This window comes from Pseudoalteromonas sp. CO342X (assembly GCF_004208915.1).
Lineage (GTDB): Bacteria > Pseudomonadota > Gammaproteobacteria > Enterobacterales > Alteromonadaceae > Pseudoalteromonas > Pseudoalteromonas maricaloris.
Window position 1 is genome coordinate 173,015 of record NZ_SGPH01000035.1, and the last position, 57,671, is coordinate 230,685.

42 protein-coding genes and 1 pseudogene (2 of these 43 running past the window's edge) are annotated in these 57,671 nt (G+C 42.4%); 22 read left to right on the plus strand and 21 right to left on the minus strand.

What is annotated here, in order from left to right; all coding sequences use genetic code 11:
* From EXT47_RS16200 to EXT47_RS16215, 4 genes are all read left to right on the plus strand, one after another.
* Positions 1-119 carry the final stretch of an alpha/beta hydrolase gene (locus tag EXT47_RS16200; protein ID WP_130127058.1) on the plus strand. The gene continues 544 nt to the left of window position 1, outside the view, so only the last 119 of its 663 coding nucleotides appear in the window; its start codon lies beyond the left edge, outside the window; it ends in the stop codon at positions 117-119.
* A gap of 184 nt (positions 120-303) precedes the next feature.
* A complete protein-coding gene (locus EXT47_RS16205) occupies positions 304-1,029 on the plus strand; it encodes a TetR/AcrR family transcriptional regulator (protein ID WP_130127059.1) in 726 nt (241 codons plus the stop codon).
* A gap of 15 nt (positions 1,030-1,044) precedes the next feature.
* Entirely contained in the window at positions 1,045-2,145 is a 1,101-nt protein-coding gene (locus tag EXT47_RS16210) for an efflux RND transporter periplasmic adaptor subunit (RefSeq protein WP_130127060.1), read from the plus strand.
* Positions 2,145-5,252: an efflux RND transporter permease subunit gene (locus EXT47_RS16215; protein ID WP_130127061.1), complete on the plus strand. Its 3,108-nt coding sequence runs from the start codon at positions 2,145-2,147 to the stop codon at positions 5,250-5,252. The genes EXT47_RS16210 and EXT47_RS16215 overlap by 1 nt, the downstream gene beginning before the upstream one ends.
* Positions 5,253-5,366: 114 nt before the next feature.
* Here EXT47_RS16215 and EXT47_RS16220 read toward each other — a convergent pair whose 3' ends face one another.
* Positions 5,367-6,554 carry an NAD(P)/FAD-dependent oxidoreductase gene (locus EXT47_RS16220; protein ID WP_130127062.1) on the minus strand — a complete coding sequence of 396 codons (1,188 nt, stop codon included), beginning with the start codon at positions 6,552-6,554 and terminating at the stop codon, positions 5,367-5,369.
* A gap of 544 nt (positions 6,555-7,098) precedes the next feature.
* Between EXT47_RS16220 and EXT47_RS16225 the strand changes: the two genes are divergently transcribed.
* On the plus strand, positions 7,099-9,249 hold the full coding sequence (locus tag EXT47_RS16225) for a S8 family peptidase (RefSeq protein ID WP_130127063.1): 2,151 nt from the start codon (positions 7,099-7,101) through the stop codon (positions 9,247-9,249).
* 452 nt (positions 9,250-9,701) lie between these two features.
* On the opposite strand, the gene EXT47_RS16230 is transcribed toward EXT47_RS16225, so the two are convergent.
* The 4 genes from EXT47_RS16230 to prlC all read right to left on the minus strand — a co-directional run bounded on the left by EXT47_RS16230 (position 9,702) and on the right by prlC (position 15,934).
* On the minus strand, positions 9,702-11,624 hold the full coding sequence (locus EXT47_RS16230) for a methyl-accepting chemotaxis protein (RefSeq protein ID WP_130127064.1): 1,923 nt from the start codon (positions 11,622-11,624) through the stop codon (positions 9,702-9,704).
* Between the two features lie 162 nt (positions 11,625-11,786).
* Positions 11,787-12,485 (minus strand): class I SAM-dependent methyltransferase, encoded by a 699-nt coding sequence (locus tag EXT47_RS16235; protein WP_239652605.1) that lies wholly within the window; start codon positions 12,483-12,485, stop codon positions 11,787-11,789.
* Between the two features lie 131 nt (positions 12,486-12,616).
* Entirely contained in the window at positions 12,617-13,768 is a 1,152-nt protein-coding gene (locus EXT47_RS16240) for a PleD family two-component system response regulator (RefSeq protein WP_039492853.1), read from the minus strand.
* Between the two features lie 126 nt (positions 13,769-13,894).
* Positions 13,895-15,934 carry an oligopeptidase A gene (gene prlC, locus EXT47_RS16245; protein WP_130127065.1) on the minus strand — a complete coding sequence of 680 codons (2,040 nt, stop codon included), beginning with the start codon at positions 15,932-15,934 and terminating at the stop codon, positions 13,895-13,897.
* Between the two features lie 177 nt (positions 15,935-16,111).
* Between prlC and gorA the strand changes: the two genes are divergently transcribed.
* The 8 genes from gorA (at position 16,112) to EXT47_RS16285 (ending at position 28,994) form a co-directional block, all read left to right on the plus strand.
* Positions 16,112-17,467, plus strand: a complete 1,356-nt coding sequence (gorA, locus tag EXT47_RS16250) for a glutathione-disulfide reductase (protein ID WP_130127066.1) — start codon at positions 16,112-16,114, stop codon at positions 17,465-17,467.
* 93 nt (positions 17,468-17,560) lie between these two features.
* On the plus strand, positions 17,561-18,787 hold the full coding sequence (locus EXT47_RS16255; RefSeq protein WP_130127067.1) for a site-specific integrase: 1,227 nt from the start codon (positions 17,561-17,563) through the stop codon (positions 18,785-18,787).
* Entirely contained in the window at positions 18,784-20,376 is a 1,593-nt protein-coding gene (locus EXT47_RS16260; protein WP_130127068.1) for a hypothetical protein, read from the plus strand. The genes EXT47_RS16255 and EXT47_RS16260 overlap by 4 nt, the downstream gene beginning before the upstream one ends.
* A gap of 122 nt (positions 20,377-20,498) precedes the next feature.
* Positions 20,499-22,583, plus strand: coding sequence for an integrase (locus EXT47_RS16265; RefSeq protein ID WP_130127069.1), 2,085 nt, complete (start codon positions 20,499-20,501; stop codon positions 22,581-22,583).
* Positions 22,580-22,996 carry a hypothetical protein gene (locus EXT47_RS16270; protein WP_130127070.1) on the plus strand — a complete coding sequence of 139 codons (417 nt, stop codon included), beginning with the start codon at positions 22,580-22,582 and terminating at the stop codon, positions 22,994-22,996. The genes EXT47_RS16265 and EXT47_RS16270 overlap by 4 nt, the downstream gene beginning before the upstream one ends.
* A 47-nt stretch (positions 22,997-23,043) precedes the next feature.
* Entirely contained in the window at positions 23,044-26,838 is a 3,795-nt protein-coding gene (locus EXT47_RS16275; protein ID WP_130127071.1) for an SIR2 family protein, read from the plus strand.
* A gap of 275 nt (positions 26,839-27,113) precedes the next feature.
* Positions 27,114-28,217: a serine/threonine-protein kinase gene (locus tag EXT47_RS16280; RefSeq protein WP_130127072.1), complete on the plus strand. Its 1,104-nt coding sequence runs from the start codon at positions 27,114-27,116 to the stop codon at positions 28,215-28,217.
* Positions 28,218-28,994, plus strand: a complete 777-nt coding sequence (locus EXT47_RS16285) for a PP2C family serine/threonine-protein phosphatase (RefSeq protein ID WP_130127073.1) — start codon at positions 28,218-28,220, stop codon at positions 28,992-28,994. It abuts the gene before it with no gap.
* 11 nt (positions 28,995-29,005) lie between these two features.
* Here the strand turns inward: EXT47_RS16285 and EXT47_RS16290 are convergent.
* Positions 29,006-29,494 (minus strand): annotated as a pseudogene (locus EXT47_RS16290) (transposase); the annotation flags it as partial.
* A gap of 423 nt (positions 29,495-29,917) precedes the next feature.
* Positions 29,918-31,357 (minus strand): carboxypeptidase-like regulatory domain-containing protein, encoded by a 1,440-nt coding sequence (locus tag EXT47_RS16295; RefSeq protein ID WP_130127074.1) that lies wholly within the window; start codon positions 31,355-31,357, stop codon positions 29,918-29,920.
* Positions 31,358-31,766: 409 nt separating this feature from the next.
* On the opposite strand from EXT47_RS16295, the gene EXT47_RS16300 reads away from it, so the two are divergent.
* A complete protein-coding gene (locus EXT47_RS16300; RefSeq protein ID WP_039492857.1) occupies positions 31,767-32,459 on the plus strand; it encodes a hypothetical protein in 693 nt (230 codons plus the stop codon).
* Positions 32,460-32,540: 81 nt separating this feature from the next.
* On the opposite strand, the gene EXT47_RS16305 is transcribed toward EXT47_RS16300, so the two are convergent.
* Positions 32,541-32,744, minus strand: coding sequence for a helix-turn-helix transcriptional regulator (locus tag EXT47_RS16305; protein WP_039492858.1), 204 nt, complete (start codon positions 32,742-32,744; stop codon positions 32,541-32,543).
* 2 nt (positions 32,745-32,746) lie between these two features.
* The gene (locus EXT47_RS16310; RefSeq protein WP_039492859.1) at positions 32,747-33,262 is read right to left on the minus strand and encodes a hypothetical protein; all 516 of its coding nucleotides are present in this window, start codon (positions 33,260-33,262) and stop codon (positions 32,747-32,749) included.
* Between the two features lie 137 nt (positions 33,263-33,399).
* Between EXT47_RS16310 and EXT47_RS16315 the strand changes: the two genes are divergently transcribed.
* Entirely contained in the window at positions 33,400-35,460 is a 2,061-nt protein-coding gene (locus EXT47_RS16315) for a S9 family peptidase (RefSeq protein ID WP_130127075.1), read from the plus strand.
* A 98-nt stretch (positions 35,461-35,558) separates the two neighbouring features.
* On the opposite strand, the gene EXT47_RS16320 is transcribed toward EXT47_RS16315, so the two are convergent.
* Positions 35,559-37,382: an alpha/beta hydrolase gene (locus EXT47_RS16320; RefSeq protein ID WP_130127076.1), complete on the minus strand. Its 1,824-nt coding sequence runs from the start codon at positions 37,380-37,382 to the stop codon at positions 35,559-35,561.
* Positions 37,383-37,513: 131 nt separating this feature from the next.
* On the opposite strand from EXT47_RS16320, the gene EXT47_RS16325 reads away from it, so the two are divergent.
* Positions 37,514-39,487, plus strand: coding sequence for a winged helix-turn-helix domain-containing protein (locus EXT47_RS16325; protein ID WP_130127077.1), 1,974 nt, complete (start codon positions 37,514-37,516; stop codon positions 39,485-39,487).
* A 56-nt stretch (positions 39,488-39,543) separates the two neighbouring features.
* Here EXT47_RS16325 and rpmG read toward each other — a convergent pair whose 3' ends face one another.
* The 3 genes from rpmG to radC all read right to left on the minus strand — a co-directional run bounded on the left by rpmG (position 39,544) and on the right by radC (position 41,081).
* The gene (gene rpmG, locus EXT47_RS16330) at positions 39,544-39,699 is read right to left on the minus strand and encodes a 50S ribosomal protein L33 (protein ID WP_010364212.1); all 156 of its coding nucleotides are present in this window, start codon (positions 39,697-39,699) and stop codon (positions 39,544-39,546) included.
* 11 nt (positions 39,700-39,710) lie between these two features.
* A complete protein-coding gene (rpmB, locus tag EXT47_RS16335; RefSeq protein ID WP_010376746.1) occupies positions 39,711-39,947 on the minus strand; it encodes a 50S ribosomal protein L28 in 237 nt (78 codons plus the stop codon).
* 459 nt (positions 39,948-40,406) lie between these two features.
* Entirely contained in the window at positions 40,407-41,081 is a 675-nt protein-coding gene (gene radC / locus EXT47_RS16340; protein ID WP_017219072.1) for a DNA repair protein RadC, read from the minus strand.
* Positions 41,082-41,209: 128 nt separating this feature from the next.
* Here radC and coaBC point away from each other — a divergent pair, with 128 nt between their 5' ends.
* The 4 genes from coaBC to EXT47_RS16360 all read left to right on the plus strand — a co-directional run bounded on the left by coaBC (position 41,210) and on the right by EXT47_RS16360 (position 49,208).
* Complete coding sequence (gene coaBC, locus EXT47_RS16345) at positions 41,210-42,406, plus strand: bifunctional phosphopantothenoylcysteine decarboxylase/phosphopantothenate--cysteine ligase CoaBC (protein WP_130127078.1); 1,197 nt, start codon at positions 41,210-41,212, stop codon at positions 42,404-42,406.
* A gap of 157 nt (positions 42,407-42,563) precedes the next feature.
* Positions 42,564-43,151, plus strand: a complete 588-nt coding sequence (gene slmA, locus EXT47_RS16350) for a nucleoid occlusion factor SlmA (RefSeq protein ID WP_010376740.1) — start codon at positions 42,564-42,566, stop codon at positions 43,149-43,151.
* Between the two features lie 106 nt (positions 43,152-43,257).
* A complete protein-coding gene (locus EXT47_RS16355) occupies positions 43,258-46,029 on the plus strand; it encodes a prolyl oligopeptidase family serine peptidase (protein WP_130127079.1) in 2,772 nt (923 codons plus the stop codon).
* Between the two features lie 266 nt (positions 46,030-46,295).
* The gene (locus tag EXT47_RS16360) at positions 46,296-49,208 is read left to right on the plus strand and encodes a TonB-dependent siderophore receptor (RefSeq protein WP_130127080.1); all 2,913 of its coding nucleotides are present in this window, start codon (positions 46,296-46,298) and stop codon (positions 49,206-49,208) included.
* Between the two features lie 737 nt (positions 49,209-49,945).
* Here EXT47_RS16360 and EXT47_RS16365 read toward each other — a convergent pair.
* Both EXT47_RS16365 and EXT47_RS16370 read right to left on the minus strand, forming a co-directional pair.
* Positions 49,946-50,206: a hypothetical protein gene (locus EXT47_RS16365; protein WP_010376734.1), complete on the minus strand. Its 261-nt coding sequence runs from the start codon at positions 50,204-50,206 to the stop codon at positions 49,946-49,948.
* Between the two features lie 123 nt (positions 50,207-50,329).
* Positions 50,330-52,519: an EAL domain-containing protein gene (locus EXT47_RS16370; protein ID WP_130127081.1), complete on the minus strand. Its 2,190-nt coding sequence runs from the start codon at positions 52,517-52,519 to the stop codon at positions 50,330-50,332.
* 220 nt (positions 52,520-52,739) lie between these two features.
* On the opposite strand from EXT47_RS16370, the gene EXT47_RS16375 reads away from it, so the two are divergent.
* Together EXT47_RS16375 and EXT47_RS16380 are read left to right on the plus strand one after the other, a co-directional pair.
* Entirely contained in the window at positions 52,740-53,222 is a 483-nt protein-coding gene (locus EXT47_RS16375) for a hypothetical protein (RefSeq protein ID WP_039492987.1), read from the plus strand.
* 1 nt (position 53,223) lies between these two features.
* Positions 53,224-54,102, plus strand: coding sequence for a TIGR03899 family protein (locus tag EXT47_RS16380; RefSeq protein WP_010376727.1), 879 nt, complete (start codon positions 53,224-53,226; stop codon positions 54,100-54,102).
* A gap of 80 nt (positions 54,103-54,182) precedes the next feature.
* On the opposite strand, the gene EXT47_RS16385 is transcribed toward EXT47_RS16380, so the two are convergent.
* From EXT47_RS16385 to EXT47_RS16410, 6 genes are all read right to left on the minus strand, one after another.
* Positions 54,183-54,944, minus strand: a complete 762-nt coding sequence (locus EXT47_RS16385; RefSeq protein ID WP_010376724.1) for a TIGR04219 family outer membrane beta-barrel protein — start codon at positions 54,942-54,944, stop codon at positions 54,183-54,185.
* A 4-nt stretch (positions 54,945-54,948) separates the two neighbouring features.
* Positions 54,949-55,935, minus strand: coding sequence for a DUF2333 family protein (locus EXT47_RS16390; protein WP_130127082.1), 987 nt, complete (start codon positions 55,933-55,935; stop codon positions 54,949-54,951).
* A gap of 17 nt (positions 55,936-55,952) precedes the next feature.
* Entirely contained in the window at positions 55,953-56,477 is a 525-nt protein-coding gene (locus tag EXT47_RS16395) for a copper chaperone PCu(A)C (protein ID WP_039492881.1), read from the minus strand.
* A gap of 95 nt (positions 56,478-56,572) precedes the next feature.
* Positions 56,573-56,914: a hypothetical protein gene (locus tag EXT47_RS16400; protein WP_039492883.1), complete on the minus strand. Its 342-nt coding sequence runs from the start codon at positions 56,912-56,914 to the stop codon at positions 56,573-56,575.
* Between the two features lie 23 nt (positions 56,915-56,937).
* On the minus strand, positions 56,938-57,147 hold the full coding sequence (locus tag EXT47_RS16405; protein WP_010376716.1) for a PspC domain-containing protein: 210 nt from the start codon (positions 57,145-57,147) through the stop codon (positions 56,938-56,940).
* 48 nt (positions 57,148-57,195) lie between these two features.
* Positions 57,196-57,671: the 3' portion of a PspA/IM30 family protein gene (locus tag EXT47_RS16410; RefSeq protein ID WP_130127083.1), read on the minus strand. 181 nt of this gene lie beyond the right edge of the window; only the last 476 of its 657 coding nucleotides appear in the window; its start codon lies beyond the right edge, outside the window — the gene reads right to left on this strand; the stop codon is at positions 57,196-57,198.

Here is a 57,671-nt window from a genome sequence, read left to right on the forward strand (position 1 = left end):
CTGCAAACCTCAAAAGCTTTACAGAGCTTTCGATTTCAACCGGTAAGGAACACGGCGCTTTTTATCTCCCGAGAGACGAGTGGTTAAAACCCGTTAAAAGCTGGATTTTAAACCACTAAACCATTAGCACGTCGCTATAACAATGACGCGCCGTGCTGAGCCTTCCTTCAAAACCTATCTACACATAAAATTCCTATTTTGAAAACAAAACTCTGTTTACTTATTGCACTTTTAAAAATGCTCTCTATAATTGAACCTTATTCGAACATCATTCGAATAAGATTCAAACCCTAAGGAGAAACGATGGCACCGGCACCTAAATATGATAAAGAAACCCAGCAACGCATGATTTTAAACGCTGCGGAACAATGCATTAATGAGTCTTCAGTCACTGACTTTACAATGGCAAAAGTCTCTTTGCTTGCAGGATTGTCTATGGGCTCAATCTATAAGTTTGTGCAGACCAAAGAAGACCTAGTAATGGCGCTGGCCTATGAGTCTTTTACCCATACATCCAGTGTTTTTAAGCAAGTGTTGTCCTTACCACTTAGCACGCCAGAACGCATGCTCGCAGTGTGTCTTATCTCGCCACAAAAGCTTAAACGCTTCTCTTTTGATTATGAATTACAGTCCTACTCCACCAATGAGGCGGTGATCAAAAGGGCTTCTGAGTTTTGGACCAATAAAATTATCAAATCCTGTGACGGTTGTGAAAACGTGTTTAAACAAGCGCTGATTGATGGCATTGAAGCGGGTGAATTGCAAACTACACCAGACCTACACGACATGGTGGAAGAAATCATCATCACCGGATGGGCGCTTACCGTAGGATATGAACAAGTATTGCGCGTACAACAAACTAAACAAATTGTAGAGGGCACGGCGTCATTGCTCACACCACTAGAGCTTAATGACCCTGTTATTCGCAGCACGGTAAGGCTACTTAACAGTTATCCATGGCAACAGCCTATCACTCAAGATTCGCTGGTACGCATAGAGAAAGAATTGCAAGCGCTCGAGCTTCGTTAACTTAAGGAAATCACAATGAACATCAAACGTTGGCTTATGGCCGTTGTCATCATTCTCATCGTTATTATCAGCCTTGGTTTTGTGAAGTTTACACAAATCCAAGCGGCAATCGCCTTTGGGGAGTCTTTTCCGGAGCCTTCGGCTTCGGTAAAAAGCACATATGTATCAACCACTGAGCATATTAAATCGGTTAAGGTTGTAGGTCAGCTCCATGCCAAGCGCACCGTCACTATTAGTAACGAGTATCCTGGTCTTATCACTTACGTCGGTTTTCAGCCCGGTGAGCAAGTAGCAGCGAACCAAGTATTACTGCGCCTAGATAGCAGCATTGATGAGGCGAATCTATTAGCGGCTAAAGCTCGAGTAAAGCTTGCTAAATCAACCTATCAACGGGTTGCCAAATTACTAGAACAAAAACGGATCAGCCCAGATGAGGTGGACAAAGCCGAAGCCGAGGTGGCAATTAATCAGGCAGACGTAAAACGACTAACCACATTAATCGAGAAAAAAACCATTCGTGCACCTTACCCGGGTCAAACGGGGTTAGAGCAATATCAGGTTGGTCAATTACTTGATGCCAATAGCGAAATCACTTTCTTGGTTGGGTTAGACGACAGCATTTGGGTGGATTTCAAAATTCCACAAACCTTACCACAACCTACCATAGGCGAAGACGTTAGCGTGGCAATTTCTAATGCCAGCAGCCAAAAGCCTGCTCGCGTATCAGCCAAAATGCCAATGGTCGATGTCGCATCGCGTCAACAAAGTTATCGCGCTGAGCTACAAAACAGCGATGGCACACTCAGCCACAATCAAATGGTGTTAGTCAATGTACCAACCGAGATTGTGAGCGCCGCAGTAGTGCCAACCAATGCGATTATGCGCAATCACTTTGGCGAATTTGTTTATGTACTTGAAAAGGACAACAGCCAAAATTGGCGGGCAAAACCGGTAAAAATCACATTAGGCGATAAGGTCAACGATCAGCAACTTGTACTATCTGGCCTGCGTGGTGGTGAATTTATTGCTGCTGAAGGCGCATTTAAGCTACAAGAAAACTTACTGGTTTATACCGATCAGGTTGCCGCTGTTGATGGCAATAACGGAGGCCAGTAATGAGCGCATTACACGAAAATAAGCCGTCTATCATGGATATTTTTGTTAACCGGCCGGTACTAGCGATCGTGGTGTCATTGCTTATTGTACTAGCGGGTTTTAATGCCGCCCGAGATATATCGGTGCAGCAATATCCAAAAATAGAAAGTGCCTCACTGGTGATCAACACTGTCTATACGGGCGCTGCCGCAGACGTCGTAAAAGGCTATGTTACCGAGCCTATCGAGCGAGTGGCCTCTACCGTTCCGGGTGTCGACTATGTAGACTCGATAACTACCTCGGGACTTAGCAAAGTTACCGCTTGGCTTGAACTTAATCACAGTACCACCGACGCCCTGGCTGAGCTGACTACCCGATTAAACCAGATTAAGTTTGAGTTACCCAGCGGAGCGGAAGATCCAGCCATTCAAATCGTACGTGCCGATAGCCCGTATGCGGTATTCTATCTCGATGTGGAATCTCAAGGTCTGCCACGTAATAACGTGAGCGATTATTTGATCCGTAATGTTGTCCCTTCCATGTCTGATATTCCCGGTGTGCAAAAAGTGACACTGGAAGGTGGCCGCGATCCCGCTATGCGAATTTGGCTTGATACCGAAAAACTCGCTATTTATGGCGTAAGTGCTAGCGATGTATTTGCCGCGCTACAAGCAAACAATACCATTGCCACCTTAGGTTACAGTGAAAATAACAGACAACGCATCGACCTGATGGCCAATACCTCGTTAAAAACGGTAACTGATTTTAACAACCTAGTGGTAAAAGAAATCGATGGCACGCAACTCAAGCTTGGTAACATCGCCACGGTAGAACTCGGTGAAGCCGAAGGCATGGTAACCGCACGCCTTGATGACCACGATACAGTATTCTTAGCGGTGTGGGCATTACCAGGTGCCAATGAAATCGATATTGGTGATGCCCTGTATAAAAAGATTGATGAGATTAATACCATCTTACCCGACGGCATGCATCTAAGAATTGGCTACGATGGCACGCTTTATATGCGTGATTCCATAAAAGAAATCTTCACCACGCTTGGGGAAACCGTCCTACTTGTGGGGATTGTTGTACTCGCCATGATGGGCTCGTTTAGAACCGCCATGGTGCCGCTGGTTACCATTCCTATCTCGATTTTAGGCGCAATCGCGGTGATCTCTGCAATGGGCTTTTCACTCAACCTACTGACTATTTTGGCTATCGTGCTTTCTGTTGGTTTAGTGGTGGATGATGCCATCGTGGTAGTTGAAAACGTTGCGCGTCATATGCGCGAAGGCAAACCCAGATTACAAGCGGCGCTTATCAGTTCACGTCAATTACTCGTCCCAATCATTGCCATGACGCTGACCCTTGCCGCGGTCTACGCGCCAATCGGATTTTTAACAGGTTTAACGGGGTTCTTATTCAGAGAGTTCGCGTTCACCTTAGCCATTGCGGTATTAATTTCTGGACTGGTTGCTATTACCTTATCGCCCATCATGAGTGCTTACGTTAATCCCGAAGGCGGTAAAGAAGGTAAATTAACGCAAAAGGTCAATGGCTATTTTGATCGATTACAAGCGTTCTATTTTCGTGCACTCGATACCTTGTTTAAGTGGCGTCCACAGGTCTTTTTTGTCGCTATCGTGTTCTCTTTATTGTCGGTGCCGTTTTACCTGTTATCACAAAAAGAGCTAGCCCCTATCGAAGATCAAAGCAGTATCCAAGTCGTAGTGGAAGCACCACCTGAGTCTTCTCAAGCTTATACGTCAGCGAAAATGAATGACACTGCCGAGGTCATGAACGCCACTGAAGGCGCTGAGTTTACTTGGCAGATTATTACGGCAGCAGCAGGTTTTGGTGGTGTAGAGCTTGCACCATTTGATGAGCGAGAAAACTCAGTACACGACTTGCTATACGATCTATACGGCCGGTTAGGCAGCGTGACTGGGCTAAGTTTATTTCCTATTTTACCAGCATCGCTTCCTACCGCAGGACAGTTTGATGTTGAAGTAGTATTCCGTGCCAGTGACGACCCAACTGCGATGAAGCAGTACGCCGATGAGATTATTCAACGCGCCACCGCCAGTGGCAGCTTTATGTTCGTCAATACCGACCTAAAAATCGACCTGCCGCAAGCCGAGCTTGAAATCGACCGAGAGCTGGTTGCAGACTTAGGTCTCAGTTTGTCGTCGGTAAACGAGCAACTTAGTATTTATATGTCGAATAATTTTGCCAACTACTTCAACAAAGAAGGCAAAGCCTACCGCGTCATTCCCATTGTCGGCGATGGCGAAAGGTACAATCCTGAGAATATTCTTAATATGCAAGTAAGAACGGATGCGGGCGATCTTATTCCGATTTCAGCATTTGCTACCTTGCGCACCTTTACAAGCCCTAGAGTGCTTGGCTCATTCAACCAGCAAAACTCGTTTAGAATATTGGCAGGCACACTACCACACATTACCAAAGAGCAAGCGCTCACACAGGTAGAGGAAATTGCAGCAGACGTTTTACCTAGCCACTACTCAATTGACTACGCTGGCGAATCAAGACAGCTAAGAAAAGAAGGCAATACCATGGTTGGCGTACTTTTGTTTGCCATGATAGTGGTGTTTTTCTTACTGACGATCCAGTTCAACAGCTTTAGAGATCCGCTCGTGGTACTACTCGGCTGCGCACCGCTGGCACTCGCAGGTGCATTGATGCTACCGTTTTTATCACTCACAACAGTCAATATTTACAGTCAAATCGGCCTAATTACGCTCATCGGTTTAATCGCCAAAAATGGCATCTTGATTGTTGAATTTGCGAACCATTTACAGCTTGAAGGTAAATCGAAATTTGAAGCCGTAAAAGGGGCTGCGGCTACACGTCTAAGACCTATACTGATGACTACAGGTGCAACCGTGCTTGGTCACTTCCCGTTGGTCTTAGTAACTGGCGCAGGCGCAGAAGCGCGCAACAGTATAGGTATTATCTTAGTCGCAGGCATGCTCATCGGTACTTTCTTCACTTTGATTGTCTTACCACTGCTTTATGAAAAGCTAGCCAGCGATCACCGTGGCGAAGCCGAAACCATTGAAACCTACCCAGAAGCGCAATTGGTAGGCAAAGTCAGTATGACGTGATAACTGGCTAATAACCAAAAAGACACTAAGTGCCATGCTTAGTGTCCTTTTTAATTGGTAAAACCTTTCTTTTGATAAGCTACAATTTATAGCCGCTTTTGAGCGTGATTTGGGCTAACAAGCCTGCCCGCATGCCCAGCCGGAGCTCCAAGCATATTGAAAATTATAGCCTCCGAGCCATCCGGTGACATCGGTGACTTCGCCGATAAAGTACAGGCCTTTTTGTTTTTTAGCTTCGAAGGTTTTTGAGCTTAGTTCGTCGGTATCTACACCACCTAACGTAACCTCTGCGGTGCGATAGCCCTCTGTGCCATTTGGTTTTATTTTCCAGCAGGTGAGAGTTTCAGTAAGCTTTTCAATCTCAGTGTGGCTGAGTTGGTTGGCGTTTTTATCTGGGATGCTACCGTCGCTGATTAGGGCTTCAATAAAGCGCTTTGGTAAAATGGTCGAAAGCAAGTTCCTCAAGCTCTTTTGCCCTTGTTCACTGCGCCAGTCATGGAGTTGTGCTTGCACATCTAGATCAGGTAGTAAATTGATGCTAACAAACTCGCCTGCTTTCCAAAATGAGCTGATCTGCAAAATTGCAGGGCCAGATAAGCCTCTGTGAGTAAAGAGAATATTTTCTCTAAATTGGATACCGCTTGCGCTGGTCACTAGGCTATCTACGCTAATACCAGACAAACCATCAAAGCGTGCTTTGTCGTGATCATGAAGTGTAAATGGTACAAGCGCTGCCGTGGTTGGTAACACCGTTAAACCGAATTGCTCCGCTATTTTGTAGCCGATTGGCGTAGCGCCAAGTTTTGGCATGGTTAGGCCACCAGCGGCGATCACCACTGACTCGCAGTTAAAGGTTTGAGTTGTGGTTTTGACTAAGTAGCGACCATCAGCTTGATGTTCAACCGCAAGGACTTCTTGACGTAAGTGAAGTGACACGCCCGCCCAGTCACATTCTGTAAGAAGAATGTCGACAATGTCTTGCGCGCTATTGTCACAAAACAACTGCCCAAGTGTTTTGTGGTGGTATGCAAGACCGTGGCGGTCTACCAGTTCAATAAAATCATGTTGGGTATAGCGGCTCAAACACGACTTTACAAAGTGTGGATTTTTACATAGATAGTTAGCAGGTGAAGCATTTTCGTTGGTAAAATTACAGCGGCCACCGCCACTGATCAAAATTTTACGACCAGGCTTTTTTCCCATATCAACCACTGCAACTTGTCGCCCTCGGTATCCAGCCTGTGCAGCACACATCAACCCTGCAGCACCTGCGCCGATAACGACTACCTCTATTTGTTGCATAAATTCACTCAACTTTTTATCTAAGATTTCTACACTTACCGTTTTGCCAACAGTTTAGCTTTAAACGGCAAAATCGCGACCAAGCGAAAATTATACCTAGATTCTTTATCTAATCACAGCTGCGAATATCAATAGCCACTCGCATGCCTTTTAAACACTTGTAAACATTATGTCAGCGCTATCATTTCTTAAACCTTCAAAAATAAGAAAATACAACCATAACAACCAAAAAAAACCAAACTTTAATACTAAACAAGTCTCCACTCTATTGACTACAAATGCTTCACAAAGTTAAAAACACTATTTTGTTTACAGTCATTTACAATGTAACTGAAATTTATTTAATCTCTCACAAAAATGAAAAATATCGATTAAAAACAATACAGTAAGAATTTTTTATAGCCATTTATCCGTCCACATATAACTAAAAAATTAGTGCAAATAACAAAACAGCGCTTTCTTTTTTTTAACTAGGAGTTTACTTTCACTGACCATCAGCTTTTTATTAACAGCTGAACAACAAGTTAGAAACTAGGGAAACATTATGACAATCAATAAAAACTTTAAGCGCGCTGCACTAAGCGTCGCAGTGAGCGCATTATTCACTGCAACAGCAGTTACAGCCGCACCAGCACAATCAATCGGCCAAGATGCAGCGCTTGCAGCAACGGCACAAAAACTATCATCACAAAGCACGCTTGGTACACAGTTCATCATCAAGTACAAAGATGCTGGTTCGCAAATGATGGGCCTTTCAGCTGCGGATCTTGCTCCTGCTAAAATGCAACAACGTGCAGAAAGCTTTGTACAAGGCTTTAAGAGCAGTAAAGCGAGTGCTCGCGCTCAATACGTACGCCCAATGGCACTTAGCAATCACCACGTTATGCGTGCTGACAAAAAACTTTCAGCAAAAGAAGCACAAGCATTCATGAACGAAGTGATGGCTTCTGGTAATGTTGAATACATTGAAATCGACCAGATGTTAAAACCATTCGCAACGCCTAACGATCCTCGTTATAACGATCAATGGCATTACTACGAAGCTGCTGCTGGTATTAATGCCCCAGCTGCGTGGGATAAAGCAACAGGTCAAGGTGTGGTAGTTGCGGTACTAGATACAGGTTATCGCCCACATTTAGACTTAGATGCCAACATTCTGCCTGGCTATGACATGATCTCTAATACCTTTGTTGCTAACGATGGTGGCGCACGTGACAACGATGCTCGTGACCCTGGTGATGCAGTCACTCGCGGTGAATGTGGAACTGACTCTTCAGGTCAACCTGTACCACGCGCGGATCAAGACTCAAGCTGGCATGGTACACACGTAGCGGGAACAGTTGCTGCGGTAACAAATAATGGTGAAGGTGTAGCTGGTGTTGCTTACGACGCTAAGGTAGTGCCTGTACGTGTTCTTGGTAAATGTGGTGGTTTAACGTCTGACATCGCTGACGGCATCATTTGGGCATCTGGCGGCTCTGTATCTGGTGTGCCTGCAAATGCTAACCCTGCTGATGTTATCAACATGAGTTTAGGTGGCGGCGGTGCATGTAGCGCAACCACACAAAATGCAATCAACCAAGCACGTAACAACGGTACAGTCATTGTTATTGCGGCAGGTAACGATAACGATAACTCAGCAAACTACAACCCAGGTAACTGTAATGGCGTAGTAAACGTAGCATCTGTAGGTCGTGATGGTAGCCGTGCTTACTACTCAAACTATGGTGCAAACATCGACGTTGCCGCTCCGGGTGGCGCGCAAAGTTTTGCTGATGATCCAGAAGGTATCTTGTCTACGCATAACTCAGGCTCTGGTGCACCTTCAAATGATAGCTACCATTACTCACAAGGTACGTCGATGGCGGCACCTCACGTTGCGGGTGTTGCTGCGTTAATCAAGCAAGCTAAACCATCTGCTACGCCTGACGAAGTAGAAACTATCTTGAAAAACACTACACGTAGCTTCGCTGGTAGCTGTTCAAACTGTGGTACGGGTGTTGTTGATGCAGCCGCTGCGGTAAATGAAGCTTTAGGCGATGTTGTCACGCCACCTACAGGTAATACACTTGAAGATGGTGTAGCGAAAACAGGCTTAAGTGGTGCAGCTGGTAGTGATCAGTTCTTCACTTTCGACGTACCTGCAGGTAAAACCAATGTTACCTTCACCATGAGCGGTGGTACTGGTGATGCTGACCTTTATGTAAAACTTGGCAGTCAACCAACTTCAAGCAGCTATGATTGTCGTCCTTATGAAGGCGGTAATGCCGAAGTTTGTAGCTTTGACGCACCTCAAGCTGGTACATACCATGTAATGATTAACGGTTATAAAGCTTATTCAGGCGTAAGCTTAGTTGCTGCAACTTCGGGCTCTAGCACAGGTGGTCCACAAGCAGGTGGCGGTACAATTGAAGATATTTCAGCTTCAAGCGGTCAGTGGGTTCACTACACAATCGAAGTACCAGAGGGTATGAGCGACTTCACCGTGAAAACGTTTGGCGGCTCAGGTGACGCTGACTTATTCGTTAAGTTTGGCTCACAACCTACAACAAACAGCTATGACTGTCGTCCATATGAAAATGGTAATACCGAGACTTGTGTAATCACTAATCCGCAAGCGGGTACATGGCACCTAAGCGTTAATGCTTACCGTACGTTCTCTGGCCTAACGTTAGACGCGCAGTACAAGCCATAAGCAAAATTTAGTAGGCTCTGATTGAGTCTTCTTTCCCCAACGAGAGGCTGCATTTGCGGCCTTTTTTAATTATTTTGTAGAGCGGTTCAGCTTACAGTAGTCGAGATAAATCTCGACCTACAACCCTCACTGGTGGGAACGAGTTTACCTCGCGAGATTTTAACTGCTCGCCGCGTGAAGCGGCTCCGATGTTTCAGCTTATGCTGTCGAGATAAATCTCGACCTACAAAACTCGTTGCTGGGAACGAGTTTACCTCGCGGTCTTTTAACTACTCGCCGCGTGAAGCGGCTGCTACGTTTTAGCTTGCAGTAGTCGAGATAAATCTCGACCTACAATACTCGCAGGTAGAACAAGTTTACCCCGCGAGATTTTAACTGCTCGCCGCGTGAAGCGGCTCCGACGTTTCAGCTTATACTGTCGAGATAAATCTCGACCTACGGCACAATCCTGATTACTGCAAACCTAAAGTGCCCCTGATCTCTCGCATTTTCTCTTTAAGGCTTTGTTGAATTTGCTGAACTTGCTCATGTGAGCTATTAACCTGACCTTTCATGCTGTCCATGGCGTGGCCAAAGGTATCTAGTAGATCTGATTGCTGATTGGCAAGATCCATTGCATGGGCGGCAACTTGGTTGGCGCTTTGTGCGCTCTCTGCCACACCTTCTGAATTGCGTTTCAACTCTTGTGCATGGCCTGTTTGCTGCTGTGCCTCATCTGCCAAAGCCGAGATTTGTGTCGATACTTTGTTTGAATTATCACTCAAAACATTTAATTGCTGGTGGATATCTGTCAGTGAGGCTTGTGTTTGCTGTGCAAGCTTTCGTACTTCGTCCGCAACGACCGCAAACCCGCGACCATGTTCACCTGCGCGAGCCGACTCAATCGCCGCGTTGAGCGCGAGTAGGTTCGTTTGTTCTGCGATGGAGCTGATCATATCAATCACTTTACTCACATCCGAAACACCATTAAGTAATTCATTTAAGCTCTCTAATCCCTGCTCTACCCGCTTTTGCGTGGTAGATGAAGCACTCAACATAGCATCCGCATAGGACACACTTTGTGTCATTGCTTCAAAGGTGTTATTTGCATTGTCGGCAACTTGCGCGTTGATTTGATTGGCATCCGCCCCAAGTGCTCTAAGCGAGTCAAGCTGTGCCTGGTTTTGCTCCACCTGCTCAAACGTGTCTCCAGCTTGTGCAGAGATCTGCGCCAAGTTAGTGTTCATCTCCTCCATAAAGGTATTAATCACACTCAGCATTTCTGAGCGTTCGTCCGCTTCTGCTCGCTGCCTATCGATTAACTGATTAAAGTAACTCGCAATTTCGCCAATTTCAGTGTCTTGGTTTTTACTTTCAATATTACGTAATTCATTGCTTTCGATAAGCTGAGCGAAGCCATCGCGAAGTTGTCTTAGCGGAGTTAATACTTGATTGAACTGCACAAAGTAGACACCACCTGCAAGCAGCACGAGTAACCCAATTGCCACACCAAACAGCATAAATACATTGGTTTTTACGTCAGCCTGCTCAGTTTTTAAGTTGGTTTCTGCTTGCAGGATATTCTCTGAGATTGCTTTAATGTCACCTCGCAGTGCCAGCATGCCAGCTTGACGTTGTTTGGACTGCTGTAAGGTATTTTCCAAGTCGCGGGCATAACGTTTAGGCCAGCTCACAAGCTCCGCTTTTATTTCTAGCGCGAGGTCTTCGGCTTCGGCACCTAAAAATAGCTCGTCTTCGTCTACCTCACTCATTACCCCTAAGTTTTCGAGCCGGTCTATTCGCGCAGCAATATCCTGCAAACGGCTTAAGCTCGACATCAAACTCTGCTCGGTCTGCTGTTCGTAAGCCATAACTAATTGGTAGGTATATAAGCTCAAATTCGAGACTTCGCTAAAGTAGTCTGAAGCGAGATTAAAGTAGGATTCTTTGGCGGCACTATCTTGTGCTTTAATTGCGTACTTAACGAGGCTCGATGCTGAACCTGACATTTGTCTGAGCGCATTATCCAACAGCGCAAGTTCATTACCTGAGAGCTTGCCAAGTGCTCGATATTTACCTGCAATATCCTGTTGTAGTTGTGTGAGTTTAGTTTTAAGTTGCTCAGCAAGCGCTGGTGGCAACTGTTCCACACTTTGCTGTAATGCTTTGATTTGTTCATCAGCCTTACTTAAATACTGACTGTCGCCCGCACTCAAGTAATCTTCTACTGTACCCTCAAGCTCGATGATCACCGCATTTTTAACTTGATTGTAAGCGGCGTCTTGCACATCAAGCTCTGTTAATACTTGGCTCGTCCAAAACAGACTCGCCCCAAGTAGAATACTCGCAGTGGTCAATAATATTGCCAATAGCCGAGTAAATGTAGACACGCGCATAGAATCACAACCCCTTTATCAAAATGCTCCGCAAGAGTATTAAGGATTTATGACAACTTAATTAAATCTGGTTACCTTTTCTGTACAATAGTACAAAACCATACTTTTTGCGTATATCCATCTAGATATCTACTGCACAAAATTAAATCAGGTAGTGGTGTGCTATTTCATTGCGGCATTAACATAAACGTCAAAGCGGTTTTTCTTGGTTTTTATTTGCATACTTGGCGTTTTATCATTTAAGAAGCCAGCGTAGTCTGGACGTTTTACCACCACCCTTTTAGCGGCTAACTGCAAAGCAAAAGGTAATAGTGCGTCCGCATCCAAATCATTGCCAACTAAGTCTTGGAATACACGCATTTCTTTTTTCACTTGCGCTGACTTTTCGCGATGTGGAAACATAGGATCAAGATACACTACATCCGGACGCCAACCCGCTTGCTCTAACAAGTCATGGCTGGAGCCAAACTCCAGTCGCATAGTTGACTGCACCCATTCGCCAATTTCAGCATCTTGATAGGCGCGTTGCAAGCCGTCATATAGCAGCGCTGCGACTACCGGGTTACGCTCGTGTAGCACAACTTTGCAACCCATAGACGCAAGCACAAAGGCATCGCGTCCAAGTCCTGCAGTTGCATCCAATACTGTAGGCACAGCACCTTTATTTAGGCCAACCGCTTTTGCAATTGCTTGCCCTTTACCACCACCAAATTTGCGTCGATGAGCAACTGCGCCAGTCACAAAGTCAACTCGGATAGCACCGAGTTTTGGCTCATCTTTTTTGAATAATTGTAAGCCTAGCTCATCATAAACCAATTGAAACTCCGCCTCGTTAATATTAAGCGCGGATAAATTAAACAGCTTAGTTAGCGTATCTAGGTAGGATCTGTTTTCTTCAAAAGGGGTGTGAATGTACAAGCTAAGCTCCCAAGGGTTACCAACCGTGGCAGTATACCCCTTTCCCTTTCTAGTGTCTTTGATTATCCAGTGGCTTAAAACAGTTCAATATCTGCTTGCGACGCCACTTCATCCTCACCCCAAGGTTTCGCTATTTTGTTTAAACTCTCTATAAGCTGCTGGCGTACCTCAGTCACTTCTCCTAACTTATATTTAATTATGGTTAGCTCATCACTTAAATAAGTGAAATGCTCATAGAGCTCTTGCAACCGCTCTCTTTCGCTTGGTTCTAAGACTGCAAGCTTGTCGCTTTCTAGCACCGTCTGAAACTCAGCAACTTTGCCGCTGTAATGATCGCCAACGCCGCTTAAATGATCGCTCAGCTCAGCAAATACCTGCCCGATATGTTCCACTTTATTGAGTGCATCTTCACTGACTTCCATGTCTCTGATTTTGGCATCAGTGGCTTCCAGTATGTGCGGAAACAAATCTTTATAGCGACCATAAACCGCAACATCGTCCACTGGCATGTTTTTAATCAGTAAAGAGACTTTAGGATAGTTAATGATAGTTCTGCGACCAAAATCAACAAAGCGACTGCCATCTTTGTGTTTCTCAAATAACTCTTGCTCTATCGGTTGAATAGCTCCCTCGCTGGAGTAAAACATCGCGTCTTGGTGATACCAAAAAGCCACCGCAACATCGAGCTCCATCGGCATAAAAAACTCTAAAAAATGAGCGCTCAAAGTATTGAGATCATGCGCGTGATACGATTGCCCAACGTAGCGCATTATACGACCCATATCACCAGAGTCAGTCATGGCTATTTCGGCTGTGGTTTGGGCGCGCTGTACGTCTTGTTTGAGCTGCGACGAGGTTTTTCTATAGTCATCAAGAACATTAATACGCGCTAACAACTCTTCGGCGTTAAAAGGTTTAACTATGTAGTCTGCAGCGCCGGCGTTGTAGCCCCGCATCCGCTCTGAAATATCGGCACGAGAAGACAAAAACATAACTGGGATCTCAGTGGTGTCCTCTAGTTTTTTGAGTTGCTCACATACCTCAAAGCCCGACAGTCCAGGCATCTCGACATCAAGCAAAATAATATCCGGACGATATTTTTTAGCTAACCGTAAGCCTTCCTCACCATTTTTCGCATGTAATATTTTGCAAGTGCGCGATAGCGCCTCGTCAACAATGTGATGGACGAGTTTGTCATCATCAATGGCAAGAACCAGTTTCGTCATGTGGCTTTCCCTATTAATTCATATCTTTATAGAATAGTCAGAGATATTGAATTTGCTAACAAAAAGCCACACTTTCTAAGACAAAAAAAACGCCTTCAGAAGAAGGCGCTTGGAGTGGAAATATAACTAGGCGGCGATCCCACTGTGGCGTAATAGCGCATCCACTTTTGGCTCTCGACCACGGAAGCGAGTAAACAGCACCATTGGCGCTTCTGATCCCCCCTTTTCAAGAATGTGATGCATAAATTCACGTCCGGTTTGCGGATTGAATATCCCTTCTTCTTCAAACTTAGAAAACGCATCCGCAGACAGCACTTCTGCCCACTTATAAGAGTAATAGCCTGCACTATAGCCACCAGCAAAAATATGGCTAAAGCTATGCTGGAAGCGATTAAATTCGGGAGCTTTAACAACCGCTGTGCGTTCACGCACCGCATTGAGCATAGCTTGAATTTGGCAATCTATGTTTGGCTCAAAGTCTGCGTGAATATGAAAATCAAACAACGAAAACTCCAACTGACGTAGCATTTGCATGGCTGATTGGAAGTTCTTTGCTGCCAGTAATTTGTCTAACATTTCTTTTGGTAATGGTTCACCCGTTTCATAGTGCCCTGAAATGAAGTTCAGCGCTTCTTCTTCATAGCACCAGTTCTCTAAAAACTGACTTGGCAGCTCAACCGCATCCCATGCCACACCATTAATACCAGCAACCGGCGCTGCATCCACTTGCGTAAGCATGTGATGAATACCGTGACCAAACTCATGGAATAAAGTGGTTACTTCATTATGGGTAAATAGCGCAGGTTTATTGCCAACGGCTTTATTGAAGTTACACACTAAATAAGCGACAGGAGTCTGCAACTCACCATTTGCGCGTACTTTTCGGCCCATGCAGTCATCCATCCAAGCACCACCACGCTTATGTTCACGGGCATATAGGTCGAGATAGAAATGACCACGCAACTCACCTTGATCATCGTGAATAGCAAAAAAACGTACGTCTGGATGATAAGTATCAACGTCTTTGACTTCACTCACACGGATCCCAAACAGGCGATTTACGGTTTCAAACAAACCGGCAAGTACCTTATGCTCAGGGAAGTAAGGACGCAGTGCTTCGTCAGAAATCGCATACTTAGCTTGTTTTAACTTTTCGCCATAATATGCGTAATCCCAAGGTTTTAGCTCACCTACACCGTGCTCTTTATTCGCAAAGTCTCGTAGTTCAGCCACTTCTTGCTCGGCTTGTGGTTTTGACTTAGCGGCAAGGTCGTTTAAAAACTTAAATACTTGCTCTGGCGTCTCAGCCATTTTGGTTGCCAGTGATTTTTCTGCAAAACTAGAAAAGCCAAGTAACTGAGCCAGTTCGTGTCTAAGCGTAAGCGCTTCATGCATAATCGCTGAGTTATCAAACTCGCCAGCATTAGGCCCTTGATCCGAGGCGCGGGTTACAAACGCACGATAAGCCTCTTCACGGAGCGCTTGGCTATCTGCGTAAGTCATCACAGGAAGGTAAGAAGGAATATCTAGCGTAAATACCCAGCCTTCTAATCCTTTGGCTTCGGCAGTATGAGCGGCAAGTGCCAAGGCAGATTCCGGTAGCCCAGTTAAATCAGACTCATCAGTAATATGTTTTTGCCATGCCTGAGTGGCATCCATTACGTTGTTGCCAAACTTTGATGCCAGCTCCGACAGTCGTGCCACAATTTCGCCATAGCGCTTTTGCTTCGCAGCTTCAAGCGCAATGCCAGAAAGTTGAAAATCACGCAGTGCATTATCCACCGACGTTTGCTGAGCAATCGTTAAGCTACCAAACTCAGCTGACTCTTTTACTGCTTTATAGGCTTCATATAGCCCTTGATGTTGGCCACAATAAGTCGAATATTCGGAGATTAATGGCAAACACTCATCATACGCTTTGCGCAGCGCTTCTGAATTGACTACTGAATGCATATGCGATACCGGCGACCACATGCGGCTAAGTTTATCGTCCGCTTCTTCTAGCGGTAGTACAAAGTTGTCCCAGGTATAATTCGACTGCGCTAAAACAGTGTCGATAGTTTCACGGCAGTGCGCGATGGCAGATTTTAATGCTTCAACAATATGTTCAGGCTTAATTTTCGAAAAAGGAGGCAATCCTTCTAGCCCGATTAATGGGTTACTCATGGGCACGCTCTTTATTTTCTAATCTAATATTGAGGTTGAAATAAGGGTGAATGACCGCATTTACAAGTATCTGAACAGATTTTTGCTTAATATCGGTCTTCGGTTGTGCACTTTTGCTATTTACTTAATATAAAGTAGTAGGGTTTAAGCAAAACAAATAATTGGCGAGGAATTTTTATGGCTCAACATTTTGACTATATCGCAATCGGTGGCGGTAGCGGCGGGATCGCATCTGCAAACCGAGCGGCGATGCGAGGTGCCAAGGTGGCATTAATAGAAGCAAAGCACTTAGGCGGTACTTGTGTAAACGTGGGCTGCGTTCCAAAAAAAGCGATGTGGCACGGCGCTCAAGTTGCTGAAGCCATTAAACTATACGCACCAGATTATGGTTTTGATGTTGAACTAAAGAACTTCGATTGGGGTAAGCTGGTAGAAAGCCGCGAAGCCTACATTGGCCGTATTCACCAAGGTTACAACGGCTACCTAGCAAAAAATGGCGTCACCGTGATCAATGGCTTTGCTAAGTTTGTTGATAACAACACCATTGAGGTCAACGGCGAGCACTACACTGCCGATCATATCAACATTACCGTAGGTGGCCGCCCAACGATCCCCAATATTCCAGGCGCTGAGCATGGTATCAATTCAAACGGTTTCTTTGAGCTTAAAGAGCAACCTCGCCGCGTAGCGGTTGTAGGCGCGGGTTATATCGCGGTAGAACTTGCGGGCGTATTGCACAGCTTGGGCACAGAAACCCACCTATTTGTTCGTAAGCACGCTCCACTTCGTAATTTTGATCCTATCTTGGTTGAAACCTTAACTGAGGTAATGGAAAAAGAAGGCCCAACGCTGCACACTCACGCAGTACCACAGTCAGTGACCAAAGAAGAGGATGGCTCAGTCACCTTACATCTTGAAAATGGCGAGTCTTATACCGTAGACAAACTGATCTGGGCAATTGGCCGTGAACCAATGACAGATCTTATCAACCTCGCTGCGACAGATGTAGAGACCACGCCTAGCGGCCATATTAAAGTCGATGAATGGCAAAACACCACAGCCAAAGGTATCTACGCGCTCGGTGATATTATGGATGGTGGCATAGAGCTGACGCCTGTTGCCGTAAAAGCAGGTCGAATGCTAGCCGAGCGCTTATTTAATCCAGAATTACCAAACGCAAAAATGGATTACGACTTAGTCCCTACCGTCGTATTTAGCCACCCACCGATTGGCACCATTGGCCTAACAGAGCCAGAAGCGCAAGAAAAGTACGGTAAAGACAACATCAAGGTCTATACCTCTACCTTTGCTGCAATGTACACCGCGGTCACTCAGCACCGCCAACCATGTCGCATGAAGCTTGTATGCGCAGGCCCAGAAGAAACTGTAGTAGGCCTGCACGGCATCGGCTTTGCCGTAGATGAGATGATCCAAGGGTTCGCCGTCGCAATGAAGATGGGCGCAACCAAAGCAGACTTTGACTCGGTAGTCGCAATACACCCAACCGGCTCCGAGGAATTTGTTACTATGTAAATTTCTCTCTGGAAAAGTGAAACTTTACATTTGCTAACTCTGGAAAACTATCTAAGCTGACCAATTAACATACAGTTATTGGTCAGCTTTTTTATGCTCACAATTGTTCAATCTGATGATTTTGAAACTGAGATCCAAACACCGTTTTGCGAGACAAAATCAAGCTTTCAGCTAAAAGGCTTTCCAACCTTTTATGAAAATGGTGAATACGTCACGCCAATAAACCTTTGGATGAATCACCTCATTAACGTAAAACGCGCAAAAAACATCAATTCAAATGTGCGTGCCATAAGCCGATATTGGCGGTTTTTAAAAAACCATAAACTCTCTTGGAAAGACTTTCCAACCATCAAATCAAATAAGCCAACATACCTTTTTAGAAACCAAGACCTCTTGGTAGCAGTGAAAGCCGGTGAGCTAAATAGTTCGACCGCAGCGGTTTACATGAACCACATTATAAAGTTTTACGAGTGGGCATATTACGAAGGGCTAATTGAGTTTTCGAAAGAAAATAAACCTTTTGAGGTTGAATTTGTTAGCATCAAAACTACTGGAATGTTGGCACATATCAATCGTAATTACGTGGTAAGGAGCTCTGATTTAAGGATCAAAGTGCCAAGGCGAACACCAGAACAAAGCTTAAATCCACTTACCGAAGATGAAGTAAAGCTATATTCTCGAGCACTCAAAGAACAACCTATTGAATTTCAAATCCATCAACTATTGCAACTTATGTGCGGCCTGCGTATTGAAGAGGCCTGCACTTTCCCTGCAAGCCTAGTTAAAAGGTGTAACCCAGATACATATCATGTTCAAGTCAGCATAGGGCCAAACAATGGCGTGCATACTAAATTTGGTTCTGTCAGAACCATCGAAGTGCCAACTGTACTAATGAACAAAATGTACCGTTACCTGATTAGTGAAAGGCGCCAGAAAAGAGAGTGCAAAGCTGAGAAACCAATTGCTGAATTGCTGATTACCAACCGAGGCAAACCATATAATCCCAACGCGATACAGCGTCATTTCAACTTAGCTCGCGGTCATATTAGAAATAAACTCAACGCACATTTTCAGCACAGAACTCATGATTTACGCGCAACCTACGGTACCTTTCGCCTAACGTCACTCTTGGATGAAAACATTGGGTTATCACCCTTTGATGCCATGTCATTAATCATGGGCTGGATGGGACATAAAGACGAAAAAACAACGTGGCGGTACCTAAACTTTATAAATCGAAGCAAAGCATCTATACGCGCTGTTTGTTTTTTAGACCAAGTAATGGACTCGGTTATTAATGAAAATAAGAGCCAAGAATGAAGAGAAATTCAAAGCTAAATATTGATCTCAAACTTAAATTGAACATCTATGGTGAACAATTTATATACCCAGACTTTGAAAGGTTTAGATATAAAGGAGTACCCACGATTTTCAAACTTGGTAAAGGGAATTTACTTAACCGTGATGAACTTGTTATTAAGTGGTATCAGGCATTCAAGGAGAACAGTGAGTACTCTGACACAACTCTACATTCTCTTTATAGAGTACTCACAAAATTCGTGAAAGTCTGCGACAGTATGCTTGTTAACCCAGACTCAAAAGAGGGTGTCAGTGCATTTGAAGCACATCTAGTTCATAGTGTCAGAGTTGGTGATAAGGGCTCAAACTCAGCAAAAGGTGAGCTAAGCAACCTACGCACAATAATGAAGATGCTTGATAACCCTGTTGATGATTGGTTTTCTAAATTCAAACTATTTAGGAGCCAAGTCAATGCCACACAAGCATACTCAGTATCAGAGCTGAAAAAGCTGATTAAAATATTGCAAGAGCTATATTTTCAGCTTTCAAAGCAAATTCAAACCTCACCTAATAAATACATTCGAGCAGGAAGACGTGAACAGCACGCAAGCTTTTCTTTCAACAATATAAATGTTCCTGTATATGGCGCTATTACCAAATGTTACTGCGCAGCCTATTTCTTACTCTCTTACTATACTTGGGCTAACGCCAGTACAATCAGAGATATGGATATACCAAAAGCTTCTCAAAAGAAAGGACAGCAAGGTAAATGGTTTGTGCAAACAGCGCTAAAAAAGAGAGCAAATAAGTTTGTGACCATTGAGATCGGCGATAATCTCAGTACTGACATTCCAAAACACGCGCTTAACTTTATCAATGATCTAATTACCCTAACACGCACATTGTTTCCAACCTCCAACAGATTACTGCATCAATGCGTAGATAGAGTGAATCAACCTCTTTGCCCTACCCATATTCGCTCAAACATGAATTGGCTAATTAATACCTTTGAACTAACTGACGATAATGACCAAGAACTTAGGCCTGAAGCTAAACGCTTTAGGGCAACTGGTGCTGCTAATTACTTAGCATTAACTGGAGACGCACTTACCACGGCACAATTACTTGGAAATACTCCTAATGTTGTGCAAAAACATTACAGTAAAGGGAACGAATCAGAAAACTTAGCTCAGCTACAGGCCACCGCAAATACCTTAGAGAATGCAATAAAATGTGGAGATATTGATGATGCAAGAAAGCTGACTCTTAATCAAATGAAACTTGAAGTGCTACCCTATGAGGAGTTTGTAAATCGATATGCTAAATCAGGTAACGCTCAAAAAACATCTTTAGGCACCGGATGTAAAGATCCTTTTGATAGTCAAGGTAATCGTTTTCGACGAAAGGCGTCTATCGATAACATAGATATGAGCCACCTCGCCTGTGCAGACTTATTAAATTGCTTTTCTTGCCCAAACCAAGTGCTGGTAGAAGAAGTAGATGACATTTGGTGTCTGATGAGTTTCTATGAAGCATTGAAGGATACTCAATCAGATCACCAAAATATTGCCCACTTCCAAAAAAACTTTGAGCCTGTCCTAAAAAAATAAAGCAAGTACTTTTCAGTATAGATCTAAAAGTTCGAAGACAAGCAGAGAAAAAACTCATGACCGAAGGGCGGCACCCTTTTTGGCCCAATACTCTTAACCTAGCCATATAGGAAGTATTTACTATGAAGCCATTACTATCTATACCTGAAAATTTACTTCAAGAAAATAATATATTAATTGAAAGGGTGATTGAGCTTTATGAAAGACAAAATTTTGAAGAGCTAAATAAAGTCCCTGCAATGATAGATCAAGATGGACGTACGATTAGTTTTTTTGGTGACAATACATGGGATCTTAGTTGCTATATTGATGCAAAGGTCATTACAAAGAGAAGTGCGACATTTAACCACCTTGAAAGTAAAAGTCTTCTTTTTGAACAAAAACTACTCGCATTTCTAAGCCTTTATGCTGTTGGTTCTTTCAGAAAAGGGATGATTATAAAGCCAACTACATTTCTAAATAGAAACATGCACTTAACTCAAATATATAAATTTCTTGAGTCAGTCCAAGCTAAATCTATATGTTTTCTTAATCACCCAATTCAATTTTCTAGATATTGTGAACACATAAAATCATTAAAAATGAGTGCATCTTATATATCAAAAATATTCTCTGTCATTAACTGGATTGAAGCCCTTAGTGAAGATTCACCTATAAAACTGCGAATCAACAAAGAACATAATCGGGAAATTGGAAGAAAACTAGGCTGTCCATCGAAGTTAGTGGAAGAGCAATACTACGCTATCCCATCACGTTTAATGCAATTAATTTATTCTAAAGCAATAAAATATATAGAAGACTACCATCCGATAAGACACCTATTATTGGATATAAACACTGAACTATACGAGAATTACCAAGTCGCTAAACTTATCGTTGATAATAAAATAAGTTCAGGACAATGGAATTGGATAACAAAGAGCTCACCACAATATCGAATTGAGGTTTCTAAAGCTACTCCGCAAAAACCTAAAGATATAATTAATAGCTATATAAAAGGAACTCCATATGAACACCTAATTTCGACCGGTAGAGGGATGTTTGCGAACTTATTTACGCACCTTCAGGTCTGTTGTTTTGCTGTATGTGGAGCTTTTACTGGAATGAGAAGGTCTGAAATTTTTGGCATACACGAAAATAGCTTCAAAACTCTTCAGCTAAATGAACAAACATATTATTCTGTTCAGTCTCTACATAGCAAAATGACTCCTGCCGTCGCTGAAAAAGTAGAGTGGCTAACCTCACCAATAACTAAAAAGGCCATAGAATTAGCAGCAACGCTGACACAACATATGCGCACGCAGTTGATGTTGTCAGCGAATAGAGCTGATAACGAGATCGCCTCAAGCATTTGGCTCATTCAAAGACTCAAAAGTAAAATGCCAAATATACTTGGTAGCACAACTATTTTTTTGCACTACAAACAACTAGTCACAGAGTCTAATGCAATTGTAAATGAAGAAGACTATGAGGAGTTTGCAATTATCAACCCCAACTTAAACATACATGCTTACAAACAAAAAATAATGGTTGGTAAACCTTGGGCACTCACAACACACCAGCTCAGAAGAACTTTTGCCGTATTTGGCAAACGTCATAATTTATTGTCTGATGTCGCCATTAAACAGCAATACAAACACCTTTATTTACCAATGGCACAATGGTATGCAGAAGGAGGGATAGCTGCCAAAATTAAACGTGTGAAAGTAGATTCTGAACTCAATAATTTACTTCAAGAAGTGGATAGAGAAGTCACTACACAATTGCTATTTCAGTGGTATAACTCTGATGACAAACTATTTGGCAAAAAAGGCATAGACGTTGTAAAAGACAGACAAAATAACGCTGTTAAATACTCATCTTGGGATGCTTTGTATGCGCAAGTCTCAGCTGGTCGAGTGTCTATCGTTGGCACACTTCATTCATACTGTATGGCTGGCTATGAATGCCGAATGGAAAAGGTTGTATCACCAACCAACTGCTTTAACTGCGAGAATGTCGTTATTGACGAGACTAAAGCGCAAGCTTGGCAAAAAAGGCATCTATGGATTGTTGAAACCATAACCGAAATGGAGGAGCATACTAAACTATCGCAGTCACAGCTAAGCCATTTCATTACCCAGCTTCGTGCAGCTGAAAAAGTTATGGATTACTTTGATATCAGTTACACTCCTTACAAACCTGAAATTGAGATCAGACAGATTTGAGTAAGTCAGAAAATACAAGATTAGAGCTTCTAAACGCCATTGACAGAATACTTTCTGGCAACACTATACGTATTGATGCCAAACGTGGGTTAAGCGCGATTGCGGTGGAAGAGGAAGCTAATCTCGGTAACGGCTCGGCTTACTACTACAAAGACGTCATTGAAAAGATTAAGCAACTCAAGTCAAAAGTCATCACAAAAAAACAAGCACAGCAAAACTCTGATGTCACCAAGCTACGAGAAAAGCTTGCCAATGAAAAGCGATTAAAAGAAAAGTACCGCGATGAAGTTGTTAGTCTCAAAGAACAGATGTCACTAATGGCCGCTACTCACAACGCTCTTGCACTATCGAATCATCAATTTCTAAAAAGAATAAATGACTTAGAGTGTGAACTGCATTTGATGAAGAAGTAACCTGCTCTAAATCAGAAAACTTTAAACTTAAAAGCTAGGAAGCGAATATGCGATTTACAGAAAATGGTCCAAACATTCCTGATACCCTTTTAGAAAAATGTGATCACGGTAAAGTGGTTTTCTTTTGTGGGGCGGGAGTTTCATTTAACTCTAAGCTTCCTGACTTTATTGGATTAACTGAGCAAGTAATGGAGTTCTTCTCCCCTCCTGAAGACTCTGAAGTACACAAAGCGTTTACCCCATGGCTTCAAAGTGATGGGCACCTTTCTCATCCTAAAGTTCCGTTAGATCAAATTTTCCACATGCTATATCAGGACTATGGCCGAGATCAGGTAAATCGTAAAGTTGCAAAGATACTCTCTGAGTTTGAACCTTCTGGTAGTCGAGCTAAAGAACATGGAATAATTAAACGACTTTCAAGAAATGTAGATGGCAGTCCGAAAGTAGTAACTACTAACTTTGATAAGTTATTCGAACTAAATGACGATACAGTAACATATTGGGAGCCACCCGTTTTTCCTGATTTAGCATCTGGAGTTAACCTTGAAGGAGTTGTTTATTTACACGGTAGGCTAAAAGATATTTCAGAAAGAACACACCCATATATTTTAAGTAGTGCTGATTTTGGTCGAGCGTACCTAGCCGAAGGATGGGCAACGAAGTTCATTTTACAATTACTAGATACATACACGCTTGTTCTAGTGGGTTATCAAGCCGAAGATCCCCAAGTGAAATACCTTTTACAAGGGTTAAATCACAACGAAGACTTCGATCGTTCAAAGATTTTTGCCTTTGATAAGGGTGATACTGAAAATGTAGAGAGTAAATGGCGCGATCGTGGCGTCACAGGAGTAGCATACTCTGAGCATGCAGACTTATGGGACACACTTTCAGTATGGGCCAACAAAATTGATAATCAACAAAAATGGCGAGATAACACTCTAAAGCTAGCCCAGTCAGACCCAAAGAAGCTATCACCTTTTCAGAGAGGTCAGGTTGCAAATTTGATTTCAACTACGGCAGGGGCAAAGTTGTTCAGTCAAGTAGAACCTGCACCTACAACAGAATGGCTATGTGTATTTGACGCGTATGTCAGAACACGAACGGCTAGTTCTTGCACTGAGTTTTTCGATAGAAAAGCTGAAACCTTTGATCCATTTATTGAATATGGGTTAGATGATGACCCCCCGCGACCTGAAGAAAAAGAAAAGCTAAGTACCCTCTTGCCTCATAAAAATTATTTAGCTTGGTTACCTTTTGACTCTCTAGATCTAGAAAGCCTCAGTTTACATTCAAGTCAGTCATTATTATCTCCCAGACTCTGGTACTTGAAAAATTGGATTGTAAAAAGTTTAAATAATCCAATAGTCGCGTGGTGGGCAGCCCAAAAACATGAGTTAGCAGTGATATTGAGGGAAGAAATAATTGAAAAGCTAGTCAACGACAAACAACTTCCCCCCAAAGCAGTAAAAATACTTAATGTCATAGTCACCCAACATTCTGGAATGCATAGCAGGTTCCACCCCTCCTATTCCCACAACCGATTTGAAGAGGTGTTAAAAGCACAAGGCTGGAGTACAACTACGTTACAATTCTTCGAAGCTGAAATGACCCCCTTTATTTATCTCACCCCTCCTACAGGATTAAGCTCATCAAAGCCACCAATGAAGTCTTGGGAAGATCTGCACACAAGGGATATTTTTGACTATGAAATCAAATTCCCACTTCAACTAGATCACAATATTGAGGTGCCTGCCAAATATCTATATCGTATTTTGCTGGCTACGTTACAACACCTTAGAAATGCCAATGACTTAGCAAAAGCACTAGATAAAGATTATTACTTTATCATTCCAACTTGCTACGCCATTTCAGAAGAGGACGATTACAACTTACAGGAACATAGTGCTTTTTATTTTTTCCTTGAAAAGCTTCAATTGCTTGTAGACTTTGCTCCATTGCAGGCGAAAGCACTGAGTTTAAACTTAACATGTGAGCATTCGATATATTTTACAAAACTGGCCTTATTTTCCTACGGTTACAGTTCGTTATTTTCGTCAAGCGAAGCTATAAACTACTTACTGTCATTAGACCAAGAACATTTTTGGGATGATAACTACCGGCTTGATATTCTTAAACTGCTGCAAAAAAGATGGTCTGATTTACTAGAACCTCACAAGGAGAAGTTAGCAAAGCGAATTCTAGAAGGGCCACCCAAGTCTAATTATGAGACTGATGGTGAGCATGAACATTTTAAATTCAGGCTGATATGTACATTTATCGAATGGCTAAAGTCGAAAAGCCTTGAGCTACCAGAGCCACTTTTAAATGAAATTAATAGGATAGACACACAAGGGGACGAATTAGTAAAAGCCGACTTAGCCGAGCTAGAGCAGACAACATCTAGCAGAATATACAGAGTCACAACTGATGATGACGCAACCCCGTTACGCAATACACCTATTAGTGACATCATTGAACGTTCGAAACAGCTCCTCTATAGAAAACCAGGAAGTCTAGTAGCAGACAAGCCATTCAATGGGCTAGTAAAAAGTAATCCTAGAAGGGCTATTTTAGCTTTATCATATCAGGCTAAAGGAGGATGTTATCCCATAGAGTTTTGGTCTGCTTTATTAGACTATTGGCCAGAAAAAACTAGCAAAAGAGAACGCATTGCCCTACTTAAGGGCCTTCAAAGAATCCCATCTAATCATTTAATTGAATTGCGCTTCTTTTTACATAAATGGCTTGAGAAGTATTTTTCAAGTTACTTAAATGAACTCCCAGCTTTATCTTGGCAGCTAGTTGATCATTGTATTGAAGCAATGCAGTCGGAAAGCTTTGAACAAATAAGTTCAAAAAAGAAACCCGCTAGTGCTTACTTTAAAGAAATAACATTCAAGGATGCATATAGTTCCTTAGCTGGAACATTGATAAATACCTTAATTCATCAACTAGATTCCATGAAGCTAGCTCAAAACAACGGTATTCCAGACGTTTTTTTAAGTAGATTTAACCAACTACTAGCAAGTGGGAACATCGCATGTGCGTACGCCGCAGCCTCACTATGTTATCAAATTAACTTTTTACACTATATTGATTTTAACTGGACTGAGAGAAATCTAATATCTATGCTGAACCTTGAACACAAGCTAGCGGCTCCATCTTGGAGTGGCATTTGTGCAAACAGACTACCTCATGAAAAAGTTAGTTCTGCTTTTAGACCTTTTATAATCAAGCTATTCCCTACTGTATATGAATGGAACTGGGAACGAAACTTACTGAAATTAGCGGCTGACAAACTCATTGAGCTCTCTTTGCCTGATTACAAAGGCATAGATAAAATAAAGCCCTCCGAAGCTCGGAATTGCATTCGAGGTATGAAAGAAAATGAGCGTGCTGCAGCTATTCATTACGTCGGATTAGTATGTCAAAAAGATGAAACTCGGTGGCAAACTTGTGCGATACCACTGATTGAAAAAATCTGGCCTAGAGAGCGAGTATGTATTACGAATATACAGACTTTAGCTTGGGTTAGGCTACTAGAAAACTCAGGAAAACATCTTCCAGAATTGCTAGGGGCAATAGAATGGTGCCTTGCGCCTTTTGATACTCAAAATCATTGGTTATATACATTTACGAAATCAAAACCCAACTCAGAATCTATAGCGTCACAATATCCTGAAGCAACATTAAAGCTTTGCTCCCTGCTAATCCAAGAAAAAACTAAGTACCTTCCGTATAAGTTAAAAGAAGCGTTAGAAATCATAGAGCAAGCAGAGCCGAAGCTTAGTATCGATAAACGATTTATAAAATTGACCAAGCTTCAGGAAGCTATATGATAGAGACAAAGACTATGAATATTTCGCTTTGAACATAACAAGGAAGAATAATGAATACGAACTCTATTGTTCAGATAATAACATCGATAACAGCTATTGGTTTAACTGTCTGACTGGTAAAGCTCGGCGTAAGCTTTACCATGCCTGCTTTATTACGGCCTTAGCTGTTAATACAAACATAATATTTGGACTAGTTTTCCTTATAGAGACCGAGGTTCGTGGTTAGCTTAGCACTAAAAATTCAATTAGATAAATAGACTCTTAGTGAGGAACTTATGGAGCAGTATCCAATGTTATTTGATGCAGCAAAATTTTACGGGAGAATACTTGCTGCAGAGGTATTAGTAACTCGTAAAGACAGCATTATTAAGCTCATAGAAAACAAAATAAATAGAGGCCCTTGGGTCTTTTTTTCCATAATAAAAACTAGGCGTGAGTATCAACACGTAAAGATAAATAAATTAGTTGAGAATGAAAGATCTTTTACTGAGCTCGAAAAAAAAGTAATGTGGGATGGAATTATTGAGTCTCTCCAATCAAGCTTAATAAAGATTGAAAATAGAAATCCTTCCCTAACCGAAAAAAAAATAAAAAAGCAGTTATGTAAAAATACTTCACCTCATCCAATAGGAAAAGGAGGTTTTGGTATTGTAGAGCGAGTAAAATTGCTAGATGGAACTTTTGTCGCTCGAAAAACCCTTCAATTAACAGGTGAGGAAAATAGAGATAAAGACCTTAAAAGGCGCTTTAAAAGAGAAGTTGAGTATCAAAGTAGCTTTGAACACTCGAATATAGTGCAAGTGATAGACTCAGACTTAGAGGGACACTCTCCTTCATTTATGATGCCACTTGCATCATGTCACCTAGGAGGTGAGGGTAAGGCTGGGTTATCTTTTGACTTTGATACAAAAGTAAAAGCGTTTCTAGATACACTGAATGGCCTAGAGGTATTGCATGAAAAAGGCCACACACACCGTGATATTAAGCCAGGAAATATCCTACGATTTGATTATGCCGACAAGCGCTTTGAGTATAAGGTATCTGATTTTGGATTGATTTCACCAGTTGATAGAAACAACACTACTAATATTACATCTACATGGGGTGTTTACGGTACCGAGCACTACATGTCAAGAGAGTGCTTTCTGAATGGGTTTAGGGTGGCTAACGTTCAATCAGATATCTACTCATTAGGCGTGTTACTTTTGTTCTTATTTAAAGAAAGTGGCGAGAATCTCGGCGTACCCTATGACGAGAGAACATCAGCTGGGGTATTTGGAGACATTATATCTAAATGCACAAAAAAAGAGCGAAATGAAAGATATGAATCAATTGCACAACTTAGAACTGCTTTTAATAGTGTAATAGGAGAAAAATAAATGGATCATTATCTTGAACTCGTTGAGGTGGTGGCATTTTCTCACTCGAAGAGCTGCGAGAAGGAAAATGAAGATGCTATTTTACCCGCGGTAGTAACAAAAAATGCAATATTTATTGCTCTTGCCGATGGTGTGGGTGGATCTAATGGTGGCAGTACCGCTTCTAATGTAGCTATATCAACCGTTAGGAGAGAAATATTAGACAACCCAGAAAGCAGCTTAGAAGATATTTTTAATAAAGTATCCAATAACATAAATGCTGAAGCTGAGAAACAAATAAATAAAAAAGATATGGCTACAACACTGGTTATTTGTAAAATTACTACTAACAAAGTGGAGATTGCAAATGTTGGCGACTCAAGGGCTTATATGATTAAAGGGAGATCAGCGGATAAGCTGACAACTGATCACACTAAAAAACAAGAGTTAATTGATTCTGGTGTTTTTAACAGCTCTGAACTAAAAGGCCATCACTCGGGAAATTTACTAACTAATTCATTAAGAGCTAATAAAGCATTTAAACTGGACATTAAAACTTACGAATCTAACGGCGGTTCAATTTTACTCGTTTCAGATGGTGTTTACGATTTCTTTGATGGTAGTAGAATAGTCGGAAATAATACCAAAGAAAACTTACTTCAAGTTTGTAGCAATCTTAAAAAAAGGGTAATAAACAACGTTCCTCAAGATGATTTCTCACTGGTCGCAGTGCGATTTAAAAACCAGAAAAGGAAATCAAACCAATCTAATTGGGAGGGCGTTCAAAATTCTGTGTAAGATGATAACACCTAAATATCCAAATACCCATCAAAGTGGATCGCGAGTTGCGACAGTGTCATGTTCCAATTTTGGATTGGCATTGTCCACTTCTTTGAGGCATTTAATATCCCAGCATAAAGCAGTTTCAGCAAGCTATTTTCGTTTGAGAAGCCACCTTTGGTTTTCGTTAATTTGCGGAACTGACGATGCTCTGCCTCAATCGCATTGGTGGTATAAATCGCCTTGCGAACATACTCAGGGTATTTAAAATAAACAGACAAGTTCTCCCACTTGGCTCGCCACGAGCGCAGCACGATTGGGTATTGTTCCCCCCACTTTTCCTCTAAACGATCTAGTTCCAGCTCAGCCGCTTCTTTACTGACTGCGCGATAGACTGGCTTTAAGTCAACCATAAACTCTTTCTGGTGATTTGAGGCCACGTATTTGATTGAATTACGAATTTGATGGATAACACATTCCTGCACTTCTGTATTCGGGTAGATGCTGGCATACGCTTTTGTTCTAAACGAGTTTGTCCGACCGTCAGCTGCTCTCCGCCAATAGCAGTAGGTTTGGTGTCCATACCTATTTATCAGAACAAATAAATAAAACACGAGCTAATCCGACCCCCATTTGTCTGGAAAATCATTTTCCAGAGCTCAAAAAAGTCCAAATTTCTTTGCTATTTTTCACTTTTTCTGGAAAAGTCTTCTAGACTAGGTAGGGTGTAGATTTCCAGAGAGTTTCCAGATTTGGATGTACAGAGTACACTATTACTATGAGATAACAGACTGATTTAATTATCAAATAATCTTTTAAAAATAAAACGCGAGCGGCAGACAAGCTCGCGTTTTTTATTTATACCCAACACTAGGGTTTTGTGATACCGACGATGGGAATACAAGCTGTGGCTGGCACAGCTTTAAGTAATGGTGGATACGTTAACGATTACAAATGTATTCTTCGCCACCGTTTTGATAGTCACGCTGCCAGTAGCAACTTTTGACTATTTTTTCTTTACAGATATGTGCAAATGTATGGTTAAACTGATGAACGATGGCACCACTAGAATTGGTTAAGAAATAATAATAATCAGCAAGTTCGTAGCTGATATCCCACCAAAGCTCTGGGTTTGTTGGTGTGCCACGATACGTGCGGTTTCTTCTCACAACTGAGTCGGTGCCAGTACAATCAGGTAATGCAACCATTGTTGAAAAACCACCTTGCGCGTCCGTCAAGAGATCCTCACTGCCAATTGTTTGGCCTGTATGAGTAGCTACGCGAAGTGAAACTTGCGCGTAAGGGATTGCATTGCCTGCATCATCAATAACCTTACCTGACATGCCGATCTCTTGGTGTGCTTCTAGCAATGATGGTTCGAGGAGATTAGTTAAATTCTCATTATTCCACGCATTCATACTGGTTAGCTTAGTTGCAGCGTCTACATTAGAGACTGTCAGTGCGTACTGTGCAGCAGTTGGTGGTAAGTTGTTTTGATCACCTCGCGCGCGGAGCGTAACAGAGGAGTTTGGATTAACATTCACATTAAGTAATTGGTTGTTAGTTGCTTTAACCCATGCAGTACCAGTCCAGAGCTCCAAAATAAACTGCTCACTTGCACTAAAGTTAAGTTTTACTTGGCTTTGCGCTGCACCGGTTTGATACGTAAAAAAGTCCAAGTCATTTTGATTATCAATATTGCCCTGCAAGGTCATGGATGAGGACATTGTCGTTGCTAAAGCTGGTTTATCATTTGCCTCTTGAGCATCAAACTCAGGGTGACTAAACCAGCCCATGATCGCCTGCTCGGTTGCAACGCCTTGAGTAGATTCCGCGGCAAGAATATAAATGCCAGGCTCAACTTTATGTACTACTTGTTCAGTGGTTGCTGTAGCTAGGTTTGAATAATCTAGCGCTGTGAAACTATTGTCGTCCTCCAGCTTAAATAGATACAGGTTATAATCAACCCCAGCAGGTATGTTCACAAGCAGACCTTCGACCTTTGTAGCCTCGGTTATTTCAACACTGTAGCACTGAATTTGTCCTTCCGCGCTAAAGTTGGTGTAAACCGCACTATCTAGTGCCAGCTCTGGACAACCGCTGCGCTCAGCAGGGGTTGTCCCAGTATTATTGAGCTGCATGTTCACCATATTTTGCGTCAACTGCTGCGATTTACGGACTTGGAACGGAAAGTTGGTATGCAGCGGCGCACTTGAGTCTTGTAATATTTGGCCGTCTAATTGTGCGCCGGGTAGCGCTTCAATCTGTAACTGCGGTGCAAAGTCAGTTGGGATTTTGTTGTGGTTTGCTGACGCGGCTGAAGACAATACTGCCATCAGAGCAATTGCAACACCGCTTAATGATTTTGTCATTTTTGTCATTTATGAATTCCTTTCAGTAGATACTGTAGTACCAATCCACCTTTGCGCACTAACCACTCCAGATAAGCGAGTTTGGCAAAACTTTACTTAACCATTTGCTTTACAAATAAAAGGTAAGTGTAGTTACCAAGAAACGAATTACTTCAATGTAGCTAGGCATTTGAGTAGAAAGGCAAAATGTTTTTGCTTGCAAACACAAGCGCAAAACACTTTATTTAATAATTACCACCAACTCAATAACAGATTATTAATATTTTATTATTTTTTGACTTACGTCACTTGTGAGTGTAATTCTTTTGGGTTATTTTTAGAGTCTATATACATCGGTTCTGATACTTTTACCTAAGTAGAAGTGCTCAGCTATGTCGATGATCACCACTTTTTGTAAATATACACAAGGATTGAACATATGGTGGAAATTAATCGTGCAAACCAAGTCGTTACACAGCCACAATCCAATCGAGCTGAGCAGCAAACACTAGCCAAAGATATGCAAACACAACGCACAGAAGGGACCAATCCCACAAGTAAAGAGAAGGTTTCGCTAAGTGTTGATCAGGGGATCTCGACTGAACTATCAAAACGTCTTGATGAAGAAGCCTCCCAGCGCACTTTGCAATACATGGAAGATATGAAAAAAACGCAATCCGCATTGAAGACAAGTGTGGATGAATTTGCAGCCTTTAAAGAGGCACAAATGGCTAAAAACCCAGAATTAGATCTGAGCCAGCTAGACTTATATCAGCAAAAAGATGGCTCTTTAAAGCTCACCGGATCAAACCTATCTGCTGCACAACTGTCCGAGTTGGAGCAAGAAATAGCAGGTAATGGGAAGCTAGTGGAAGCATTCTCGCAGCTCCATACTGGTATCGCACAGGGTCTCAAACACAGAGATTCAGTTGGCTATGGCGAGCTTCAAGCTGACGACCTTCGTGGCGCCCTAATGCTTAACGAATTGACCGAACGTTATAGTGACCAATTTCGCTCTGATGGTTTTGGTCAAGACTACAAAACTATGGACGAGCAGTTAAATACCAACACGGGGTTATTTGGTCACTTTTTATTAGAGTCAGTAAATCCAAGAGTCAGCACGCGAGCGTAAGCTCGCAGACCTGAATACCACCTCTAAGTTAATATAGTTCGCTGCCACTTGATATTTAAAGGCCCGCAACAATTGCAATGCTTATTGCTTAAACTCCAAAATATCACCAGGTTGGCAATCGAGATACTGGCAAATATGGGCGAGTGTTTCGAACCGCACTCCCTTCACTTTCCCTCTTTTTAACAGTGATAAATTGGCTTCTGTGATCCCTATTTCTTTAGCGAGTTCCTTGGATGAGACTTTTCGCATTGCCATGACCACATCTAAGTTCACTACTATTTCCATCGCTAAATAAACTCCTTGTTTTCATCACTGATCTCTTGGGCAGCACGTAGCAGATAGGCAACAGTTGCTAAGATACCGAGTGTAACTAGCTCCCCAAACTCTATACCTACAACTAACTCTGTTGTTTCAAAGTAAGAAGCGTGCCAATAAGCGGTGGCAATCCCCAAGCAACCACTGTACAAGATAGAGGCGATTTTAGTGCCGATAAAGTAAATAAAGCAGCTGAAACAGTCCTGCGTAAAAAAGTTCCCGCGTTCAAAATGCACAAGCAGTTTACAGATAAAATAAACTCCTCCGATCGCTAGCAATAGAATCGGCAGAGTCGTTAAAAACAGGCTGATTTTACTTACTTTTCCCGACTGCCATAGTGCATCAAATAATGGCTCGTTATGGTAGCTCAGGCGACCTTGAGTTAGAAATTCATAACCAATAAACGCAAGCACACATCCGGCAAATAATAGGATCACCCAACGGATAGCTTTACTTCTTTTTTGAATCTTATCCAATGTCGTCGACATGCTTTCTCCAATTCAACTTGTAATGCCAGCAATATAACACAACTTTTCCACACATCAAAAAACAGCAATAAATTATCGTTTTACAATAATTAAAGGTTGTGCAATGATATTTTCAACATCAAAAAGGAGTAACCATAATGACAATAAATCTGATGACATTTAAAAAGCCGATGCTTTGCACATTCATACTGGCAAGCCTAACTCTTAGTGGCTGCCAGCTAAACAAGACAACAAAACAAAGCTCTCTTTCAAGCACCAAAGTGCAAACACAGCAGATCGACCTGACAAGTTTATACGGCGAAAGCGCAACTTCTAGTGTTACGCTATCAGCAGACGGTCAGTGGATTGCATTTTTAAAAACTTCGAATGGAGCACAAAATATCCACTTGGTTCAATCAGGGAAACAAGCATCACAAGCAATTCCTTTAACCCATTTATCTGACTCAGTGGATTCCTTTGTATGGTCACACAATAAACATGAAATTTTATTCAGCAAAGATACGGAAGGAAACGAAAACGCCCAAGTGTATAGATTACGCTTTGACCCATCTAACCTAGAGCAAAGTGTCAACGTTGAAAGATTGACGCACAATGATGAGGTCAGCTATCGACTTTTGTCACAATTAAAAGACACACCACACAAAGCAGTCCTCTTTGCAAACCATTTAGATAGTAAAAGGTTAGATTTCTTCGCTTTGGACATGAATACGCAAACGCTTTCACTGCTGCAAAAAAATGACATCGGCTTTTATTCTGCGTTGTTAGATAAAGCAGGCAACCCTACCCTAGCAACCGTATTAAATGGTGATAATTCCACAACCTTATACAAACGAGAAAACCATAGCTGGAAAGCCATCTTGCATACACAACCAAGCGAAGTCATTATGCTACAAAGCTACAATCAAGCGCAGAATACCGCATACATTTCTGGCAGTATTCAAGGTCGTGATAAGCAAGAGCTCATCTTAGTTGACTTAACCTCTGACGAAATGCGCACAATACATAAAGATCCGCTTGGCAATTCAGACCTACACCAAGCGGTCTTCAATGAAAACGGGGAAGCATTACTTGCGTCCTATTATGGAGCAAGATTACGTAATTACCCGCTAACTGCAGCCACAAAAGCGACTTTGGACGCGATTAAGTCCCAATTAGTTGGTGATTTCGACATACATGTAGAAAAAATCAATCAAAGCAAAGATCAGTGGTTTGTAAAAGCAACCTATGCCAACCAGCCTGATAAACGGTTTGTATATAACCCAACAACGCATAAGCTGGTCGACTTGTTGAACCAAGATCCTTCGTTTAACCCCGACAACTTGGGAGTTCGTAAATCGATTACCTACACAGCTAAAGATGGAGTTGAAATCCAAGCTTATTTGACTTTACCTCAAAACAATCAGAAGAACTTGCCAGCCATCATTCTGCCACATGGAGGTCCTTGGGTTAGAGACAATTGGGAGTTCAGTAGTGGTACGTTTGTTCCCGTTGCACACTACTTCGCGAGTCGAGGGTATGCAGTTTTACAACCTAACTTTAGGGGTTCCCTTGGGTTTGGTAAACATTTCACAGAATTGGGAAATAACAACTGGGGAACAGGAACGATGCAGCAGGATCTAACTGATGGTGTCCAGTATTTGATTGATAAGGGTATTGCCGATAAAGCGCGCATAGGTATCATGGGTGGCTCTTATGGGGGTTATGCTGCGCTGTCAGGTGTAACCTTCACACCAGATCTATACCGCGCAGCTGTCTCTTATGTCGGACCGTCAAGCCTTATTGCGATGATTGAATCATTTCCTGACTATTATAGACCTTATCTTGGTTCATTTTTTGCCGCGGTTGGGGACCCTCAAATTGAATCAAATAGAAAAGACATGGAATCGCGCTCTCCAATTAATTTTGTAGAAAACATTAAAGCACCTATCTTACTTATCCAAGGTGCTAACGACCCTAGAGTGCCACAGCCACAATCAGAGATGATAGCCAAGAAGCTTTTCGATACAGGTCGAGAGGTGGAATATGTACTAGCTAAAGATGAAGGCCATGGATTTCTTCAGCATAACAATAAACTAGCAGCCATTATTGCGATGGAAAACTTTTTCGCAAAACACTTGGGAGGTGCTAAATCCAGCGCTGTTGATAGCAAACTAACAGAGCACTTAGCTACATTAACAGTGGATGTCAGTAAGCTTTAAACAATATAGCTTCCAACCTACAAAAAAGCTCAGATAAGGATATCTGAGCTTTTGGGGTTGTAGTGACTGTCCAAGTCAACTAGTAGGGATCGGCTTTGTTATCGACTTGAAAGCTCGATTAAAGCTTGCTTAATGAGCTCAGGATCGGTAAATGGGATCAAGTGCTCCGTTGAGGCAATTGGTAAGTATTGCCCACCACTGGTTTCAGCAACTTCTTGTGACCACTTTCTCCCCTCAGCCTCCCATTTTATTAGATTGGCTTTCGCTTCTTCAGAGTCTGCATTGGCGATATCTAGTTTTTCAAACTCACTGTCTATCACTGAAATCGGAATACTGCTGTCTGGCTGCCAGTTTCTTACTAACTCCAAGTCGTCATGGTAGTTCATCATCTCGTGTACTCGAGTAAGTTGAGCTGCAACACTGTGGCGGGTTTGCATGATGTGATTGAAATATTGCCAATCCATGTAGTCTGCAAACTCGCTTCCTTCAAGCAGTGTTTCAATATGCGCCTGTTCTTCAGCTATTTTTCCATCCATTTTTTCTTGCCAATTACCTGCAGCAACATGATCAATCAAATCTTGTCCGTATTGACGATAAACATCAACTGGGTAACCTTGATACTGAGCAATAGAATGTGGCAGTAAAATATCAGGGTCTAACCACAACATGCTTGCTATCTTTTGTTGAAACTCCTGTGATTTTTGCATCGCAATTAGCGGCACCGAGTTACTATTTGCGTAACTCAACAAATGCACATCACTGAGATTGAGCTTTTCAAATAGTACAGGGAGGTCGTGTGCAAATTTATTCATGGAAGGCGCGTCATCAACACTACTTAATCCCTGCCCTAGCCTATCAATGACGTAAACATTAAAACTCTCTGCCAAGTAAGGCTGTAGTAACGCGAACCAAGCACTGTCACTATGAAAATGCATATTCGCGCCCGAGAGCATGACCACAGTTGGTTTATCAGCGTGCTGTTTTAATTGTCGAACATGGTAATAATCGTTGTTTACTGCGATAAGATCAGAACCTTGGGGCAGTGCATAACGACTTGTCGATTCAAAAAATGTCATTATCGATTCGGTGGTTTGGACAGGTGGTAAATTCCAGCTATGATGAGCCCCGCCTACACTAATTAGCTGCGTTTGAATATTGCGATTAGGATAGTGAGTTAACGTCACGCCTTCCGCTATTTCTTCATCAACAGATAAAGCAGCCTCATAGTTTAGATTAGCAATAATTTTAATCGCTTGAGGTGACGAGAGTAGCCCAAAATTTGCGTGACTTTTGCCATTATAAGGCAATACTGAGTCTGCTTTACCGTGCATAATTCGGTAGTTTGTAGGTGTCGAAAAATTACAGCTATCACCTAATTGGTAGGACATAGGTGCGGCAACCGTTACTATCGCATTAAACGTCTCCGAACGGTTACATAATAGGTTTTGTACAAATAACCCGCCTTGAGAAAAGCCGGTCGCGTAAATTTCACCGTCAATGACATCATATTTGGCTTTTATTTCTGCAATCATCTGATCAACAAAGCCTAAGTCATCTACACCTAAACGATGTGCCTTGTTACAACCACAGCCTTCATTCCACTCTTCATTTTTTGATTTGGGATAAACAACAATATAATCATCGTTTTGCTCATGTAGCTTGGTTAAACTTGCCATACCGTAAGCAGTCCCTCCAGAACCATGAAAAGCCAACATCAGCTTGTACGCTTTATGTGGCTTTTCAATCGGCTTCATATAATAGTAACGCTCATTGAGTTGATGAACCTCAAAACCGTTTACGGGTTTTAACACTCCATCGTCATTGCTTAACGCCTTTTTGCTGTCGCTACTGCTGCCACAACCCGCGACTAAAGCTGCGAGTGTTAAACCTAACGCCTGTTTTAAAAACATTCGACTTGTCATGTTGGCCATTCCTATTTTATTGTTTTCATGTACTCTAAATACTTTGAAAAAGGGCGCGACGAATTTACATGAAATCGTTGTGAGGAATTCCTTACCAATAAATATAAACAATATAATCAAAGGGATAATAAATGCGCTATGAGATTGCAGCCATTCGGTTTGATACGGTTAATCGAACGCTGACGAGTAGCACAGACTCCATCAGACTTGAGCCTAAGCCTTACTTATTGCTACAAACCTTAATTGCAGCAAATGGTAATGTTGTTTCGCGCGATAAGCTCATTGCAGAAGTGTGGCAAGGTCGCGTAGTCACAGAAAGCGCAATCAATAAAGCCGTGTCGACGTTGCGCCAGTATATGAATAAATTAGATGGTAAAACTGAGTATATAGAGACTATCCCTACCCTTGGATACCGACTGATTCCCGCAGTCACAAGTCATACTCCGGCAACAATAAATAAGACCAGCTCCCGGATCGTGCCACTTTTAGGTGCTTCACTACTTATTACCAGCGTATGTGCATTTGTTGCCTATCAGCTCATGCAGCCTGCGCAAAATAACAAACCTCTCGCGCCACAAAAATTAACGAGCCAGAGCGGTATTGAACTGCAGTTAAGTAGCGCGACTCAATATAAAAGCTTTAGTTACCTGCATCCTACGAACACTCAGCAGGCGGAGTTGTGGCTCAATCACAGCGAGCAACATAGAAAGCTGTTTTCAGGCAATATCAGCGCACAAGCCTTAAGCTCAGACGCCAAACACATTGCCTATATCGACGATGATAATGGCTGTACCGTAAAACAGTTTGATATCACGCAGGCACAGCACACGACGCTATTCTCTTGCCAGCCTATCGAAAACATTAAACTAATATGGGGCGCAAATCCGCACGACATCATTTATCGAAAACGCACAAATATACATAGTGGATACGGCCTTTACCGTTTCGACTTGAATACAAAACAACATATCCAGCTAACGCTTCCTCCAACCTCAGGAAACCTCAGAGGCGACCACCTATTTAGTTTATCCACAACTAGAGACCAGCTCGCCGCCGCACGCTACCTTGGAGAAGATAAACACGAACTGACGGTGTACGATTACCCAAGCATGTCAGTAAAGAGCACCGTTAAGTTACCTTATAATCTCACGGCACTAACTTGGTCTGCTAGCGGGCAATCGATTTACTTTAGCGCAGGCAGCAGCATTTATCGCGCCGATATAAAATCGAGCAAAGTAGAACTGCTTCACAAGCTCACAGCTCCAATCGAAAGCCTAGTATTACAAGATAGCAACGAGACCCTGCTCTTTAACCAATATAAGTTAACTAGCCTAATTCACCTTTTCGACGTATCGGAGCAAACCTTTTCACCACTTGTTGATAATCAGGCATTGAATCGCTTACCTCGCGCAAATCAAATGCCGCGAGTTTGGTATATTTCAGATCATGGCGCGCATTCCGCCTTATGGTCTATCGACACTGAAACACAACAACACACTCAAGTTGACTTGGCTCACATTTTTAACTTTCAACGTTATCAACTCAACAATGACGCTTCTAAAATACTTTTTGAATATCAAGACGCCATTTACCAGTTTGCTATCAACAGCCAAAAAACAACACAACTTATAGGTTCTGAGCTTAAGCCTTACGTTGCCAATTACAGCCAAGATAACAATGAAATCATTTACAGCAGTGAACGCTCTGGTAGTTGGCAGTTATGGTCTCTAAATCTAATAACAAACCAACATCAGCAACTTACAACACAAGGTGGCTACAGCGGCTACAAGCTTAATAATGTGTTGTATTTTACCAAGTTTACACAGCCCGGAATTTGGCAGCTGGAAGACGGGCAAGAGTCTGCAGTTGTGACGGATGTACCGGTGAGAAACTGGCTGAATTGGCGACTCAGAGATAATGCGCTTTACTATGAAAAAGACAAAAGTATCTGGCGATTTGACCTGAAGACTAAACAAGAAAAGCTGTATTTCACCCCGCCACAACGATTTATTGGACAGTTTGATATATTGCAAAATGGCGATGTGGTTTTCAGTGAGCTGAAGCAATCAAGTGGTGAGCTTTGGCAATTAACCGTGAAAAATTAAAGTACAAAAACAAAAAACCCAGCCGAAGCTGGGTTTTTATTGATTCTTGAAACGAATTACTTGATTTTCGCTTCTTTGAAGATCACGTGTTTACGAACCTTAGGGTCGAACTTTTTGATCTCCATTTTTTCAGGCATGTTACGCTTGTTCTTGTCGGTAGTGTAGAAATAACCAGTACCAGCAGTTGAAACTAAACGGATCTTATCACGCATGATTCAGCTCCTTAAACTTTTTCGCCGCGAGCACGGATATCTACTAATACCGCGTCGATGCCTTTTTTATCGATAATACGCATACCTTTAGTAGTAGTGCGTAGAGAAACGAAACGCTTTTCGCTTTCAACCCAAAAACGGTGTGTTTGTAGGTTAGGTAGGAAGCGACGCTTAGTAGCGTTGCGCGCGTGCGAACGGTGGTTACCAACCACTGGGCGCTTACCTGTAACTTGACAGACTTTAGACATGTCTATGTATCTCCAATAACTTCGCTCGAGCTTAATTTTCCCTTAAAGGCCTTTTAACTGCGTGCCCTAGGTAAAATCAAAGGGCGCTCTTTATACAGTATCTACAGGCAGAGATCAAGGATCTGATCCTACTGAAATCAGCTCATGGGTAAATTTGATAGCGGCCAATTATAATGATCCGAAGCCCACTAGGAAAGTAAAAACTGCATTTAAATTGAACTAATTTATAAAATTTATACAAATATGCTGATTTAACGAGCAAATTTCTTTTTTGGCCCTTTCTACATCGTAATTTTCACTGTTTAATTTTCGTGCTTATACGTATATTTGGGCAGCAACACTCCACCAGCTACCTCACACTTCGAGTAAAAGCTGAGTGATCAAGCTCCATTCCATTTTGCTCAGTTCAAAAGGACAACTTGAGAAAGCGAAACCCACCTGATAAAACAGCAACTCAGCTTAAATCAGTCCTCGCTCGGCAAACGAAATACAATGACTTCCGGCGACGATTAAATGGTCAAGTACATTAATATCAACCAGTGCCAAGCCTTGCTGCAATTTTTTCGTGATGAGTTTATCCGCTTCGCTGGGCTCTGCCACGCCCGATGGATGGTTATGGGCAAAAATCACGGCTGCACTGTGGTATTTTAGTGCCGCCTTTACTACTTCTCTTGGATAAACCGAAGCCGCGTTAATTGTGCCGTGAAACAACACTTCATCTTTTATCAGGCGATTTTGGTTGTCTAGATACAGCACCATAAACACTTCATGCCCAAGCCCCCGTAGTTGAGCACTCAAATAGTCACGTACCGCTGTCGGGTTTTGAAATACCGTTTCTCTTAAGCACTCTTCTTTTAGATAACGCCGACTTAGCTCCAAAACGGCCTGTAACTGAGTGTATTTAGCAACGCCTAAGCCTTTTAACGCTGAAAACTCTTCTAACGAGGCATTGAATAAACGCTGTAACGTTTGCTGTTCTTGCAACAAGGATTCGGCAAGCTCTATGGCATTTAATCCTTTGATCCCAGTGCGTAAAAAGATAGCCAATAACTCGGCATTGGATAACGCCTCAGGGCCTTGCTCTATTAACTTTTCTCTTGGTCGTGCAGATTTGGGTAAGGCTGATATTTGCATCCTACTATTCCTTATCTTTGTATGTCTCCTTGACTAAATTAAGCTTAGCGGGTGATCACGATTATTCAAAAGCAAACACAGACTGTGATATCTTTAGTTTATTGATACTGTGATCGTATAAAACAAACATGCAAAGAAATAAACGCCTCTTACTTGGGATCAGCGGTGGTATCGCTGCTTACAAATGCGCAGAACTCGTTCGCCGCCTAAAAGAACAGCAAATAGATGTCAAAGTGGTGATGACTGAGTCTGCTAAGCACTTTATCACGCCACTGACAATGCAGGCGGTCTCTGGTGAAATCGTTTCTGACTCTTTGCTTGACCCACAAGCAGAAGCATCAATGGGCCATATCGAATTTGCAAAATGGGCAGACCTAGTGCTGGTTGCTCCAGCGACCTCGAATATCCTCGCCAAAATGGCGGCGGGTATTGCAGATGATTTACTGACCACATTACTGCTCGCAACGCCCGCGCCTGTTGCCGTAGCGCCGGCAATGAATCAACAGATGTATGCGCACCTATCGACTCAAGCAAACCTCAATACCTTAGCTTCACGCCATGTCCAAATCTGGGGACCCGGTAAAGGCGAGCAAGCCTGCGGAGATGTAGGCGCAGGACGCATGCTTGAACCCCATGAGTTGGTGCAACTGTGTTTAGCTGCACTTCGCCCTACTGAGCAAGTATTAACAGGAAAAACGGTAACTATCACTGCAGGACCGACACGCGAAGCATTAGATCCGGTGCGTTTTATTACCAATCACAGTTCAGGAAAAATGGGTTTTAGTCTTGCTGAGGCGGCAAAGGCTCTAGGTGCAAGCGTAAATTTGATCGCAGGCCCGGTTTCACTGAATACCCCCACTGGAATTACTCGAATTGATGTAGAAAGTGCTGAGCAGATGCAACAAGCTGCACTCGAATATGCCGTACAATCGGATATTTTTATCGGCTGCGCGGCGGTCGCTGATTACCGTGCAGCCACCGTTGCCGAGCAAAAGATTAAAAAGCAAGGCGATGAAATCACACTTACACTGGTCAAAAACCCCGATATTATCGCCACTGTCGCAGCACTAAAACAGTCTCGTCCTTATACCGTTGGCTTTGCCGCTGAGACGCAGAATGTCGCCGAATATGCGCAAGGAAAATTGGTCAATAAAGGGTTGGATATGATCTGTGCGAATGATGTGTCGGATAGCACAGGTGGTTTTAATTCTGATAACAACACATTGACCCTATATTGGAAAAAAGACCGACTTGAACTCCCTCACTCTAGCAAAAAAGAGTTAGCACTTACTGTCATGCAAGCTATTGCCGAAAAGATAAAATAACCTTCATGTAAAAGACTGGAAAGAAACTGAATAAAACATTAACATGATACCCCGATAACGTGTAAACGAGTCGGGGTTTGCACTTCTGCGCATCACTCTCTGTGCTTAATAAACCCGGCAAAAACAATATAACAATTAGAAAAATAAGGGAAATTTCATGCCAGCGACAAAACGTAGTAATCGCAAAGAGCAAATTCTTCAATCACTCGCACAAATGCTGGAAACCAGCCCGGGACAGCGTATTACCACAGCTAAACTCGCTGCTGAAGTCGGGGTTTCAGAAGCTGCGCTTTATCGCCACTTTCCAAGTAAAGCGAGAATGTTTGAGGGGCTTATTGAGTTCATCGAAGATACGTTACTGTCACGCATTAATTTAATCCTAGAAAACGAAAAAGAAACCCGTAACCGGATCTACAACATTCTTACTTTACTCCTAGCCTTTGCAGAGAAAAATCCAGGGATCACACGTATTTTAACGGGTGATGCACTACAAGGTGAGCAAGAACGCTTACGTGAACGAGTACAAAGCTTATTTGAAAAGCTTGAGACGCAATTCAAACAAGTATTAAGAGAGCGCAAACTGCGAGAAGGTAAGGCATTCACGAGTGAAGAAAGTGTATTGGCTAACCTATTCTTAGCTTTTGTTGAGGGTAAGATGAATCAGTTTGTCAGAAGTGACTTTAAAGCAAAACCAACCGCGCAATTCGATAAACAGTGGGTTGAGCTTGAGAAAATCTGGCTTTAAACACCTGCGGCTAGCCGCTTAAATACATCCGCACACCGCAGAGCATTTTAGTTTCACCGTTAAAAGTGATAAAAACATCATAAATACATACTAAAATGCTCTAAATATGACTCTAAAACTCTCTCTCTTAAGCGCAGCACTTTTTAGTGTAAGCAGCTTAGCAGCTAAACCCAGCCTTGAATTTAAAGATGTTTTTGATTTTCGTTACCCTCAGGGTACGGTGATCTCCGAACAAGGCACATTCCTCGGCCTAAGTGCAAAGCCTTACCGTGGTGACAGCGAAGGCCAAGTGTATTCTCTCAATAATAAAGCACTGATTGCATCGGTTCCCCGTGGCACGAATCCAGTTATCAATAAAGGCGGTCAATGGGTTGGCTTTACCCAGCGCCCTACCCTACTTGAAAAAGAAACGGCAGATAAAAAGAAGAAAAAAACACTAAAAAACAACTTAGTGTTGGTGAACACCACAACTAAGGCCCAGCAAACCTTTAGCTCGGTTAAAGATTATCAACTTTCAGATGATGGCCTATGGCTGGTGTATCGTGAGGATGCAAAAAAAGGCGACAACAAATCAGACGCAAAAGCGAATACAGACGAGCAAACTAATGAGCTCAAAATCAGTGCAGATAAAGGCGACGAAACCTTAACGCTTGTAGTGCTGAATCTTTCTAACAATGAGAGCACTCGCTATGACGACATCGCAGCATACAAAGTAGCACCAAATAGTAACGCGATACTGGTCAATCAGCGCAGTGAAGATGGCAGTAAAAACCGTGTGGCCGTTATTGACTTAGCAAGCAATCAAATCACAAGTCTTATTGATGAGCCCGGTGTGACTTTAGGAGACATTGCTTGGCAACCCAATTCTCAACATGTCGCTTTTTATTTAGGTAATTATGTCAACGATGACAAGCGCCGCCGCGACTACCAACTCAAATTATGGTCTCCAACAAGCAATAAAATAACCGACATCCACAACCCAAGCGGTTGGTTTTCAGGCAAGACAGCATCAATCAAATGGTCTGAAGATGGCTCACGACTGTTTTTTGAAAATCGTCCACAGCTTGAAGAAAAAGCCAAAGTGCTTAAATACACAGATGAAAGCTCACTTTTTGATTACGATACCATTCGCCAGCAAAAAGGCTTAAAGGTTTGGCACAATGCCGATCCTGAAATCAAAACTCGAGAAATAAAAACATGGAATGAAAGCCGTCGAGATCAACATTATCAAGCGGTTTATCATATTAATGGCGAGCGTGTAGTACAGCTTGAAAACCTTCAAGTGCCTGCTATTTCACTGCGCACAAACGCAAATTTTGTGCTGGGCAGCGACGATACTCCCTACCTAAAGCAGATTATGTACAAAGGCTTTTATCGCGACTACTACAGCGTTGATATCAGCAGTGGTGATAAACAACTCATTGTTAAAGAAAGTTCAAATCGCCCTACCGTCGCGCCTGATGGTAAACATGCGGCCTATTTCGACGGTGAACAAGTCTGGTTGAAATCGCTATCCACACAACAGCTTACCCCAGTAAGCAAAGCGGTTAAAAACGCACTATTTGCTGATGATAAACATGATAAGCCAGAACCAAATGAAGGGTTTGGATTTGCTGGTTGGCAGCTCGATGGTTCGACGCTCTACGCCTACAGTAAATATGATATTTGGGCATTTGATACCAAAACGGCAAAAGCAACTCGACTAACTGACGGCTATAAGACCCAAACACAATACCGCATTGAGTATAAAGATAAGGACAAACTAGGCTTTAACCCAGACGATACCTTACTGTTAAGTGCGCACAACCTCGAAAATAAACAAACGCATATTGCAACGCTTTCTCTACAAGATAACAAGTTGCAAACTGTTTTGTCTGGCGAAGCTAAATATGGTGTGGTGAGAAAAGCCAAAGAGGCGGACACTTATATTTTCACAAGACAGTCTTATCAAGAATTTCCTGATTATTGGGTCTCAGATAGCAGCTTTAATAACCCGACAAAACTCACAGATTTAAATCCACAGCAGCAGACATTTGCTTGGGGCCAAAAACCTGAACTTGTGAAGTACAAAGGCTACGATGGCGAAGATCTTCAAGGCGTGTTAATCAAACCTGCTAATTATAAAGCCGGTGATAAAGTGCCAGTGGTGATTTACTTCTACCGCTATATGAGTCAGCGCATGTATGACTTCCCGAAAATGGAGTTAAATCACAGACCAAACCTGCCAATGTATACCTCAAACGGTTATGCGATATTCTTGCCTGATATTCGTTTTGAAATCGGCCACCCAGGGCGCTCTTCAACACAAACCATGATCAATGCAGCACAAGCGCTGATTGATACAGGTGTTGCGGATCCGGATAAAATTGGCTTACAAGGCCACTCTTGGGCTGGTTACCAAAGTGCATTTATGATCACACAGACAGATATGTTTAAAGCGGTTGTGTCTGGCGCGCCAGTATCTAATATGACCTCTGCGTTCAGTGGGATCCGTTTAGAGTCGGGTCTTGCAAGACAGTTCCAGTACGAAACAGGCCAAAGCCGTATCGGTAAACCGCTAACAGAAGCGCCTGAATTATATATAGAAAACTCTCCAGTGTTTTACGCTGATAAAGTAAACACGCCGATTTTGATCATGTTTGGTGATAACGACGGAGCAGTGCCTTGGCAAGAAGGTATTCAATACTATTTAGCCTTAAGAAGACATGATAAAGACGCTATTTTCTTGCAATACGAAGGTGAACCGCACCATCTGAAAAAGCTGCCAAATCAGCTAGATTATTCAATTCGTATGAAAGAATACTTTGATTATCACCTGAAAGGATTGCCACCAGCAGAGTGGATTCAATCCGGTGAAGCATTTATCACGGAAGAGTAAGCAACTCCACAGGTATTCATCGTCAAGGACACCATCACGGTGTCCTTTTTTTGGCAACAATTTACTCATTCCTTTGTTTTACTTTTATCTAGAAATGTTTTGTTTCAACTTTCATCCGTATAATTTCGTTATAAAAAAGCTCATATCTCCATTACATTTGACGGTTTTACAAACGAACCATTGAACTTTCAGTAGATGCGTTGTAAGTTCTATGTTGCAGGAACATTTTCCTACTCTGCTAATAAATAAATAAATAAGGAAATAAGATGAAACTTTCTAACCTATCAGCAACGATCAGGCTATCTCTACTGGCTTGTTCAACGCTGACTGCAGGCGTATCAGGTATCGCCCACGCTGAAGAAACAGATGCCAACGCTACTAATAGCGTAGAACGAATTGAGGTTACTGGTACTCGTATCAAGCGAGCTGCCATGACCGGTGCGAGCCCTGTAACAAGTGTTACGGCCGAAGACATTAAAGTTGCAGGTATTACTAGGGTAGAAGATCTACTCAACGATATGCCTGCAATCTTTGCTGACCAAACTTCAGGCCAAGCAAATGGAGCTACAGGTACCGCAACAGTAAACCTTCGTAACTTAGGCACAGAACGTACATTGGTACTCGTTAATGGACGTCGCTTGCCTTCTGGTTCTCCTGTTGCTGGTGGTATCGGTGCTGACCTTAACCAAATCCCAGCAGCTTTAGTTGATCGTGTCGATGTGTTAACTGGTGGTTCGTCAGCAACATACGGCTCAGACGCTGTTGCTGGTGTTGTAAACTTTATCATGAAAGACGACTTTGAAGGCTTCCAAGTTGAGTATCAAGGTAGTGTTTATCAACATGATAACGACCACAAAGACATGCAACGAGCACTAAAAGATAGAGGCTTCCCGGTACCTGACGGAAGTCAATGGGATGGCGACACCCATGATATCTCTCTGACTTTTGGTGCAAACTCTGCAGATGGCCGTGCTAACATCACAGGTTACGCGACTTGGCGTGATATCGAAGAGGTGACACAGGATAACCGTGACTACAGTGCTTGTGCTATGAATATAAACGCGACAGGTACACGTGTCTGTGGTGGTTCAGGAACAATTCCAGATGGCCGTATTACCGATTTCGATACCTATGACTACAAAGTATCTGGTACCGATCTAGTTCCTACAGCTGGCACAGTATACAACTACGGCCCACTAAACTATTTCCAACGTCCAGACAAACGTAAAACATTTGGTTTACTAGGTCACTATGATTTTAACGACAGCCATACGTTTTATGCTGAGTTTAACTACATGGACAACCGCACAGTGGCTCAGATCGCACCTTCTGGTTCATTCCTGAATCAAGTTGATATTAGCTGTGATAACCCACTACTTTCAGCTTCACAAAGAAATACGCTTTGCGGACCTGACGGTGTTGCAACAGATGGTGTTGTTAAGGGTGCTTTCATCGGTAAACGTAATGTTGAAGGTGGCCCTCGTCAAGACGATATTCGCCATACCTCAACTCGTTTTGTACTAGGTGTTCGCGGTGAAATCGATGACAACTGGAGTTATGATGCGTATATGAACTTTGGTAACGTATCATATGCTCAGACTTACCAAAACGACATGTCTACAACCAGAATCATTCGTTCATTACAAGCAACAACAGATGATGAAGGTAACGTGGTATGTAAGTCAGTTGTAGATGGTAGCGATCCAACCTGTATTCCTTGGAATATTTTCGATCCAGCGAACATCACTCAAGAGCAAATCGACTATCTAACTATGCCTCTATTTGCTCGTGGTGACACGAGAACAAAACAAATTAGTGGTTATGTTACTGGTGACCTTACTGAGTACGGTGTTGTAGTACCTGGGACTTCCACTGGTGTGGGCGTGGTATTTGGTCTTGAGCACAGAAAAGAGTCGCTAGACTTCAATCCGGATCAAGGCTTCCAGTCGGGTGACGGTGCAGGTCAAGGTGGTCCAGTTCTTGGCGTAAGTGGTGAATTTGACGTCAATGAATTCTTTACTGAATTTAACGTACCTTTAGTTGAAGACTCTGAATTTGCTGATTATATTACTTTAGAGTTAGCTTACCGCTACTCTGATTATTCAACGGATAAAACAACTAACACCTATAAAGGTGCGTTTGATATCCGCGTTAATGACCAACTTGGTTTGAGAACAAGCTTCCAACGCGCAGTGCGTGCTGGTAACGTACGTGACCTATTCAGATCTGCTGGTTTAGGTTTGTTTAACTGGGAAGATCCATGTGGTGGCGCGAATCCAACTTTAACTGTTGAGCAGTGTGCCAGAACAGGTCTTGATCCATCTAAATATGGTTCTAACGCACTAATCAACCCAGCAGGTCAATACAATAGTATCACTGGTGGTAACCCAGACCTAGAGCCTGAGAAATCAGATACTATCTCGTTTGGTATTCTATTATCTCCTGAAGCCATTGAAGGTTTAGACATTGCGATTGACTACTTCGACATTACTGTTGAAGACGCAATTCAAGAAATCCCTGAAGCAACAATCTTCAATCAGTGTGCGATTAATGGTAACGACGAGTTCTGTGGACTGATTAACCGTGGTCCAACAGGCTCATTGTGGCTAGGCCAGGATGCGATCACTGCGATTGATACCAACATTGGTAGCGTAGAAACAAGCGGTATCGATTTTGATGCATCTTACCGTTATAACCTACCTGATGATATGGGTCTTTTACGCTTCAAGCTAATCGGTACATGGCTAGATAAGTTTGCAACGCAAAACTTACCAGGTGGTGATATTGACGATTGTGCTGGTCGTTGGGATAGAGCGGTATGTGAATACCCAGTTCCTGACTTTAAGTCAAACTTCTCAACAACTTGGGTAACACCTTGGGATGCAAACGTTACAGCAACCTACCGTTATGTAAGTGAAGTGAAGGAATTCGCACGAAATGACGACGGTCAAGTAATCGATGGACCAGTTCCAATGACTGCGCGTGACTACGTTGATATTGCAGTAACATGGAATGCTTCTGATAACCTGCAATTCCGCGGTGGTGTAAATAATATCTTTGATAATACCGCTCCACTAGTACCAAATGGTCCTGCAGGCCCAGCAAATGGTAACACTTACCCTGGTTTCTATGATTCTTTGGGTCGCTATATCTTCGCAGGTTTCACATTTAGACTGTAGTCTAAAGCCCGCAAGATTTAGTCGTAACTATGAGCCCCCGCAAGTTTAAAGCTGCGGGGGCTTTTTTAGTTTAACGTCACTCTCACACCACTGCTTAATCATGATGCCTAGAGGGCAAATATCTATTAACTACTCATCTGACATCAAAGCTTTTTAATAAGGTGAGCTATTTTTGAGGTTAGAAAGTCTTGTCGCTTGCTCCGCATCCAGCTAGCAGCAAGGCACCTAGTTGTTCTAAAAAAGAAGTTTTTAACGCAGTTAGCGTCAGATTTTTCTCTCACATCGAGTGGGTATTAAGACTATTTGGTATTAAAACATGAGATACCATGCACACAATAATATCTATCACCGCTAACGTTCATACATCGTAATCACAATTAAATAACCTGAGCTTCGGATAATTAATGCCTTTCTAGCAGCCAGTTTTAGCGCTAACTGCGTTGAATTCACTTCCAATAGCCAGCTATTGGTGCATAAATTCGCCTTGTTATCCCTAAAACTGTCTGGCTAGATAAGGGGGATAATTTAATGTGTTATTAAAAACAATGAGTTAGCTCATTCCTTATCCAAACCTCAGGTTAAATAAGTGGAGATAGTCAGGAAAGATAAAGCGTAATTTAAACTTGAGAGAAAGAAAGGTAATTGCTCTAAAAGAGGAGTTTTCAGCGCAATTCGCAACCGTTTCCTCAATTAGAGCAAATAATTAGACTGCTCGTGCTAGTCTAACAAAGCGAAATTTACTGACCGCCCTGAACGCCAACAGTACTCTGCTGTCGGTTAAGCATGTCTTTCGCCGCACGTCGATCATGCTCGATCTGGTCTTTAGTACGACATCTTCGTTTTGTAAACTTACTACCAGTGATGATATCTTGCTTACAGTATAAATCATCTTGATTCTTAGCTATCGTGCTCTCATTATTGTTTTTTGCCGACTCGGTCGTTGAATTACAACCCGTCAGAAGCACCAATAGGACAACACAAACTCCTGCGATTTTCATAGCAAATCCTTTATTATTGATAATACAAAGTACCTAAGTACATTTAAGAACGGAGTGTTCAAACTTTAGTCTAATCAACATTACAAAGAAAAGCAATTGCACCGATTTTAACAACACAATTGTCTAATTTGACTCTAAAAATTCAAGCAAGTCTCGCTCAGGCATTGGCTTTGCTAATAAAAATCCCTGTACCTCATCGCAGCCAAGCTTTTGTAGCACCGTCATTTGCTCTTCTGTCTCAACACCTTCCGCAATTGTTTTTAGGCCAAGATGCTGACCTAAAGAGATGACAAGATCGGCAATTGCACCGCTGTCATCATGAGGAATATCTTTGACAAAAGCACGGTCGATTTTAAGCCGTGCTAAAGGAAGTTTTTGCAAATAGCTCAAAGAAGAAAATCCAGTACCAAAGTCATCAATGGCCACCTCAACACCAAATTCTTGTAACTCTTGGAGTGTATTGATCACTGAATTTACCTCATCCATGACTACACTTTCTGTCACTTCAAGCTCAATATGCTTAGGCTCCACATTAAACGACAAAATCGTATCTTTAACCTGCTGTGCATAGTTTGGCACCTTAAACTGCGGCACAGAGACGTTAACAGCAATACTAAGCTCACCGAATCCCTGTTGCTGCAACGTTGCCTGCAACTGACAGGCTTGTTCTAGTACCCATTGGCCAATTTCGACAATAAGCCCCGCATTTTCCGCAAGCGGAACAAAAATCGCAGGGGAAATATAATTCCCGTTTCCTGAAGGCCAACGCAACAAAGCCTCACACCCAATCACCTTGCGATCAGCAATAGAAAACTGAGGCTGATACCAGACCTCGAGTTTTTTCATCTCAAAATCTTGCCTGAGCTGTCTTATTAACCCCAGCTTCCAAGCCATTTTTTCTTCTAAATCTGGGGTATACCAATCCAGTGGAATACTCGACTGTTTTGCTTGGTTAAGCGCAATATACGCAAGTTTTAAGGTCTCTATTCCTTGCGGTTGAAAGTCTTCTTGACGGCACACTCCAATATGAAAGTGCATAGTCAACAAATGCTCCCCGACATGGTAGGGCACGCACAAGTTATCAATAAAAGACTCTTCATCAAACTGCGACTCTGGCATTAAAAAGCCAAACACATCCGCACCTATACGTGAAATTAACTGGGCCTCAGGAAACTCAATACTAATTCGCTCAGCAACTCCTAATAACAACAAGTTCCCAACTTCTTGGCCTAAACCGTTATTGATGTCAGAAAATTGAGCAATATCAACAAGAATAAAAACGAGCGACTGTTGTTGGTTAAAGTACGACTCTATTTTCTCGATAAAATTAGCGCGATTAGGCAGTTTGGTGAGATTATCTTTGTAAGCAACCTCACGTAATTCATTGAATAGCTTAATATTATCAAGACCAACACCAACGTTCGTTAGGAATATCTCAGCAAACTTCAATTGCGCTTCCGATGGCTCAGCCTCTAGCTCTAAATAAATGGCTGCTTTTTTGTTTTTGCTTTCAAGTAAGAAGGTAATGTCATGTGCGGTAGATTGGTGGGATTCGGTATCAATACAGTTTTGTACTTGCATGATGACACGACCATTATCAAGCTGCTCTATACCATGACCAAAGAATTCACGGTACTGCTCACTACCGCCAAACACCCTTAAATGCATATCATCATCTAGGTAACCACTCACTAAGCCTTCGCCTGACGCGTCTAAAATATTTGCCAATTGGGCAACGACCGCTGCTGCAAAGGAGCCCATATCGGTATGACCGAGTATGGCGCGAGAAGCTGAAAGGATCTGCTCTAGTGCGTGGCTTTGCGCTTCGAGCTCACAAATTTGTTGATAAGAACGGATAGCGGTAAGTAAAGAAGTAACCAGTTTGCTGCGGGTGAGTTCTGTCTTCATTTTATAATCGTTAATGTCGAACTCACGAATGATCTTTTCTTCCGGTGCATAACCCGGTTGACCTGTACGCATAATAATACGTACTGCCATATTTTTGATCTCTTCGCGCACTCGACGCACGACATTAAGACCAGCATCATCGGTTTCCATCACCACATCGAGTAAAAGGATACTGATATTATTTTGTTCTTTTAAAATCTCAATGGCTTCTTTGCCAGAATAGGCATGAAAAAACCTGAGCTTTTTGCCCCAAAACTCTAAATTAGACAGCGCAAGTTTAGTAACAGAATGGATCTCTGGATCATCATCAACGACTAAGACATCCCAAAAAGCACTTGTCGTTTCTTCTTCTTGAGTAACTTCTTCGTGCTCTGCAAACAAATAATCTTCTTGCTCAGGTGCCATGTTTTACCCTTTAAATCCGCACTACTCTTTAATTATAGGCACTGATTCACTCCAGTGTTTACCATCTTACAAAATATGGTACATTTTTACTATTACAGTTCTGTTTGATTAACATACATGAAATATTATAGTCGAGCATAGAACAAAATAGATGATTTAGCATACTTTTTACCAAAGAGGATTCTGTATCAAACGTTTATCTACTCCTATTAGAATGCTGATGATTTTGGCACTTGTCATTGTGATTGCTGGTTTAGCGATGCCACACCATTATAAAGTGGTAAAAAGCACCGATATTTCTGCAAATAACACAACACTCTCTCCATTGGTATTATCCCATTGGCCAGCATTATTTAATTGGCAAGCAACCGAAGACATCCACTTTCGTATTTTGCCAAAAAAGCAACGAGTGGGTGGTTCAGCAGTGTTAGTGCATCCTTGGGGAGAAGCAGAAATGACCATCACCAAAATCAACGAACAGAGTTTAGAGCTGTCATTACATGTAGACGATGAACATTTAGCCAAAATTAGCCTTAATTTGTTGACTGCTCAGGCCGATAAACAACTGACCATCACGATTGAAGGAAGAGCTAATACGCCGTTTATTGGCAGTTTTATCGCACTTTTTATGCAGCAGTATTTACAGCAACTAACTAACTCTGCAGTGAACCATATGCACACACTGTATAAACTACGAGCTTGATATGGCAGTCAAAAATGCACAAGTAAAGTCGGCTTTAGCGCTTTCGATTGAAGAAAAGCTCGGCTACCCCATGGTGAAACGGATCACACCGCTTGTCACTCAAAATGACCGTTATCAGTCTGATAAAAATAAAGACAACCAGTACACGGTGCGAACTCAACATGGCACACTAAAACGTGCTCTAAAGCGCCAACAATTAATCAAAATCCAGCGCCAGCAAAACCTTGAGGCCATTATGGGCATGGCGCTTACATTATGCCCCGAGGTTACTGCCCGAGGTCGCCCCGATCCCGATTGGTTGGAGCACTTCATCACCCTTGCAGAAGACATTGCCAATCACTCTATGCAAAAGTTGTGGGCAAAGATATTAGTGGGTGAAAGTATTACACCCGGCACTTTTTCAATTAAAAGTTTGCAAACCCTAAAAATGATGACCCAACGTGAAGCAACCGCGTTACAAAGATGTGCTCCACTGTGCGGCTACTTAGAAAAAGAAGACAGCTACCTTATTCTTCATGGCTACTATAAAAAGCCATCTATTTTTGATTTGTTACGTAAAGGCAGCACTGAATCCATCAACTTAAGCCAAGCTGGGCTGAACTTCCCAAATATACTTACGCTGATGGATATTAATATCCTTTACCGGCAAGAAATTGAGTCCGCATCGCTACAAAAAGGACAGTCAATGCAGCTGGTGTATCTGCGTAAAAAAATGACCTTAACGGCCAAATCCAATGACTTGGTGCTGAGTTATTACAAGCTGACGCAAACCGGAGACGAGCTAAAAAAATTACTCCAAAGCCCGATAAATAAACAATACAAACAACTTGTAGAAAAGGCCTTTGAAAGCGAGTTTTCTCTCGAGTGGGAAGAGAGATAAAGAAACTATTCTATTTACCAAACAAAAACAGCTTGGTCGATCACTCGTACCAAGCCGCTAAAGGAGTAAACTAGACTATCTTAGAAGTGTAGTTGGATCCCTGCAAATGGACCAGAGACATCCAGATCTGTGTAGATATCGTCAATATCATCTAGCTCAAGTACCATAGAGCGGTAACCCACTTTTACCGCAACATCAACAGCCATATTGTCGATAAACTCATAAGCGATACCAATTTGATAATCTTGGATTTTGCTGTCATCAATTGCAAGCATGCTGCCTTCGGCAAAAACACTTAGCCCTGTAAGTGGTAAACCCACTTCACCGCGCAAATAACCTAGAGGAACAAAGCCTGAGAATTCAACTTCTTCTGTGCGAGTTTGGCCATTTGCAGTACCAGTTACCATGATAGAACCGTCAAACTGCTTAAAGTTCACACCAAAGTCTAACGTCAACAAGTCATTGTCTAGCACTTCATAATACAATGTGTAGTCAATGTGGTTTAGATCTGCGTTTGTTGTCGCATCAGTACCTACCGTATAAACTTGGCCACCAAAGTCAAAAGACTCTGTTAACGTCGTTTGACCATTTAGCTCAAGCTCGGTATAGCGTAACTTGATATTTGGTACTAGCGGCACGGGATGCTCAAGTGCAGCATAGAAACTCGTAAAAGTTTCATCGTCAAAGTTAAAGGTTTGCATATTGCCTTTTTCAGCAAAGCTACCTTCGGTTTCGGTATCCCACCCTTCTGCACCGACATAAAGCCCGAGTACCGTATCTGCGTGTGCAGCAGGTGCTAAGCAAGCGAGAGATAATGCCGCTGCTAAAAAGTGTTTTTTCATGATGTTATCCTTGCGCTAAAAGTTCACTAAGTTCGATGAGAGCCGCATTGGCTCGCGAAATATAATTTGCCATGACCAGAGAATGGTTCGCTACCAAGCCAAAGCCACTGCCATTTAATACCATAGGGCTCCACACCGTCTCTTGAGTCGCCTCTAACTCTCTGATGATCTGCTGTAGGCTGACAAGTGCATTTTTCTTTTCAAGCACAGGTCTAAAGTCATGCTCTACCGCTTTCATATAGTGTAGTAACGCCCACGTGGCGCCTCTGGCTTCATAAAATACATCATCAATCAGCCACCAAGAGGTTTTCACCATATTATGGCTTGGCGTCATGGTTGCTTGATCGGCTGCCGAATCTCCAGCTAAATCGGTGTTTAATCTATCTTGCCCTACGCTTGCGCTTAATCTTTGACTTAAGCTACCCATGCGCTTTTCAGCCTCTTTTAGCCAAGCTCTCAAGTTATCAGCACGCGCATAAAACTGGCTGTCGCGGTTACTATTATCAGAGATTTGAGTCAAATACTGACGTAGTAAATCATTGCCTTTTTGATATTCACCTTCAGCACTTGGCCACATCCACGCTGTTGAACTGATATTAAACTGTGGTTGGGCTAGCTTTAAACTTGGGTGTTCAGTCGATTGAGATTGTGAACGACTAAAATCTTTACGCATCGAAAGTGTAAGATCTCGTGTCATCTCAAGCACACCGTACTCCCAAGCAAGCATGTTATCCATCATTACGCTTGGTGGCATCATGTCGTTCGACAAGTAACCACCTGGCTTATTTAAAAGCGTATCCGTCACTTTAATCAAGGTATGTGTCGTCACGTACCCAGTGACTAATGTATTGCCATTTTTCTGCGCATCCGCTTTTGCTGCCGCGACGACGTCAAATTGCTCTGGTTCCACACTCCAATACACGGCTATAACATAACCCAGAAGTATGACAGCGATAATGCCAGAGATGATTTTTCCCGTATGATTTCCCATTTAATACCTCACTGTTTTTAGTGATGAGAGTGATGTCCGGCGTTTGATTTTTCTTTGCCACCAAACATGTCTGCAAGTGCGATGACTTCCGCCATGGTGAAGATCCTATCGCCATCAGCAAAATATAGCGTAAGCTTACGCTTCTCACCGACTTTTAATGTTTCTACTGGTTCAAACACCATTAAGTGATAACCACCAGGCTGGAATGTCACTGATTTACCCGCAGGAATAGCTAGCTCGTCAACACGTTGCATTTTCATCATGTCTTCTTTATGAACATGCTCGTGAATTTCAACACGCTTAACGCCTTCAAGCGAAGCCTTAATCAACACTTTATTTTGCTGCGTTGGATTTTCAATAACGAGATAACCTGCAGTTGAAGGTGCTGCCGGTAAAAAAGTACGCACGGTTGCGTTGTGAACAGAAAGTTGCTCCGAACCATGATGATGTTCACCATGTTCATGCCCTTGATGAGCTGAAGCGTTAAAGCCGATAAAAGTTGATAAAGCAAAAATTAAGGTTTTGATTACACTTGATTTCATGTTGGCTTTCCTTGGATTTATAACTGCAAATAACTATATCACAGATCCCAATTTAGCGTGTTTTTTATCTCCTATCGCCAACAAAAACCCACTGCTCAAACTTTTGCTTGAGCAGATTTGTCTACCACTAACCACACAATTGCAATAATACAGATGAGTGGAAATAGCACTATCAGCGAATTAAATAGCAATGTCATTACTAGCCCAATGAACACAATAAGGAGCAACCCTAAAATACCTGCGCTCAAGAGTGCTCCTAGCACCGCCAGCGCTACAATTGCAAATAACAACGTGAGTATTTCAAAGCCAAACCAACCTAGGTCAAATCCCATATCGAGTTGCAGATCGCTGATGTCTAACCATATTAGTGGCAGCGACACCCAAGATAGCGCCAATAAAAATACCAGCGCTAATAATATACCGGCCACGACTTTCATAGTGCCTACCTCGTCGCCGTTACTTAGTTTTCGTATTGCGCTTTTGGCATTGCAAACCAAGCGACGCCATACGCCAATAACACTAACATTGGAAACTTAAAAAACAGCAATACCGTTAGTAAACGCGTTAACCAAATTGGCATATCAAAACGTTGTGCTAGTTGCGCACATACGCCACCAATTTTCTTTGAACTATTCATTTGAGACAGTGTTGATTGATATCTATTTTTCATCTTTATCCCCTTTCGCTTTGATTGCTCAGTTCGTTGCAGTGGGCGAGCCTAGCTCGCCATTTTTTGCTTCAGTTGGGCTAATTCATCGTCAATTTGTTGTTGCTTTTGTTCATCTTCAAAGCGCTGCCATACATCAGGCTGCCCTAAGTCATAGGATTCGACTTCAGCTTCAAGGCGCGCCACCTTACGCTCTAACTCGTCGAACTTGCGCGTTGCAGAGCGCATCTCGTCACTATTCAGCGTTTGTTTGATGGTTAACCTTGCCTTACCAGCTTCCAAGCGGCGCAACATGGCCTTTTCTTTTGCCTTTAATTGCTGAATTTTGCTTTGCAACTTGTCCGCATCTGCGCTGAGTTTTTCAAGAGCAGGCGTTAGATCATCAATTTTTTGCTGTGCTTCTTGCGCTTTTTCGGTTTCTCGCTGCTTTTGCTCAAGGGCTGAGCGGGCAAGATCTTCACGACCTTTTTCAAGGGCATGTTCGGCTTTACTTTGCCACGTTGTCGCAGCTTTATTTGCTTGCTCAA

Bases quoted from the DNA above. Each gene is read 5' to 3' on its own strand.
- prlC (WP_130127065.1), bottom strand. From the start codon at position 15,934: ATGAGTAACCCATTAATCGGGCTAGAAGGATTGCCTCCTTTTTCGAAA.
- EXT47_RS16385 (WP_010376724.1), bottom strand. From the start codon at position 54,944: ATGAAAAAACACTTTTTAGCAGCGGCATTATCTCTCGCTTGCTTAGCA.
- EXT47_RS16305 (WP_039492858.1), bottom strand. From the start codon at position 32,744: ATGGAAATAGTAGTGAACTTAGATGTGGTCATGGCAATGCGAAAAGTC.
- EXT47_RS16405 (WP_010376716.1), bottom strand. From the start codon at position 57,147: ATGAAAAATAGATATCAATCAACACTGTCTCAAATGAATAGTTCAAAG.
- EXT47_RS16285 (WP_130127073.1), top strand. From the start codon at position 28,218: ATGGATCATTATCTTGAACTCGTTGAGGTGGTGGCATTTTCTCACTCG.
- EXT47_RS16280 (WP_130127072.1), top strand. From the start codon at position 27,114: ATGGAGCAGTATCCAATGTTATTTGATGCAGCAAAATTTTACGGGAGA.
- EXT47_RS16390 (WP_130127082.1), bottom strand. From the start codon at position 55,935: ATGGGAAATCATACGGGAAAAATCATCTCTGGCATTATCGCTGTCATA.
- EXT47_RS16240 (WP_039492853.1), bottom strand. From the start codon at position 13,768: ATGACGAAACTGGTTCTTGCCATTGATGATGACAAACTCGTCCATCAC.
- EXT47_RS16395 (WP_039492881.1), bottom strand. From the start codon at position 56,477: ATGAAATCAAGTGTAATCAAAACCTTAATTTTTGCTTTATCAACTTTT.
- EXT47_RS16320 (WP_130127076.1), bottom strand. From the start codon at position 37,382: ATGACAAGTCGAATGTTTTTAAAACAGGCGTTAGGTTTAACACTCGCA.
- coaBC (WP_130127078.1), top strand. From the start codon at position 41,210: ATGCAAAGAAATAAACGCCTCTTACTTGGGATCAGCGGTGGTATCGCT.
- EXT47_RS16355 (WP_130127079.1), top strand. From the start codon at position 43,258: ATGACTCTAAAACTCTCTCTCTTAAGCGCAGCACTTTTTAGTGTAAGC.
- EXT47_RS16310 (WP_039492859.1), bottom strand. From the start codon at position 33,262: ATGTCGACGACATTGGATAAGATTCAAAAAAGAAGTAAAGCTATCCGT.
- rpmG (WP_010364212.1), bottom strand. From the start codon at position 39,699: ATGCGTGATAAGATCCGTTTAGTTTCAACTGCTGGTACTGGTTATTTC.
- EXT47_RS16220 (WP_130127062.1), bottom strand. From the start codon at position 6,554: ATGCAACAAATAGAGGTAGTCGTTATCGGCGCAGGTGCTGCAGGGTTG.
- EXT47_RS16380 (WP_010376727.1), top strand. From the start codon at position 53,224: ATGGCAGTCAAAAATGCACAAGTAAAGTCGGCTTTAGCGCTTTCGATT.
- EXT47_RS16230 (WP_130127064.1), bottom strand. From the start codon at position 11,624: ATGCGCGTGTCTACATTTACTCGGCTATTGGCAATATTATTGACCACT.
- EXT47_RS16315 (WP_130127075.1), top strand. From the start codon at position 33,400: ATGACAATAAATCTGATGACATTTAAAAAGCCGATGCTTTGCACATTC.
- EXT47_RS16295 (WP_130127074.1), bottom strand. From the start codon at position 31,357: ATGACAAAAATGACAAAATCATTAAGCGGTGTTGCAATTGCTCTGATG.
- EXT47_RS16210 (WP_130127060.1), top strand. From the start codon at position 1,045: ATGAACATCAAACGTTGGCTTATGGCCGTTGTCATCATTCTCATCGTT.
- EXT47_RS16325 (WP_130127077.1), top strand. From the start codon at position 37,514: ATGCGCTATGAGATTGCAGCCATTCGGTTTGATACGGTTAATCGAACG.
- EXT47_RS16205 (WP_130127059.1), top strand. From the start codon at position 304: ATGGCACCGGCACCTAAATATGATAAAGAAACCCAGCAACGCATGATT.
- EXT47_RS16375 (WP_039492987.1), top strand. From the start codon at position 52,740: ATGATTTTGGCACTTGTCATTGTGATTGCTGGTTTAGCGATGCCACAC.
- EXT47_RS16365 (WP_010376734.1), bottom strand. From the start codon at position 50,206: ATGAAAATCGCAGGAGTTTGTGTTGTCCTATTGGTGCTTCTGACGGGT.
- EXT47_RS16370 (WP_130127081.1), bottom strand. From the start codon at position 52,519: ATGGCACCTGAGCAAGAAGATTATTTGTTTGCAGAGCACGAAGAAGTT.
- EXT47_RS16225 (WP_130127063.1), top strand. From the start codon at position 7,099: ATGACAATCAATAAAAACTTTAAGCGCGCTGCACTAAGCGTCGCAGTG.
- gorA (WP_130127066.1), top strand. From the start codon at position 16,112: ATGGCTCAACATTTTGACTATATCGCAATCGGTGGCGGTAGCGGCGGG.
- slmA (WP_010376740.1), top strand. From the start codon at position 42,564: ATGCCAGCGACAAAACGTAGTAATCGCAAAGAGCAAATTCTTCAATCA.
- rpmB (WP_010376746.1), bottom strand. From the start codon at position 39,947: ATGTCTAAAGTCTGTCAAGTTACAGGTAAGCGCCCAGTGGTTGGTAAC.
- EXT47_RS16255 (WP_130127067.1), top strand. From the start codon at position 17,561: ATGCTCACAATTGTTCAATCTGATGATTTTGAAACTGAGATCCAAACA.
- EXT47_RS16260 (WP_130127068.1), top strand. From the start codon at position 18,784: ATGAAGAGAAATTCAAAGCTAAATATTGATCTCAAACTTAAATTGAAC.
- EXT47_RS16300 (WP_039492857.1), top strand. From the start codon at position 31,767: ATGGTGGAAATTAATCGTGCAAACCAAGTCGTTACACAGCCACAATCC.
- EXT47_RS16215 (WP_130127061.1), top strand. From the start codon at position 2,145: ATGAGCGCATTACACGAAAATAAGCCGTCTATCATGGATATTTTTGTT.
- EXT47_RS16400 (WP_039492883.1), bottom strand. From the start codon at position 56,914: ATGAAAGTCGTGGCCGGTATATTATTAGCGCTGGTATTTTTATTGGCG.
- EXT47_RS16265 (WP_130127069.1), top strand. From the start codon at position 20,499: ATGAAGCCATTACTATCTATACCTGAAAATTTACTTCAAGAAAATAAT.
- radC (WP_017219072.1), bottom strand. From the start codon at position 41,081: ATGCAAATATCAGCCTTACCCAAATCTGCACGACCAAGAGAAAAGTTA.
- EXT47_RS16275 (WP_130127071.1), top strand. From the start codon at position 23,044: ATGCGATTTACAGAAAATGGTCCAAACATTCCTGATACCCTTTTAGAA.
- EXT47_RS16360 (WP_130127080.1), top strand. From the start codon at position 46,296: ATGAAACTTTCTAACCTATCAGCAACGATCAGGCTATCTCTACTGGCT.